Below are 57,671 nucleotides of genomic sequence, written 5' to 3' on the forward strand. Positions count from 1 at the left end.
CGATGCGCCGATGAGCACCGACTGCTCCTGCGGCTGCCACTCCAACGTCGGCGTAGCGCGATGTATGATGGCGGCATCCTGGATGCGGACCCATCCTTCGAGCAGCTCGCCGGCCTCGGCGTGACTCATGGCATGACGCAGCTTGTGGCAGATGCTCCAAGCCGTCTTATAGGTAACGCCAATCTCCTCCGACAGTTGCAGGGCGTTGACGCCGCCGGGGCGGCTGTGAAGATAGATGGCTTGAAACCACAGACGCAACGGCGTGCGGGTGCCCTGAAATACCGTGCCGGCAATCAGCGAAGTTTGCTTTCGGCAGCGGGAGCATTCGTAAAGCGGCAAAGACCGGGTCGAGATGAGGGAATAGGAAGAGCGGCCGCAGCGAGGGCACCGGAAGCCGTCCGGCCACCTGGCGTCGAACAAAACGCGAATGCAAGCTTCTTCGTCCTGCAGAAGCCGTTGCACCTGATCGAAAGAGAGCGAACCGTCGAACATCCCCATCACCTCGAGCGTATTATTTTTCTACGACCATTATACCGAACATAAGTTCTCAAATCAATAAAAAATATCCAACTAGTTCCTGATTGAAGGGGATAACCTTAGCCCAAGCCAGGCGTGGCGTTCCGGGGGCGAGATTTTTCTTCAAAAGGCGCCGATTATCGCGAGAGCGGGCATATGAGGAAAGCCGGACCTGTTCCTGAGGGACGGGGATTTCGAAGCAAAGGGGAATGGGAAGTGAACGGGAACGCCGGACCTGAGGGAAGGAAATTCCGACGTTAAGGAGTAAAAAGAGACGATCGAGGGCGAACGGCCTGAGCGAAAGGGATGCCGCCGATTAAATGTCGGATTGGGAAGCGATGCTCCTTCCAAGCGAGACGACTTGCGGCCTGTGGCAAGCGCCGTCCCGCGGCATATGCTGTAGAGACCGGGCTGGCGCGCAAAAGAAGCGCCGTATTTTCTGATGAATGGGGGGCCGCCTGCGTGCAGGAATTGATGACGGAGATTGTGGTTCACTTGTCGCATTCGCACCAGCAGATGGCGCGGATTCTGGACGCGAAACGGCATGTCGCCGTAAGAATGGCGCAGTTGATCGAATTGCTCCCGGATGAGCACCCGCAGCTGAACGGGCTGGAGGGGCTGGTCGACAGTTCGTCCCAGGTGACCAAAAGCGTCATCGCTTACGTGAACAGTCTGGCCGACTTTCAGGAAGCGATGGCGGACAGCCTGACGCAAATCGTGAAGGCCGTCGGGGATTCGGACGAGGAGTAATCGCGCTACCGGAGCGGCCGGGGAAGGAGGGACAACCTGAATGAATCGCGAGCAGGCGTATCATCTGACATTGGACGCCTTGGCAAAGCTGCAGTGGAACGTGGCGATGATCCTGGAAGCCAAAGCGACCGAAGCGGAAAAGGTGAGAAATTGGCTGCTCACCCATATGACCAAAGACACGTACACGGTCCATTCCGATCAACTCTCGACGTCGTTGCAATTTCACGAGCACAACGTGGATTTGATTGACGGCTTGACGAAGCTGTGCAACGGATTGAACCGGAACATGAAGGCGATTCTCGAACCGGAAGAAGAGGAATCCGGAGGAGGCATGGCTTCGCTGCTTAACGGTTTCGGGGCGGACGAAGAGGATTCATGAACCCGCTGGCCAGAGAATGGGAATTGAAGCTGAACCTGCTTCACGCGATTACGAAAAGCCAGGAAGCGCTCGCCCGCATTCTGGAGAGCGTGGCGGACGTCACGGAACCGGGCATTCCCGCCGCCGCTGCCATGCGCGATCACGTCAGGGTTCTGTCGAATTTGCAGTCCGCCCTGTCCCGGGCAGTGACGGGAACCGGCTGGCAGTCGCCGCGAATCGGGGACCCGCTTCCCCCGTGGCTGTCGGATCAGGTATGCCGGGCGGACCTCCCGGCCGGAGAGAAAGCGGCGGAGGAGGTGGGAACGTGTTGAGAACGAGGCGAAGGGCTGGACTGCGCCGGAAAGCGGGACTGCGCCGGAGAGCGGGACCGGCGGCCGGAGGCAGGTTGCGGCGAAGGATCAGACCGCGCGCCGGAATCAAACCGCGCCCCCGGGAGAGGCCGCGTCCCAGGGGAAGACGCGGTGCCGGCAGACGGCGCCCGGGCTCCGGGGAAGGAATCAACAGGCTTCAGCAAGCATACAACGAAGGATACAATATCGGCTTCGCCAAAGGCTTCGAGGACGGGCACCAATTGGCATACGAGCAGGAAATTTGACTGCCGGGAACGGGACAAACGCACGGCAATTGGGCGCGACGGAGACGGTTAAAATGCAATCTGCCGGGGACAGGAGCGGACGGGGCGCATATGCTGTATCGGATCGATGGAGCTTGAGGAGGAGAGGCCCGAAATGAAGCGGAAGAAACGTGTCGCGCGTCCGCTGTTAGGCAAAAAACGCTCGGTCCGCCGGTTGCGCAAACGGACGACCGGCCTGAGAAAAGTCGGCAAAACGCGGAAAGTCGGCAAAACCGGAACGAACCGTAGGACGGTCAAGAGAGTCGGCCGCGTCAGGCGCGGGCGCCGGGTTCGCGGAAGAATCCGGACCGGCCCTCCCGGAACCTACGGCCAAGGGTTCGAAGCCGCGTATCAGCAAGGCTACGATTCGGGCTTCGCCCAAGGGCTGCAGGACGGGAAAAAGCTGACGTTCTGACGCTCTGCGCCCGGCCGTCGGCGGCAAGCGGCCGGATGAATCGCAACCGCTCCATTGGATTGCCTGCATGACAGCCAACCGGCGCAGAGGCCGGTTGGCTGTTTTGTCGAAGGGAGGTCCACGGCCGAATTCCCGCTTTTTCCGCGCCGAAGGCTTCTGCCTCCGGCCAGAAGCGGACGGGCTATCCGGCAATAATGCGCATTTGCGGACGGGTAAGTATCCATGTCCATTAGACCAGCAGGGCATATATTGAATCTGGGTGATGTCAATGCGATACAGGAGCCGGAAAATTCGGCAACGAAGCCGCCGACGCTCCGGGAGACGCCATCGCGGCCGGAATCCGGTCCGGCAGCGGGCGGCGATCCGGAGCGGCCCCGGATTTCAAACCGGTTGGGCGGAAGGATGGAGGCTGGGGGCCTGCCAAGGGGTCATCCAGCAAACGCCGGCCCTGTCCGTCGCGCGAAGCCCCTTGCGCATTCTGTACGTTCCGCAAGGGTTCCACGCCATCGACGATGGGGTGATCTCGGCTCTGGAGTCGTCCTCGGCGCAAGTGATCGTGGCCCCGGCCGCTCAGACGAGGCAACTGGCAGAGCAGCATCGGCCGGATGCCGTGCTGGTCATGAACGGCTTGCACGTATTTCCGGGGGATCATCCGGAGCAGATCAGAGCCGTTCGCGCAATGGGAATTCCGACAGCGATCTGGTTCGTCGACGACCCGTACGTCACCGACGAAACGCCCGGCGTTGCCGCAAATTACGACATCGTGTTCACGCATGAAAGGTCGTGTCTTCCTCTTTACCAGCAAGTATGCCCGCAAGTGCATCACTTGCCGCTGGCCGTCAATCCCCGGGTATTCCAGCCGATGCGGGTGCCGCCCGAATATCAGAGCGATATCTGCTTTATCGGCGTCGCGTTCTGGAATCGGGTCCGCCTGTTCGACGAGCTGGCGACTTACCTGCAAGACAAGAAGGTGTTCATTGCCGGAAGCCATTGGGACCGGATGACCCGTTACCCGGATCTGGCGCGTTTCATCCGAAGCGAGTGGATCGAAGTGCCGGAGACGGTCAAGTATTACAACGGCGCGAAGATCGTCATCAATCTTCACCGGACGACGGAAGCGGGTTCCGACAACCGGAACAGCCGCAACATCGGAGCGGTGTCGATCAACCCGCGCACGTATGAGATCGCGGCTTGCGGGACGTTGCAGTTGACCGATATGCGCGCCGAGCTGCCGGAGCACTACGAGATCGGTTCGGAGATTGCGGCGTTCAATTCGGCGGCGGATTTGATGGCGAAGATCGACTTCTATTTGAACAACGAGGCGGAGAGAGTGAAAGTGGCCGCCAGAAGCTTCCGCAGAACGTTCCAGAACCATACGTTCGACCGGCGGATCGGCCGCTTGCTTGAGGTTCTCGAGAGCAATCGGAGGTAGCGACACCATTACATTAAGGAGGTTGGTCGGATTGACAGCGGTCAAAAAAATCAACAGGCCCGGCAGACGGGCTCCCGTGGAAACTCCGTATCAAACGGGGCACAAGCATGGACTGGAGTTAGGTAGGAAGCACGGCCATTGGCAAGGATTGTGCGAGGCGGTGATCCAATCCATCCCCTCTCCCGGAGAGCGCCGTCCGATCCATGTCATGTTCGTCAGGACGGGCAAAGGATACCCTTACACCCCCCTGGACGATGGAATCGCCGCCACGCTCGGCGAAATGGTGGAGAGGGTGACCGTCGTCGGGCCGTACGACGATGTCGTTGGGCTGGCGGCAGTGGAACGGCCCGATCTGGTGCTCTCTCTGGACGGAATGGAGTTCGGCACCGATCAGGTACAGCAGATTCGCAGCCTCGGCATCCGGACCTCGATCTGGTTTACCGACGATCCCTACTATACCGACGTTACCTCCACCATCGCGCCGCTTTACGAGAACGTGTTTACGCTGGAGCGCAACTGCGTTCCGTTCTATCAGAATCTTGGATGCGCCCGCGTGCACAACGTGTCGCTCGGCGTATATCCCGGTGCCTACCGTCCGCGTAATCCGCGCCGCGAGATAAGGGGCGACGTCTGCTTTATCGGATCGGCCTACTGGAATCGCGTCGGCGTGTTCCATTCGGCCCTGCCGCTGCTGGAAGGCCGCAAATTCCGGATTTCCGGCCTGTGGTGGGACCGCCTTCCGGATTTCGCCAGATGGCAGGACCGGATCGAGGTCGGCCGTTGGATGGAGCCGCTCGAAACGTCGGAGCAGTATAACGCGCACAGCATCTCGGTCAATATTCATCGTTCCCATGACGACGAAACGTTCAACCAGAATATGGCGAACATCACCGCCGCCTCTCCGAATCCCCGGACTTTCGAAATATCCGCCTGCGGCACGCTGCAAATCGTCGACGAGCGCGAGGACATCGCGCAGTATTACACGCCGGGCCGCGAGATTGTCACGTTCAGCTCGCCCGAGGACCTGGCCGCCAAAGTAAACTACTACCTCGAGAATGAGGAAGAAAGGCAAGCGATCGCCCTGCGCGCGTTGCATCGTACCATGAGAGACCATACGTTCGCTTCCCGTCTGCATCAAATTCTGGATCTGTCTTTCGCGCCCTGACCGGCCGCTTCCATCGAAGACGAAGATAGCTTCGGAAAAGGGAAGGAGGCGAATCGCACCGTGCGGATGACCGGTCAACTTCCGAAATGACGGGCGCAAAGCCCAAGCTGCTGCTGTTCTCCCACATCTGCAGCCCGATTTACGTGACGGGGGCGGAGAAGCTTCTGCTCTCGTTCGCCAAGGAGCTGAACCGCAGCTTCGATTGCGTTCTGGTCGTGCCCCGTGAAGGAGCCATCGCGCAAGCGGCTCGCCAGTTCGGCATTCCGGTCGAGACGCTTGACCTTCCGCTCTGTATCGCGTTGTACGTGGCGCTTCCCCATCTGGAGAACGAGCTGAACGATTTGATTCAGAGCCATGCTTGGGCGCCGCTTGTCGAGCTGCTCATGAGGCATCGTCCAGCCTACGTATGGGCGAACACATGCGTTCATCCGCTGCCGGCCATCGCCGCCGGGGCTCTCGGCATTCCCGTCATCTGGGCGCTCATGGAGACGATCAACCCGAACTCCCATCGCGCCCATGCGGCCGGGGTGATCGAAACGAACAGCGACCGGATCGTCGGCATCTCGCGGACGGTGCTGGAGCCGCTTCAGGGAGTCGCGACCCCCGGGAAGATGCTCGTGCTGCCTCCGTTCATCAACCGCGACGAGCTTCTCCCCGATACTTGGGAAGCGCATCGGCAGCGGCACCGCCGCAGTCACGGCTGGGGAGAGCACCACCGCGTGGCCGGATACATCGCATCTACCATTTACCCGAACAAGGGCTTGAAGGAGTTCGTGGAAGCCGTTCTGCCGATCGCGGCGGCGGACTCCCGCGTTCGCCTGCTAATCGTCGGCAACTCGTCGGACGACGAATATACCGCTTCCTGCCGGCAGCTGATCCGCAAGGCCGGGCTGGAAGACCGGGCGGCTTGGGTCCGTTTCGCCGAACGGATCGAAGCCGTCTATCCGGCGATGGATGTCGTCATCGTGCCGAGCTTGCTGAAGGAAGGCTTCGGGATGGCCGCGCTGGAAGGGATGACCTTCGGCAAGCCGGTCATCTCCTTCGCTTCCGGCGGCCTCTCGGAGATACACGAAGCGACGGGCAGCACGGAATACTTGGTCGCCCCGGGCGACGTGCCGGGCCTGAGGCGACTGGCCCAGGCACTGCTGTCCGATGACGGGCTGCGCGCCGAGACGGGTCGGCGCAACGAGATGGCGGCCCGGCTGAGCTTCGGCATCGATGCGTTCCGCGGCCGGCTGGACGCCTTTATCGGCCAGCTTCCGCCCCCCTCCGACGGGCAGCTCTTTTCTTCAGGGCTGGTACGGGGAAGCGATCCTTCCGTCTACTGGATCGAACAGGCGAAGAAGCGTCCTTTTCCTTCCGACGAGCATCTTAGGCAGCACGGGTTTCGCTTCGAAGACATCATGACGATACCGGACGAGAGGCTGAGGAAGTTTCCAAACGGCACGCCGATGTTCTTCGTAGGCGAGATGCAGCAGCCCCCGTCCGGGCCGCCGGCCGGAGCGCCGCCGGCGAAAGGCCGAAGCACCCGCCGGCGGCGCCGAGCCAGTCGCTCGGAAAGGACAAGAGCCCGTTTGTCCAGAGGCCGGAAGAAAGCCCGCACCCGGAGCCGCGCGAAGCCGCGGGCCCGGCCGGGCAGGCGGATGCGCAGGGCAGGCCGGCGCCGGCGGGCAGGCGCCAAACGCTTGAGGAGGTGAGGACGTGAAAGTGGTCACGCTGCTCGGCACCAGGCCCGAGCTCATTCGGCTCAGTCTGCTCATCCGAATGTTGGACGAGTGGGCGACGCGCCATGTCATGGTGCATACCGGACAAAATTTCGACTGGCGGCTCAGCGGCGTTTTCTATGAGGAGCTGGGAATCCGTCCTCCCGACGTGCAGATCGATGCCCGCAAGACGACGATTGGCGGCCAATTGGCCGCCATCTTCGGCACCGTCGAGGAAGTGCTTCTGCGAGAGAAGCCCGACCGGGTGCTCGTGCTGGGCGACACGAACAGCGCGCTGTGCGCCGTCTTGGCGGAGAGGATGGGCATTCCCGTCGTCCACATGGAAGCCGGCAACCGCTGCTACGATCTTCAGGTCCCGGAAGAGAAGAACCGGCGGGTCATCGACGCCGTCTCGACCTGGAACCTTCCCTATACCGAGAACAGCAAGATGAACCTGCTACGGGAAGGCTTTCCCGTTCAGCGGATTTTCCGGTCGGGAAATCCGATCTTCGAGGTGCTGGAGCATTACCGAGAGCAGATCGCAGCCAGCGACGTTCTGGAACGGCTCAAGCTGGCTCCGAGTGAGTATCTGCTGGCGACGATCCACCGGGCCGAGAACGTCGACGTTCCGGAACATCTGGCCGGCATTCTGGAGGGGCTGAACCGGACGGCCCGGCAGACCGGGCTGCGGATCGTGTGCAGCCTTCATCCCCGCACGCGCTCCCGGCTGCGGAAGGACGGAATGCCGATTCATCCGCTGGTGGAATTTTACGAGCCTTTCGGCTTTTTCGATTTCGTATCGCTGGAGAAAAACGCCAAATGCGTATTGACGGACAGCGGAACGGTACAGGAAGAATGCTGCATCTTCCAGGTTCCGACCGTCACGGTTCGCCTGACGACGGAACGGCCGGAAACGGTCGATTGCGGGAGCAACGTCGTCTGCGGCTTGTCGCCGGAACGAATCGCCGACGCCGTCCGCGTGATGACGTCGGCGCAGGGCGGCTGGACGCCTCCCGATGGGTACACGGAAGAGGGCGTCGCCCGGAAGGTAGCCAAATTTCTTCTTGGAGGGAACTTCCATGTTTGAAGGCAAACGAATTCTGGTGACCGGGGGAACCGGTTCCTGGGGGTATGAACTGGTACGTCAACTGCTGCCGTTAAATCCGGCGGAGATTATCGTCTACTCGCGCAATGAGTCGAGCCAGGTGGCGATGAGCCGAACGTTCGAGGATCGCCGCATCAGCTTCTGCATCGGAGACGTCCGCGACCGCGCGGCGCTCATCAAAGCATGCGAAGGCGTCGATTTGGTGTTCCATCTGGCGGCGCTCAAGCATGTGCCGGTGTGCGAGGAGCAGCCGTACGAGGCGCTCAAGACGAACGTGATCGGCACGCAGAACGTGATCGAAGCGGCCATCGAGAACAAGGTGGAGCGGGTTATCAACATTTCCACCGACAAGGCGGCCAATCCTTCAAACTTCTACGGCATGACCAAGGCGATCGGCGAGAAGCTGATCGTTTACGCGAACCTGCTGCGTTCCGACACGAAGTTCGTCTGCGTGCGCGGCGGCAACGTGCTCGGAACGAACGGCAGCGTCATTCATCTGTTCATGAACCAGATCGCGCACAAAAACCAGTTGAGCCTGACGCACCGGAATATGACCCGTTTCTTCCTGACCCTGGAAGATGCGATCCGGCTGCTGTTCAAAGCGACGGTCGAAAGCGCCGGGGGCGAGATCTTCGTCATGACGATGCCGACATGCCGGATCATCGACCTGGCCGACGTTCTCATGGAAGCGATGGGCAAGCACGTCGATATCGTGGAGACCGGCGTTCGCCCCGGCGAGAAAATCCACGAGATTCTGCTGACGGAGTACGAGAGCCAAAGCACGGTCGTTTACGACGATCAGTACCTGGTCATTCTTCCGACGCTTGAAATTCCGGGGCTGAAGGAATGCTACTCGTCTTACCCGCAAGTTCATTTCGACAGCTTCAGCTCCAGCCAATCGCTTATGTCCAAGGAAGAGATTCGGGAGATGCTCGTGCGGGGAGGATTTCTTTCATGAAGATCCTGCTGCTCGGAGGCAACGGAATGGCCGGCCACTTGCTGGCCGACTATTTGCGCCTGGCGGCAGGGCACGAAGTGACGGCGACCGTACGGGACGCGCAGACAGGGGCCGCCTCCGGGCGGCCTTTCCCTGCCGAGGCCGGGTGCCGGATGCGGGCGCTGGACGCGCGGGATTTGGACGCGGTCGCGGCCGCCGTGCGGGAAGAGAAGCCGGACGTGATCGTAAACGCGGTCGGCGTGCTGAACAAAAACGCGGAGGATCGGCCGCTCGACGCCTACACGGTGAACGGTCTGCTTCCGCATTGGCTCGCGCACTGGGGAGAGATGACGGGCGCCCGGCTGATTCACATCAGCTCGGATTGCGTATTCTCGGGCGATCGGGGCGGATACGGAGAGGAGGAGCTTCCGGACGGAACGACCGTCTATGCGAAGAGCAAAGCGCTCGGCGAGGTAAGGGACCGGCGCCATCTGACGATCCGCACCTCGATTATCGGCCCCGAGATCCGCGGCCGCGGCATCGGGCTGCTGAAATGGTTCCTGGGGCAGACGGGACCCGTTCCCGGATACGCCAACGTGTGGTGGAACGGCGTGACGACGCTGGAGCTGGCCAAGGCGATCGCGTATGCGATCGATCATCCGGAGTTCGGCGGGCTTATTCACCTGACGGCTCCGGAGACGATCAGCAAGCTCGAGCTGCTGAAGCTGATCCGGACCGTTTACAATCGCGTCGACATTACGGTCGTTCCGGCCATGGAGCCGGTCATCGACCGAACCCTGCTTCCGACGTCCAGCGGGTTCGGCTACCTGCCGCCGGACTATGAGACGATGTTGAGAGAGATGCGGGAGCGATCTTCATGGGGATGACAAGAATCCTGATCACCGGGGCTTCGGGCTTTACCGGCCGGCATGCGTGCGCGCGATTCGCCGCCTCCGGCTGGGAGGTCGTCGCCGTAACGTCAGGCCGCTCCGGCGATGCGACCGAAGCGGAGGCGGCTTCGCCGCCGGCCGCAGGTCCCGGCGGAGCCGTCGAATGGCGCCGCTGCGACCTCACGGACCGGGAGCAAGTCCGCAGGCTCTGCCTGGAGACTTCCCCCCATGCGCTGCTGCATCTGGCGGGCCAGAACGCGGTCGACCGTTCCTGGCAGGATCCGGTGCAGACGGTATCGGCCAACGCGATGGCGACGATGCACTTGCTGGAGGCCATGCGGGAGAACGGCGGAGACGGCCGTATGCTCGTCGTCGGCTCCATGCTGGGCAGCCTCTCGGGAGGAACGGCTCACCCGTACGCCTTCAGCAAGAAGCTTCAAGTGACCTCGGCGCTGGCTTGGCACCGTTGGTACGGGCTGCAGGTGCTCGTCGCCGAACCGTCCAATCTCGTCGGTCCCGGACGAAGCGGCGGCCTCTGCGGCAAGCTCGCCCGCTGGACCGCGGAAGCCGAGCGGAGCGGCGGGATCTTCTCTCCCGCCAGGGTCCGGCCGTTCCGCTTGTCCTCCTTGCGGGAGCAGCGGGATTATCTCGACGTTCGCGATGCGGTGGACGCTTACGAGACGCTGCTGCGAGCCGGAGAGGCGGGAAGCACGTATGCCCTGGAGTCCGGCCGGATGAGATCGATCGGAGAGATCAAGGAACAGTTCGAGCGCCTCTCCGGCGTGCGTCTCGACTGGGAGATCGGCGATGCGGACTCGCCGTCGCCGGAACCGAGAGACGCGACGGCGATCCGCGCCTTGGGATGGCAGCCCCGGATTCCGTTCGAACGCTCTCTATCGGAGGCGCTGGAGGAAGAGCGCGCCATTGCCGGACGGAGGAAGGGGACGGCAGGATGAGCGGCGGCAGGCCCAAAATAAGCGTCGTCGTCCCTTTCTACGACGACCCTTATATCGGCGAAGCGCTGGACAGCGTGCTTCTCCAGACCTACAGCGGAAGCGTCGAGCTGATCGTTGTCGACGACGGCTCGACGCGGGAGAGCTGGCGCTTGCGCTCTTATGCGTCCAAGGCGGTTATCGCGGAGAAGCCGAACGGAGGCACCGCCAGCGCGCTCAACCTCGGTTTTGGCCGCGCGTCGGGCGATTACGTCGCTTGGCTCAGCTCGGACGACCGGTTCCTGCCCCGAAAGCTCGAAGAGCAGCTTCGGTTCATGGAATCGACGGGCGCCTGGGTAAGCCATACCGCGTTTCGGGAGATCGATGAGCGGGGCCGGAGGAACGGGGCCCCCGTGTATGCCCGTTTCGACGGCATGTCGAGGTTCTGCGAATCGTTCCTCACAGGCAACGTGGTGAACGGCTGCACGGTGATGATGAGAAGAGAACTGTTCGACCGGCTGGGCGGCTTCGACGAGGCGCTTCCCTACACGCACGACTACGATTTCTGGGTACGTTGCTTGCTGGCCGGCTACCCGATCTCTTACCTGGATCGGCCTCTCACCGAGTATCGCCGTCACCCGCGTATGGGGTCTGTGCGGTACCGGGATGCGATTGAGCGGGAATTCCGCGCCGTGCTGGCCAGCTATCACCCGCGCCTGCAGCGGCTGCTTCAGGCCATGACACCTCCTTCCTCGCGTCCTCCGGGCGACGGGAGCGAAGCGGCTTGGCGAAGCGGATGAGCACGGCACCGGCAGGCCGGGGCCTGAGGAGTCGAACGCGGACAGGGCGGATTCGGACGCTGGGGAACCTGGCGCCGGATCTGCCCTTGCGATACATATGGATATTTTTTGAATATCGATCATAAGGTAGTAACCGATCTAGGGCCGGCGCCGGTCGGGAGCGCCGGCAAGGACGGTGAGCGAAAGAAATGGAATCCCGCGAATACGGCATGGGCGTGACGGCCGGAGCTGCGCGCGTTCTGCTCGTCGGCACCGGCCCGCTGCTGGCGTCGTTGGCTGCGGCGTTGGATGCATCCGGATTTGCCGACGTTCAGGTACGGCTAACCGCTTCCTCATCGGGAGAGGCCGAGCCGTCCTGGAGGGAAAGTCTCGGATGGGCTCAATGGGTATGGTTCGGTTCGTGCGAAGAAGATCGCGAAGAGCTGCTGATGCTGGAAGAAGAATGCCGGCGAGCGGGGAAGCCGCTGCTTCCCGCTCTTATCGTTCGCGGCACGGGGATGGCGGGACCGCTTGGCGATCCGAGCTCCGGAGCCGGCTGGGAGGCCGTGCGGCGGCGCGTTCATCGCACGGCGCTGAGCGAAGGCGGAGCGCCTCGCGCCGACTCGTTCGCGGAAGCGATGCTGGCCAACGTACTCGTGTCGGAGTGGCTCAAAGAGGTGGCGGAAGGCGGCCGGTCGACTTTGCGGGACCACGTCTATCTTCTTGATCTGGAGACGCTGGAAGGACGCTGTCATCCGTTCGCGTCCCCGGCTTCCGGCGGCAGGCGTTTTTCTCCGCAACCGCTGGAACCCGGTCTGTTGCTGCAGCCGGCTTCGGGCGATGAGGAAGAGCGCGACTTGTTTGTGGTTTTCGGCCGCCTGACGTCGCCGGTTTCGGGCATTTTCCGGCTTTGGGACGAAGGAGATTTGAGCCAGCTGCCGCTCTCGCAGTGCCGGGTCCAAACGATCGATCCTCTGTCGGAGGGCTTCGCCGAGCTGATGCCGCTTGCGGCATGCGCGGGGCTGACGCATCGGGAAGCCCGCAGGGAGGCCGGACTGGCCGGAATCGAGTCCTACACGGCTCGATTGGCGTCCTCGGCGGAGCTCGTGTCTCAGCCGGCAGAGTGGACGGGGATCGGAGCGGGAGGAACGGTGCCGGAAGCGTTCAACCGGGCGCTGCGGAATGGACTGGCCCGGTACATGGAGAAAAAGAAGCAACCGGCGAGCCGGCCCTCGCAAATACGGGAATGGAAGATCGGTGCCGTCCGCGACGCGCATTGCCGGTTTTATGGGCAGACGCTTGCCGTCATGGGCGGGACGCCAGCCGTGTTCGAAAGAGAAGATTGCCTCGGGTTTCCGTCGATATGGGTGCGGGCCGGGAGCCGCTGGTACGGAGGAACGGGATTGAACCGAACGCTGGCTCTCCGGATGGCGCTGCAGCGGGCCATTCAAGATGCTCAGCTCCGGGGCGCCGGGACGGTGACGGCCGAATGCGAAACCACGCCGGCGGATGGAGAAGGGGACGAGGACGAGGTTCCGTTGCTGGACGTAGAGGAGACGGAAGAGATGAATTCCGTTCGGCTGACGGCTTCCGCCTTGCGAATTTTAGATGCGAACCGCGTCCGCCTGTCGATCTTCGATCTGGCGGCGGAACCGTTTCTGAAGGAAGAATTCGGAGCGGTGCTCGGCTTGCTGCTGGAGGAGGGAACCGAATGAGCGCCGTCGCGATCGTCGGAGACGGGCAGCTCGCAGACTGCGCGGGCGAGAATTTGGCGGGCGAATGCGCCGTGATCCGGCTGACCGGATTCGAAGAAGGCGTTCCCCTTGAAGCGGATTTGATTCTTTTGCTGAAGGACGAGTGGCGTCCCGAGGAATACGAAGAGGCGGAACGGACGCTGAGGCAGGCCGGAGTCCCCTGGATCGGCGGCTACGTAGCGTTCGACAAAGGCGTAGTCGGTCCGCTCGTCACCCCCGGGAAGCCGGGGTGCTCCCAGTGCGCGGACGCGAGGCGACTGGCGGCGGGCCATGATTTCGGAGACAACCGGGAGCCGCTGATGAGCCTGTTCGCGCACGGCGTCGTGCCGCGAGACCCGGCGGCGTCGGATTGGGGAATTCTCCAGATGGGCTTCCTTGTCGCCAGAGAGGCGAGAAACGTGCTGACCGGCGCGCCCGCCCGAACGGACGAAGCCGTCTATCGCATCGATTTGAAGACATTGGAGAGCACGCGGCACCGGTTTCTGCCGAATCCGCAATGTCCTTATTGCGGCGGACTGCCGGAAGATTCCCCGGAAGGCGCGCGCATCGAGATGCAGCCGCGTCCAAAGCTCGATGCCGACTCCTATCGAGTTCGCCCGCTGGGCCGCGAACTGACCGACGCCTTGGCTGCCGATTACCTGGATGAGCGGACCGGCATTCTGAGAGGGAAATATCTCGACCTGGATTCTACGTTCGCCAACGTAAGCTTCTGGCAGCCGACCCTGACGGGGCCGGAATGGTCGGGGGGCCGCGGTCACAGCTACGAGCAAAGCGGCTATACGGCCATGCTGGAAGGGCTGGAGCGCTACTGCAGCCTGACGGCTCGCGGCAAGCGGACCGCGGTCGCCGGCAGCTACCGTCAGTTCGCCGATCGGGCGCTCGATCCCCGGAAGGCGGGCTTGTACGAAGCGGAGCAATACGAACAGCCGGACTTTCCGTACGAGCCGTTCGACGACGACCTCGTGCTGAACTGGGTCTGGGGGTATTCCTTTGGGAAGGGAAGGCCGATTCTCGTCCCCGAACAGCTCGCCTATTACACGGCAAGCGGCGGAGAAAGCTTCGTCATGGAGAGCTCGAACGGCTGCGCTCTCGGCTCAAGCCTGGAGGAAGCCATTTTCCACGGAATCCTGGAAGCGGCGGAACGGGATTCGTTCCTGATGACGTGGTACGCCCGGCTGCCGATTCCCCGGCTTGATCCGGAGTCCGCCGGCGACCCGGAGCTGTCCCATATGGTCAACCGCCTGCGCGCGACGGAAGGCTACGAGACGCTCTTATTCAACGCGACCACGGAAAACCGGATTCCGGCCGTGGTGGCGGTTCTTCGAAATACGAGACCGACGGGAGCGAACCTGGTCTGTTCGGCCGGGGCTCATCCGGACCCGGTTCGAGCCGCGAAAGGCGCCATCTGCGAGGCCGCCGGCCACGTCGGTTATCTCAGCGAGAGACTGAAGCGGGAACGAGACGAAATCGCCCTCATGCTCGATGACCCCTCGCTGGTCGGCACGATGGAAGACCATGCGGCGCTGTACAGCCATCCGCAAGCGGAGGAGCGGTTCGCATTTCTGCTGAAGTCGTCCGCGCCGCCTCGCGCCTTCGGGGAACAGTTCGAACGAAGGAAGCGCAGCGCCGATCTGACGGACGATCTGAAAAGCACGATCGCGGTATTCCGGGAATTGGGGCTGGACGTTATCGTCGTGGATCAGACCGCCCCGGAAATCGCCCGAATCGGATTGCATGTCGTCAAAGTGCTCATTCCCGGCCTGCTGCCGATGACGTTCGGACACCAGCTTCGCAGGTTGAACGGATTGGAACGGCTGTACCGGATCCCGACGGTTCTCGGCTTCGCGAAGCAGCCGTTGACGGCCGGGCGGCTCAATCCCTATCCGCATCCGTTTTTTTGAAACAGCCGGCCGCGGTCCGAAGAACGAGAGTCAGACTCTCCTGCCGACGAGCAGCGGCCGGATCGATTGCAGCATCCCGATGCCGAACCGGATGCCCGGCCAACCTTTTCCGAACATGCCCATAACCCCGTTCAGCCCCAAGGCGCCGATTCCGGCAGCCCCGATTCCCGGCCTCAGGCTTCCGAATCCCATGTTCCAGGAGAACGGATTGCGGCCTAAGCCTCCGCCGAGCCCGAGACCCGCCGTCAAAGGGAAAAAGCCGGCCACGCGCGCTTTGCCCGGGCGGCGGATCGGGATGCGTCCGGCGCCATGCCTGCTTTTCCGCCCGACGAACCGAATGCTGCCTCTCTCCACCTTTTCGATATAGCCTACGTAGCGGCTTCCGTTTTTCAGATCGATGCGCACCGGCTGCCCTATCCACTTTTCGACGTCGCGCCTTCCAAGCTTCATCTTCGCCGTCATAGAGAGACCGTCCCCTTCTTTCTTCGATGTTCGCGATTCGGTGCGCTTGCATTTCGTCACCCTCGGCATCGCCGGGCATACGATAACGCATAGGCTTCTGGCCCGATGCCGTTCCAACGTCACAAGGAAGCTGCCGCCGGTCTTCGAGACCGGCGACAGCTTTGCCGAACGGCGGCGGGCGTCGCGTCATGCCCGCCGATTCAAACCGGGGTATCATCGTTCCTTAGATCCCGAATCCGGCGCGGAGGATGATGACCAGGAGAATGAACAGCACCAGAACGAAGGCGGCGCCTCCGCCATAACCGGCGCAGCTGCAAGTGCCGGCAGCGTATGCCATGCTATCACCTCCTTTCGAGAGGGCGAGCGGCCCTGCATCTCTTGCCTAAGTAATTTATGGCGGCCGGCATCGAATCGCCTGTTCCTTCGCCTATTCCTTGAATTTTTACCGGAAAGGAGCTTCAGGACGTCCGTGGACTATCACGATCTCTTGGCTCGCGCAGGGGAAGGCAGCGCCCACCCCGGCGGCTTCGGGGCGACGAAGCGGCTGCTTCGCAGAATCAACCTGCCGGCCGGCAGCCGCGTGCTGGAAGTCGGCTGCGGAACCGGCAGAACGGCTTGTTACTTATCGGAGCTCGGCTACGACGTCATCGCCGTGGACCGCAACCCGCTCATGCTGGAGAAGGCAAGAAGACGGGCGCAAGGATCCGGGAGCCGAGCCCGCTTCGTTAACGGCGACGCGGCCTCGCTTCCGTTTCCCGATTCCGCGTTCGATATGGTGTTCGTGGAGTCCGTCAGCGCCTTCGTTCCGGGGGACCGCGCGTTTCGCGAATATTACCGCGTGTTGAAGCCGAACGGACGGCTGCTGGACCGGGAGCTGGCGTTCGTCCGGGCCGCGAATCCGGCCCGATGCCGCGATCTGGTCTCCTACTACGGATTGCGCCATTTGAAAACCGCGCGGGAATGGACGGCTTTGGCGAAAGAATGCCGATTCCGCAGCGTCAAGGCGACATCGCTTCGCACCGGCCTCGCGCCGACTCCCGCTTCGAATGCCGACCCGGGCCAGGATACGGATCCCGGGCTCTTGCAAGACCCCGACGCGGTCGACATGCTGTTCAAAAATTTTCGATTGATGAACAAATATCGCGGCAAAACGAATTCCGTCCTTATCTCTGCAATCAAGTAACGGCCGGGGAAAAAGAAGAGCTTCCCGGTTGGCGCTCCTGCGTCAGCCGGGAGGCTTCTTGCCGTTCGCTGCGGGCGGCGGCGCGCGTCTTACGGAATCGGCGGTCCCATCGGGGACCGTGCCAGAACGTGGAGAGGAAGCGGAACGGTCCGTTCGCGCTGCCAACCGTACCGGCCGAGAGCCTGCTCGCTTAGGAGAGGCCGAAGTCGCTGGCCTTCGCCGTAATAGAGCGTACCGTCCGGCCCCGAGTAGAGCAGATGATCGATGAGCTCATGCTCCTCCCAGACGTCCCCTTGGATCGGCCAGCCTTCCGGCAGCGAGTGGAGGACGCTAAACGGGAGAGGAACCGCTTCTTCCGGCCGGTAGCCGAACGTCCTCCACGAGGCTTCGCCTCGGAACGGATATCGGATGCCGTAAGCGATAAGGTGCATGCCGCCCTCCGGATCCGAGGCGTGGAAGACGTCGGGATAGTCCCGCAGCATCCCGCTTAACGGACGGATCGGCAAGCCGTCAGGCAGGCTGCACAGCAGATCGTCGGCCCCATGCGCCACCCGGGTGTAAGACATCCTCAGCCTCTCGAAATCCGGGTATGAAGCGACGCCGCGCTTGACGCCCCGCTCGATCCGGTAGACGGCGCCGGAACTAGCCATGCCGTACCAGCCTCCCGGAAGAGCCGTCGGAAGGGGCTCGTGGTGCGGATGGGCATGCATAAATGAATTCGGCAAAAATCCGGGGTCGAGGTGGAGAATCAGCCTTTCCGGATTGAAGCCCCACTTGCGCAGGAATCGCTTGCGATTCAGGCCGGCAATCGTGTAAGGGTCCAGCGAGTTGCGCTTGAAGCTGCGGTTGCCTTCGTGATAAATGTAGGTGTCCCCCGCCACCCGAAGGGCCAAGCCCTGCGTTAAGGCGCGATAGCAGAGGTCAATGTCCTCATAGCCGCCGATGGAGAACCGATCATCCAGGCCGCCCAGAGAATTCCAGGTGTCGCGGCGTATCATCATGCAAAAACCGCTGATGGAAGTCGCGTCGCGCCAGCGGAACGGATCATGTCGGTTGAAACGGTCGGCGAAGGCGAAAAAATGTTCGTCCGAGGAGAACGTCTGCTTGTTCAACTGCATCGGAAGCACGAAATTGGAGACGGGACCGACGACGCCGACAGACGGATGCGAGAGCAAAGCGGCCTGCAGCTGGCTTAACCACCTCGGCGAGACGAGAGTATCGTTATTGAGGAGAAGAATCAAGTCTCCGCCGGCCATCGCCGCTCCCTGATTGCAGGCCGCGGCGAATCCGACGTTCCCCTCGTTGCACATGAATTTGATATCCGGCTGCTCATACAGCCAGCCGATCGTCCCGTCGCTCGAACCGTTATCGATAACGATGAGTTCGTACGGAGCGTCCGTAAACCGGCGGATGCTGTGCACGCACCGCAGCGTCTGATCCATGTTGTTCAGCGTCAGAATGACGATGCTGGTCAGCATCCCGGAACCCCAAGAGACTGAAGCATCTGCACGAAGTTGGCTGCGTAGAGATCGGGGTGGAAGTTTTGGCGGACATGCTCTTCCCCTCTGGCAATCAGTCTGCTGCGCAGATCCTTATCGTTCATGAGCCGAGCAACCTGGGCGGCTGCTCCGCCCACGTCGCCGTGCTCGTAGTAAAGCGCCGTTTGCTCGTCTATGAGAGAGGTGCGAACGCCGTCGGAATCGGAAGTGACGACCGGGCAATGGCAGCTAAGCGCCTCTACCGCCGCGTAGCAAGCCCCTTCCGACAACGAGGTGATGCAGAGCACGCCTCCGGAATCTCCGATGATCGACAGGATGTTCGGCATCTGATGATGGGGGACATGATGAAATTCCCGCAATCTTCGTTCGAGACCGAGCGACGCGACCATGCCGCGCATCTCTTCCTGTTCGCCCGGCATCGCCAGCCACGGATCGCTGAGCATCCACACTTCCAAATCCGGACAATCCTCAGCCGTCCTGGCGGCAATCCGCAGAAAATCCTTCCAGTTCTTATTGGGCTCCAACCGGCCGATCCAGCCTGCGATCGGACGCGGATAAGGGGCCATGTGCTGGTAGTGGAACGTGTCCGCGTCGAACGGATTGTTGAAAGCGAAATGAGGTGCCTCCGGATACCCCTCCCGAAGGATGTCCCGCAGATGCGGCGTCATCGGATAAAGGTAGGCGTTGACATAAGGCGCCAGGAAAGGTTTCGCCGACAGCAGCGTCTCCCGAGCCTGCGGCATCGGGCCGAAGCCCTGAATCTCGAATAGGATCGGGCCCGCGAAACCCAATTCCCGAAACAGACGAACCTGCCCGAAAAAGGAAAGAACTACGACGGCCGCATAGCCGCCCGCATTCAGAATGGAACGGATCGCTTCCGGATCTTCGGCGTAAAAGACGGTTGTATCCGCATAATTCTGCGCTCCGCTTCCGGATTGGAAATACAGGAAATGGGCTTCGATACCTTTGCGCGCAAGCGCCTTGTGTCTCATCCGGTTCAGCGTGTCGACTCCCCCGCTGGGGAGAATAAACACGAACAGCACTTTGATGGCCATTAGACGGTCCTCCTTTAAGGCATGGCTTGCAAAAACGAGTTCATCTGAGGAGCGTAGTGGTCCCGGACCCGCGAGAACTCGCGGTCCACGACAGCTTTCCGTTGCCGGGTTCCCATGCCTTCGTGCCATCGGTAAGCCGTCAGCGTTTCGTTAATGTAGTGGAAGTCGACGTTTGCGAGGAACACGCGCAGCCAATATTCGTAATCCTGGGTGCACGATAACGCTTCGTTGAAATAGCCGACTCTCTCCGGCAGGGAGCGGTGCATCATGACCGTGCAGCCGTTGACCGGGCAGAAGGTGTACATGGCGCTGAAGAAGGCCCGAACGGACGGAAATTTAACCGCAAGGGACGGCATCATAAGCTCGTTGAAGGGGCCGATGAGGTTGAAGTCGGTGCAGCTGATGAGCGCTTGGCGTTCTCTCATGTATTGGACTTGTGTGGCCACTTTGTGGGGGTAGAAGCAATCGTCCGAACTGAGCCAGGCGATGTATTCGCCGGCAGCCATTCGAATGCCGTAATTGAGCGCGCTGGCCGTCCCCCCGTTGGATTTGCCCAAGTAGTGGATTCGTGAGAGGAACGGCTTCAGCTTCTCTTGATGAAGGGTGGAACCGTCGTCGACGACGATGATTTCGATCGGGGAGTAGGTCTGCTGCAGCGCGCTGGCGACAGCCTGGTCGATAAACGGGCAATTGTAAAAAGGAATCACGATGCTGACAAGTGGTTGGTCGGACATGCGGGCAGGCCTCCTGAACTGGGATGATACCAGTTTACGTGGACAGGAAGCCGCCGCCACGACGGTTGAACCGCGTCATCGGCCTGTTTTAGCCGCGCAGGGTCCAGTTCAGGAGCACGCCGGCCTGGGTCAAACCCGCGCCGAATCCGTACAGAGCCACGAGATGCCCGTCCTTTAGCCGTCCGTCCCGGACCGCGAGATCGAGCGCGAGCGGAATGGAAGCCGCAGACGTGTTGCCGAACCGTTCCGCGCTTGTCAGCGTTCGTTCCGGAGATATCTCCAGACGCTCGCACATGGCGTCCACCATGCGCAAGTTCGCGCTGTGGGGCACGAACCAATCGAGTTGCTCCATGCCGAGGCCGGCCGCGTCCAGCAAGCGGCGAATCCCAAGCGGGACTTGGGTGACCGCCCATTTGTACACCTCGCGGCCGTTCTGCACGATTTTGCCGCCGCCCGTCAGCGGCTCGCCGTTCAACTCGGAGGCCAATCCCGTCGCATAAACGAACGAGCCGCCCGCTCCCCAAACGGCCGCGTCCGACGCGAGAATCCGGCCTTCCTCCGCGCGCTCGACCAGCACGGCGCCAGCGCCGTCTCCAAACAGGATACAGGTGGACCGGTCGGTGTAGTCGGTTATCTTCGACAGCGTCTCCACGCCGACGACGAGAACGGAACGGTACGCTCCGGTCAGAATCAAGCCGTTCGCCATCTGCAGGCCGGCGGCGAACCCCGCACAGGCCGCGTTCAAATCGAAGCCAAGGCAGGATCGCATGCCGAGCGCCTCCTGAATGCGCGAAGCGACGGATGGAAACGGCATATCCGGCGTCGTGGTCGCGACGAGAACGGCGTCAATATCCTCCGGCGATTTCCCGTACCGCTCGGCCAGGTTGCGCACGGCGGCGATCGCCAAATGGCTGGAGAATTCGTCCGGCCCGGAGATTCTTCTCTCCTTGATGCCGGTCCGGCGCGTAATCCATTCGTCGTTCGTATCGACCATTGCCGCCAAATCGTCGTTCGTCAACCGTTTCTCCGGCACATAGCTGCCGATGGCCGTTATCGCGGCACGGCTTTTCCACTCCGTCGCGCCCGTTTGCGTTTGCATCGTCTGGGTCCACCTTCCGATCATAATATTAGATACTAGAACCAGGTACTAATTTTCGATTTGCCTTTATCATAATTGCAAAAAGTGCTACTGTCAATCGTCCTTTGGCCAAGGATAGCCGGCTACCCGGAGGACAAACTACGGAAAGGCGCCGGGACGCCAAAGTTGACCGTAAGGAGGATCACGATGCACAAAATGATGACCGTGTCGACGGTAGTCCTCTCCACCGCGCTGGCTTTGACGGGCTGTATGGCCAAGCAGGGGGACGTCGGCAACAAAAATATCCGTTCCAACAACTATCGGATGCACGGCGCGAACGGCACCCGGTTCTTGAACGATCAGGCTGCCGAGCAAAACCGCATCCACGGAACGCAGCAGATGAACAACAACGTCGGCTCCAGGCTTCACGGCAACTCCAAGCTCGAGATGAGCCAGAAGATCGCGGACCAGCTGGCCGCCCTTCCCGAAGTGAAGTCGGCTTACGTCATGCTGACGAACCGGAACGCATACGTCGCCATCTCCGATGACAAGGACGGCATGAAGATTCACAACCGCAACCGGGGCGGAACGCATACGATTACGCCTTACAGCCTGGGCGCGGCGCCGGACCGCGGGGTAGGCCCGAACAATCCGAATTCGGCCGGCTGGAACGGCCACGTCCGGAGCAATAACGGCGTGACGGCCGGAGGCGGAACGACGGCCGGAGGGACGGGACTTACCGGCACGAACGGCGCCGGCATGCCGGGAGCGGCCGGTACCGCGACCGATCAGGAAGTATCGGATCTGGTCAAAAACAAAGTCGCCGACATCGTCAAAGGAATGGCTCCTACGACAGACAACGTCTACGTCTCGTCCAACGCCGATTTTTACGGACGGATGAAGGGATTCGCCGATCAAGTGAGCGGCGGCCATCCGATCCAAGGCTTCGTTACCGAGTTCAACGCGCTCGTGAACCGCATCTTCCCGACGGAAGCCGGCACGTACAACGGCGCTCGCACTTATTCCAAAACCGCGCCTTCGTATTACGCTCCGACGACTCCGTCCCATGGCACGGCTCGCGGCATGACCCGCTGATCCGTTGTCTTCAAGCAAGCCGGTCCCCGCGGATTCGCGCCGCGCGGACCGGCTTTTCTTCGGCAGGCCGACGCCTCTTCACCTGCGTATGACGCCGGAAACAATAGGGAAGGATTATCCATATCTTCTTCATCTTTTATAAAAGGGGAGAGTTATGGTGGATAAGAGCGGTTCCGCCGAGGCGGACGCGACGGCGTTGACGGATCGGCCTTCGCTTCAGAAAATATTGGAACATTTCAAGGACTGCTCGGACATGACGCGCCGCAGCTTCTCCTCCTGCGGCGTCGAAGCGGTTTATTTCACGTTCCTGGCCGGCAACGATGAGCTCTTGCGCGACCTGGTCTTGCCGTTTGCGGACGCCGATCCCCAAGAGGCGGCCTCCGTCTTGTACCGTCCTCCTTATTGTACCGTCGAAACGCTGGGAGAATGTATCGAAGGCATCCTGAACGGCCATGCGGCGATCTTCCTCGAGGATCGCGCCTGGCTTGCCGACGTCGCGAGGTCGGTCGGCCGAAAGATCGAGCAGTCCGAGACGGAGACGGTCATCGCGGGACCGCATGACGGCTTCGTCGAGAATTGGACGGAAAACCTGGCGGTTATCCGGAGACGGCTCAAAAGCGCCAAGTTGAAGACGGTCATGCTCTCCGTCGGCGAAGTGAGCAAGACGAAAGTGGTCTTGCTCTATTTGGACGGCATCGCCAATCCCGCGTTGGTCGACCGGATGACCCGGCGGGTCGAGAGCATCGAGATCGACGGGGTGTACGACGCCAATATGTTCGTTCAGCTGATCGACGAGAACCCGAACTCCGTCTTTCCCCAATTCATGACGACCGAGCGTCCCGACGCGGTCACCTCCAAGCTGCTTGGAGGCCGGATCGCCTGCATTGTCGACGGAAGTCCGTCCGTGTTCAGCACCCCGACCTCGTTTTTCGATTTCTTCGCTTCGCCCGACGATTATTACCAGAGGTGGCTGCTCGGCACGGCGCTCCGCATGCTGCGGATTCTCGGCTTCTTGATCACGATCTGCTTTACCGCTTTTTACGTCGCGATCACCACGTTCCATTACGAGATGATTCCCCATACGATGCTGCTGAACTTGACCGAATCCCGAAGCAAGGTGCCGTTTCCTCCGCTGATCGAAGCGCTGCTCATGGAGACGACCATCGAGCTGCTGCGCGAGGCCGGGGCCCGGCTGCCGACGAAGATCGGCCAGACCATCGGCATCGTCGGCGGGATCGTGATCGGCCAGGCCGCCGTCCAGGCCGGCTTCACGAGCAATATTCTGATCATCGCCGTCGCCACCTCGGCGATCGCTTCCTTCGTCATTCCCAGCTATATCATGAGCGCGTCCCTGCGTTTGATCCGGTTTGGCCTGATTATCCTGGCCGGAATCCTGGGCAACCTCGGACTGATGATGGGAATCGCGCTGGTCATTATCCAGCTGGCCGGCATCACGAACCTTGGGGCCTCTTATTTGACGCCGGTCGCTCCCGCCAATCTCGCGGACGCGATCGACACGTTCGTCCGCGGGCCGTTCTATGCGCTTCGGAAACGCCCGTCCATCGCCCAATCGCCGAATCCGGTCAAGGTCAAAATGAAAAAGTAGCGGGGGGTCCGCGTGACCGAAAAATTGAACGTTTTCCACATCGCTTTGCTTATCTACATGATCGAGTTGGATATCACCATATTCAGCCTGTCGCGGGTCGTCGCGGAGAATATCGGGACGAACGGCTGGGTAGGAGTGATCCTTCTATCCGCGGCCGCTCTCGTTAACATCTGGATGTACCGGGCGGTTTACGTGGTAGGCAAGGGCCGTTCGGTTCACGAGATCGCGGAAACCGTCGTTCCCCGGGCGCTGCTCATCCCCTGCTATATGGCGCTGTCATTGTTTTGGATTGCGGTCGGAGCGTTGGTCGGCAAAAATTTTATTACGCTTTATCAAATGCTATCCTTTCGTTCGACTAGCGAGATTATGATTTTCCTGTTTTATTGCGTTCTGATCTATTGCCTGCTCGTGAAAGACCTTTATAGCATCGTCAAAGCGACCACGGTCTTTTTTTTGATCACCTTCGCGCTGAATATATTGGCGCCGTATTTCTCCCGCGATTGGAGTCTGACGCGATTTACGACTTCTTTTTTTCAAGGAACGGAGAAAGGACATTCCCTGGCGGGCTGGACGGAGGTCTTTATCGTGAATATCGGATACGAGCTGTGCATGTTCCTGTTCCCCTACGTAGATCGGAAGAGCAAGCTGTTCAAAGGAGTGGTCGCCGGACATCTGCTCAACACGTCCGTTCAGCTTCTGGTGGTCTTCATCGCTTTCGGATTTTTCAGCTTCCAGCAGCTGCAGGTGATGGAGTATCCGGTACTCAATACGCTCGAATATTTCGAGTTTCCGTTTATCAATCGCATCGACAACTTAATCTATTGCGTCTTCTTGTTTCCGAATCTCGTCTCGTCGGTCATGTTCTGCTATGCCGCGCTGGCGACGATGCGGCGCGTATTCCCGAAAGCGAAGCCGAAACTGCTGGAACGCGGGATAGCGGTAGTGCTGTTCGGGGCCGGCTGCGTGTCCATTGCGCTGAATCCTTTCGGCAACCTGCTCAACAATGCGTATTATCTCGAGACGATACTGGCTTTCCTCATTCCGGCGCTGCTTATCCCTGCCGCTTACCGGATGCGCCGCAAAGAAAGGAGTGCCGGACATGAGGAGTCGGGCAGCGGGTAAGCTTTCCCGCTTTCTTGCGTTGCTGCTGGCGCTGCTGATGCTGATGATGACCGGTTGTTCGGACCAACGGATCATCGAGAAGATCGGCTTTATCCGCACCATCGGATTGCAGGCCGCCGCCGAGGACGAAGGCGAGGAGGAAGAGGAAGAGAATACCGGGAAAATCAAGGTGACGATCAGCATTCCGAAGACCAAGGAGCAGGATGTGATCGTCTATTCGACCGTCTCCAAGACGATCCGGCAGGCAATAAAAGTGTTCGATTTGCAGAACGACCGGAAAATCGTCAACGGGCAGCTCCGCCAAATTGTCTTCGACACGGCGCTTTCGCGGAAAGGGATATGGAAATATCTCGACACTCTCATGCGGGACGGGTCCGTCGGCAACCGCGTGCACGTCGTTATCGCGGAAGGGGATCTGAACCATATGTTGTCCCGAAACTTTGAACAAAGCGGGCCCGCCGGCGAATACATCGACAATCTTCTGCGCACGGAGCGCCGGATGGGAGACGTCCCGGATTCGAACCTGTATACGTTCCTGAGAGACTACAAGGACGACGGAATCGAGCCCTCGGCGTCCATTCTCAAAGAGACCGGGAACAGCCTGATCGTTAACGGGATCGCGCTGTTCCAGGAAGACCGATACGTCGGGAAGATCGACGCCGAGGAGAAGATCTACTTCGGCATGCTGCTCGGGAACATCAGGGCGGGCGACATGTTCTTGGATTACCCGGACAAGGACTTCGTCAGCGAGGACTCCACCCTGATGAGATTCAACAGCTCGCGGAAGCTCAAAGTTCTATCCGTCGGCGGAGGCGCTCAGCCGCCGAAAGAGAAGATATCGCTGAAGTTGACCGGCACGTTGCTGGAATACAACGGCGGCCTGGATTTGGAGAGCACGGCCGAACGCCATCAACTCGAAGATGAGATAGAGAAGTTCGTTCAGTTGAAATGCGAGGCCGTTCTGGCGACCATGAAGGAACTGAAATCGGACGCCATCGGTGTCGGCCAGCATGTCCGGAACGCCATGCCCTATGCCGCATGGAAGCGGCTGGACTGGCCGGAGGAGTTCGCCCGTTCGCAAATCGAGGTGCACGTCGACGTCCATATCAAGAGCTTCGGCAAGCTCCAATAAAAAAACGGGAAAAAGAAGAATAAACGGCCGCAATCGGGCGTTTGCCCGGGCACCCGAACAGGGATCAGCCGCATATTGTATCGTGAGTCCCGGAAGCAGCGAAACAGCGGGCGGCGCCGGCCCCGGTCCCCGGCGTCCGATCCTCGCGACGGAATGATCCTTTTGAAGGCTGTACGCCCAAAATTACCGGGTTACCGCACCAGTGTCCGAGGCCTTTCATAAGATAAAGTTGACTGTATCCCTTAACCTTGTAATCATTCCATTCCCGGGCAAGGAGGGGTGACACACGTTGAAAGGCAGCGATCACAAAAGCAAATTCCTTCTCACCAATCGGGAACGCGAAGTTTTCGAGTTGCTCGTGCAGGACAAAACGACCCGCGACATTGCCCAGCAACTTTTCATCAGCGAGAAAACGGTCCGCAACCACATCTCGAACGTAATGCAGAAGCTGAACGTCAAAGGTCGTTCGCAAGCGGTTGTCGAGCTGATCAAACTTGGGGAGCTCAAGATCTGACGAGAGCAGATCTTGAGCGAGACGCAGCCGACCTTCTTTTTCGCTGCCGGTTTCCCCGCGCAGCGGGAGAGAAGGTTTTTTGACGGTCTTGCCAGCATTGCATCCATAACCGGCCGGTTCGCTGCCGCGGCGCCGTATCGGCCTTCCTCCAAGCCAAGGAGAGCTTCCTTGGTTTTTTCTTGGTTGGAAAGCCGGAGCTTTATTCGTTTCAGTCTATTTTAAGGGCTTCGATGTAAAGCTCGATCGTCAACTCGTTTCCGACAACGAGGCCGCCGGTTTCCAGAGGCGAGTTGAAGGTCAAGTCGAAATCTCCGCGATCGATGCGGGGCGTCGGAATGGAAGCCGGCGCGCTCCCGGCCGCGAGGATCGCGGTTCAGTCCTGCGAACTCGGTATGGAAGGTGACCGGCTTCGTCATTCCGCGCACCGTCAGATGGCCCGTCAGGAAGTCATCGCTCTTCAGATGCTCGTCCCGCTGCGGTTGGCGAGTGGTGATGCTGTTTGCGTCCGGAACTGTGTTCCGGATCGACTTGCCAATGTTTTTTGCTCATGTGAGGATACCAACCTTTCTTCTTGCGGATTTTGTGCGGATACGCTTAGACCTATACCCAAACGCTACTGGCAACGGGATGCAGTAGCGTTTTCTCCTTTTTCTGTCTTCTCCCCAACAAAGTGAAATCGGTTAAGAAAAAGACATTCCGGTCAACGCAATCGGGCAGGGCGATCTCTATAATGAGGACAAATGCGGTTCATATTTGGAGGTCGCCATGAGGAAGGCTCTTGCAGCAGGCGCTGCCGTCCGCCCGGACAAGAACCGGTGGAGCATGTCCCACCTGCCGTTTTACCTGATGATATTGCCCGGGCTGCTTTATTTTATCGTGTTCAAATACGTTCCCATGTTCGGACTCGTCATCTCCTTCCAGCAGTACGATCCGTTCGTCGGCATCGCGAAGAGCCCATGGGTCGGCTGGGACAACTTCCACAGGCTGTTCATGGAGCAGGATTTCCCGCTGCTGCTCAAAAACACGTTCCTGTTCGCGGGACTGGACATTCTGTTCTTCTTCCCCGCCCCCGTCGTGCTGGCGCTGCTGCTGAACGAGGCGCGGCTCAAGGCATTCCGGAATTTCGTACAGACCGTTCTCTACGCGCCGCACTTCATTTCTTGGGTCGTCATCGTCTCTCTGACCATTACGCTGTTCTCCTCGCAGGACGGCATGATCAACCAATGGCTCTCTTCCGCGGGGCTGGGGACGATCGATCTGTTTGCGAGTCCGGGCTGGCTGAAGCCGATGTGGCTCATTCAGAACATCTGGCAGGGAATGGGCTGGGGCTCGATTCTCTACCTGGCCACGATGGCGTCGATCGACCCGTCCTTGTACGAAGCGGCGCGCGTGGACGGCGCCGGACGGTTCCGCCAGATCTGGCACATTACGCTGCCCGGCATCCGTTACGTCGTCGTCGTGCTGTTTATTTTGCGGCTCGGCAGCTTCATGGACATCGGCTTCGAACATATTTTCCTGCTGCAGAATCCGCTCAACTTCCACGTCTCCGACGTATTCGACACGTTCGTCTACCGGACGGGCATTCTTCAGCGGGACTACAGTTACTCGGCGGTCGTCGGCATGTTCAAGTCGGTGGTCGGGCTCGTGCTCGTGATGGGAGCCAACCGGCTCGCCCGGAAGTTCGGACAGGAAGGGGTGTACTGAGCCATGAGTTCAACCCGGTCTACTCTGCGGGACGGCGTGTTCCAACTCGCCGTCGTCATCATTCTGCTCTTGCTGACGCTGGCCGTCGTGTTCCCGTTCCTGCTCACCGTCACGAGTTCGTTCGCCGACAGCAAGGAGCTTCTCCTGAAGAACGTGGTGCTCTGGCCCAAGCACTGGACGCTGGACGCATACAAGTTCCTGCTGGACAACGATCAGTTCGTCCGTTCGTTCCGGAATGCCGTCGTCATCACGGTCGTCGGCACCGCGATCAACATGGCGCTGTCCGTGCTGATGGCGTACGGCCTGGCTCAGCCGGGCGTGAAGGGCAGAACCGCCGTCAACTTCATGGTGCTGTTCACGATGCTGTTCCACGGCGGCATGATTCCCACCTACCTGGTCGTGAACAAGCTCGGGCTGATCGACTCCTACTGGTCCATCTGGCTGGTGGGCGCGATCGCGCCGTTCAACATGATCGTCATCCGCAGCTTCTTCCAGACGCTTCCCAAGGAACTGAAGGAATCCGCGCGGATCGACGGATGCGGCGAGTTCAAAATTTTGTGGCGGATCGTCCTGCCGGTCTCCATGTCGATGATGGTGACGTTCGCGCTGTTCTACGCCGTCGCCAACTGGAACACTTACTTCCAGGCGATTCTGTATCTGAACGACAGCGACAGCTATCCGCTGCAGGTGTTCATGCGCCAGGTGCTGATCGTGAACCCGTCCGAGCTGGGGCTCGACGTCACGGACAGCGGCTATACGTACACACCGGCCGTCCGCCATGCCGTCATATTGCTCGCGGCGCTTCCGCTGCTCGTCGTCTATCCGTTCATGCAGAAGCATTTCAGCAAAGGAATGATGGTGGGCTCCGTCAAAGGATAAGCCTCCCAAGGTTTCCCCTGTTAAAGAAACCGGCGATCGAGTAAGGTGGAAGATGACAAGGGGGAGATCGGATGTATCATGTGCTGGTCGTCGAGGACGAGCCGTTGATCCGGGATGCGATCGTGGAGATGGTTCACCAGCTAGAGGGGTTCAAAGTGACCGGAGAAGCTTCCGGCTGCGAGGAAGGCTGGCGGCTCGTTCAGGAGCTGTGGCCGACCTTGCTCGTCACGGACATCCAGCTTCCGGACGCGGACGGGCTCGAACTGATTCGCCGGATTCGCGAGTCGCAGCTTCCGGTCGTCTCGATCATCGTAAGCGGCCACGACCATTTTCCATATGCCCAGAACGCGATTCGCCTGAACGTATCCGAGTATTTGCTGAAGCCGATCTCGGAACAGGAGCTTCACGCCGCGATCTCTCGGTCGATCGGCCGGCTGGAGACGCTCGCGGAGCCCAACCGGATGCTGGTCGACATCCAGCGGTTCATCGACCGCATGCCGGATTGCCAATCGGTCGAGCTGTTCGAGCAGGCGGATCGGATCCTGAGCGCGATCTTCGGCGGCCGGTCGCTCGAACCGGGGGCCCGGATCAGCTATCTGCGCGTTTTCCTGGGCAAGCTGACGGAATATATCAAGACGGTCTATCCGGAACTGAGGGAGGCCGAGCTTCCCGACGAAGCCGGCGAGCAGATGACCCGCAAGCTGTTCCACGATCTGCTCCACGAATGGGTTCGCCGGTATCCCCAATTCGCGGGCAACAACATGAGACTCGTCATCAAGCGCGCCTGCGAGTTCATGGAGAACAACCTGCAAGAGGAAATCACGCTGAAGCAGATGGCCGACTATTCCCACTTGAGCGTCTCCTATTTCGGGGTTCTTTTTAAGCAATATACGGGCAAAAGCTTCGTGAATTACTTCAATCAGATTCGCATCGAGAAGGCGATGGAGCTGCTGCGGAATTCGGACCGAAAAGTCTACGAGATCGCGGAAACCGTCGGGTTCGCTTCTCTTCCGTACTTCAACCGCGTCTTCAAGCAGGTGTCGTCCCTGACTCCGAACGAATACCGGAAGAGCCTTGGCCTATGAAATGGGGACGCTGGGTGAACCGCTACTCGATCCAGACCAAGCTCGTCATTCTGCTCCTGACGGCGACGCTGTCCGCGATCGCGCTCACGGGGGCTTTCTCTCAGTATTTCTATATGAAAGCGGCCAAAAAAGACTTCTTTCAGTTCGCGGACGACGCTTCGTTCCGGCTGAACCGCCAGATCGAGCTCTACTTCCAGCAGATGAAAATATCCGTCTCTTCGCTCCTGGCCGGCCCGCTGCCGAACCGCAACGATATCGCCCGCTCGGCGGAGAGCGTCGGCATCATCCAGAACTGGCTCGTCAGCGAGGGGCCGACTTCTCCTTCAAGGTTGGCCGATCTGCAGGACGTTCTCAACAATTACATCGCGCTTAATTACAGCGAAGTGGACAGCATGTTCCTGGTCGCCGCCGACGGCCGCATCGTATCGAACCTGCAGAACCTGGACGACCCGGCCGAAGCGTACCGGGACGAACCGTGGTACGGCTCGCAGATGAGCGAGAATTTGCAGGTGCTGCCGACTCACCGGTCCGGTCCGACGGGCAAAGCGGTCATCTCGCTCGTGCTTCCGATCTTCTCCACCGACAGCATGAAGCTGGCCGGCCGGCTGGTTCTTAACCTGAGGATCAGCGAGCTGGAGAAGACGATCGTTCGCTCCACCCTGGCGAAGAAAGGCTATTTCTTTATCGTCTCGAAGGACGGGACGATCGTTTATCATCCGGACTCCGGCCTGCTCGGCAAGCCGATGGGAGAGACGGAGCTCGCCGGATTGAAGCTGGACCGTTCGTCTTCGGTTCAAACGATTCAAGGCACCCAGATGCTCGTCTCCAGCAGCCGTTCGGAGCTGGCGGATTGGAAGCTGGTCGCCATGGTTCCGTTCGAGGAGATGGCCAGCGGGGTCAAGGTGGCGCGCAACGCGGCGCTGGCCGCGATTCTGATTCTCGTTGCGATCGTGCTCGTCCTGGTTCCGATCGCCGCGCGGCGGTTTACCCGTCCGCTCCGGCAGTTGAAGCGGCTTATGGAGCAAGCGGAGCGCGGCAAGCTGGACGTCAGGGCGGACGTTGTGCCCGGCCGGGACGAGATCCAGATGCTAGGCCACGGCTACAACCGGATGACGAGCCGGCTCGGTGAACTGATCGACACCGTCGGCCGGATGAAAGTGAACGAAATGAACATTTTGCTCGGGCAGAAAGAAGCGATGATCCGGGCGCTGCAGAACCAGATCAACCCGCACCTGCTGTACAATACGCTGGAGATCATCAACAGTCTGGCCTATGTCGAGAAAAACGAGCGCATTCAGGTCATCGCCAAAAATCTCGGCGATTACTACCGCTATACGGCATCGATCAAAGAGCCGTTCGTCACGCTCCGGGAGGAGCTCGAGCACGCCGGGAAGTATCTCGAGATCGTGAAAATCCGCTTCCCCCGGCACTTCCAAAGCCGCTTCTACGTGAACGAGAAGTACCTGGAGATGCGAATCGTCAAATGCTCGCTTCAGCCGCTCGTCGAAAACGCCGTCAAATACGCCGTCGAGCCGAAGCGCGGCAGCGGCACGGTTATCGTCAGCGCGTATCACGAGCAGCAGGATCTCGTCATCGAGGTCGCGGACAACGGCGACGGCATACCGGCGGACAAGCTCGAGGAGCTGAACCGGCGGCTGGACGGCATCGCCGCGGAGGCGGACGGCAAGCTCGGCGGCAGCCCGTCGCTCGGCATCGCCAACGTCCATGCCCGAATTGCGCTGCAGCACGGTCCCCGCTACGGCCTGACGATTACTTCCTTCGAAGGAAGGGGAACGGTCGTCTCGATCCGCGTGCCGCTTGACTGCCGGGCGGAAGGAACCGGACACGACGAATAAAAGAAAAGGTCCCATTGCCGCCAAAGGCGGAGGACTGGCTAACGACAGGAGGAGCACGCGATGAATGCAGCGAAGCAAGCAGCCCGCGTCACGGTGGGCACGGAGGTATCGGAGCATACGGTCAGCCCTTATCTGTTCGGCCATTTCATCGAGGATATCGACGACCACATGCCGGCCATGCTGGCGTATCCGCTTCGCAACATGGACTTCGAGGAGGAGGACCGGGACGCGGACGGCGTCTCCGGCTGCTGGTATCCGCTGGGCTTCGGCAAGCATGCCCGGTTCGCTCTGGAGCCGGCCGCGCGCGGGCACGGGGGCCACAGCCAGAAGATCCGGCTGTTCAACAAAGACCGTTGCGCCGCGGGAATCGGCCAGAGAGTCCAAGCGGAGGCCGGCGTTCCGTATCGCCTGAGGATCATCGCCAGAGCCACCCGCGAGATCGCCAAGCTGCACGTCAAGCTGACGGACCGCGGCACCGGCGAGCTGCTCGGATTCCTGGAGCTCGGCATCCGCAGCCACCGGTGGGAGGAGCTGGCCGGCAGCCTCAGCGCCACGCGGTCCTGCGCGGATGCCGAACTGCAAGTATGGGCCGTGCCGCTTCCCGCCGCGGAATGGGAGGATTCGGTCTCGACGGGGCTCGTCTGGTTCGACCACGTATCCCTTCTGCCCGAACGGGAGACCGGGCTGCTGAAAAAGGAAGTATTCGAGATGGCCGGGGAGCTCAACGCCGGCATCATGCGGCTTGGCGGCAACGTGATCAGCCTGTACCATTGGGAGGACTTCGTCGGCCCGACGGACCTTCGGCCGAACTATGTGAACGAAGCGTGGGAGGAGGCCGGCCACGTTCACAAGTATTTCGGCACCGACGAATTCGTCGCGCTGTGCCGGCAGCTTGGCGTCGAGCCGCAGATCTGCGTCAACGCGGGAACGGGAACGGCGGAAGAGGCGGCCAGATGGGTCGAATACTGCAACGGCGGCGCGGACACGGAGATGGGAGCGTTCAGGGCCGCTAACGGACACCCCGAGCCGTACGGGGTCAAATATTGGGAGATCGGCAACGAGATGTACGGCCCTTGGCAGGCGGGAGTGTGCTCGCCCGAGCAGTACGCCGATCTCTATTTGTCGTTCGCGGAAGCCATGAAAGCGAAGGATCGCTCGATCCGGCTCCTCGGCTGCGGAACGGCCAGGGATTCGCTCGCGCCGGGCTGGAACCGGAAGGTGCTGGAGCGGGCCGGCCATGCGATGGATTACTTTACCCTTCATATTTATCAGGGCAGCAACTTCTTTCCCATCGACGCGGGAACGCCGGGACCGGACCGCTTCAAGGCGATGGTCGCCTTCCCCGAGGTCGTCAGGTCGCTGTTCGGGGAAGTCGAAGAGCTGCTTCGAAGCCGGGACGAGCTGAAGCACGTGAAAATCGCGGTGACGGAGTGGAATGCGATGTATTTCCCGAATCCCGACTTTCCGAACGCGCACACGCTGGAAGCGGCGGTCGCGAACGCCTGCATGCTAAACGAGATGATGCGCCAGAGCGGCCTCGTGCGGATCGCCAACTTCTCCGATCTGGTGAACGGCTGGGTCGGCGGCTGCATCCGGGTGGGCGATGCCTACGAACGGATGAAGAAGCCGGGCTGGAGCGGCAAGGAAGGGATCGTCTTCGGGACGGCGACGTACCACCTGATGAAGATGTACGCAGGCCGAAAGCCGCATCGCCTGGTGGAGACGAATGTCGTATGCGATACCTTCGACGCCGGCCCGTCGAAGCTTCCGCTGAACCTGAACGGACTGAAGAAGGTGGACGTCGTCGGCTGCCTATCCGAGAACCGGGATGCGCTAACCCTGTTTATCGTCAACCGATCGCTGGACCGCATCGCGCTCACTTGCGATCTGTCGCCGTGGCGGCCGGCGGACGGTGCGGTCGTGCGGGAGCTGGCGGGACCCGATTACGAGGCGCGCAATACGGTCTGGGAGCCGGACGCGCTGCGCGAGGAAGTTCGCGGCGCCGGCTTGACGGATTCCCGGTGGGAAGGGGAGCTCAGGCCGCATTCGGTATGCGTTCTGGAGGTGCCCCTGCACGTTGCTTCGCCTGTTCCCAGTCGAATCGGATAACATTTCGAGTTTCTGTGTAACGCAATCGGCTTGGGCAAGGCTCATACTGGTATCAGCAAGATTCGCTTTTCTAAAGGAGGGGGAAGATTTGGGCCTAAGCGTGCGATTGGACCGATCTCCGAAGAGGACGAGCCCTTGGCGCGTCGACAAGCGCATCTTCGGCAAGTTCTTCGAGATGAACGGAAGGGACACTTACCCGGGGATTGTGGAGGATTGCATCGCCAACGGTTCGTTCGAGCTCTGGCACTCGAAGAGAAAGAAGGACGGGACCAACCTGCCCTGGACGATGCGGACCGAGATTATGTACCGGGATACGCCGATGACGCCGGGCCTGGCCTATCCGTGGGAGCCGGTCAACTTTCGGGAAGGCGCGTTCGCGCAGCCGGAAGGCGGAATTCACGGCAAGCGGGAGCGAATGCGGTTCCAGCGGATCGCGCTGGAAGGAGAGGGCGAGAAGCTCGGCATCGCCCAGCGGATTACGCTGGCGGACGAGCGGACGCTGGAGTACCGCCTGCGATTGTACGCGCGGGCATCCGGCGCGCATTCCCGCCTTTGCGCCGCTCTGGAAGACAGGGAAGGAAAGGTGCTGGCCGAGAGCGTCGTCGCGCTCGGCGAACAATGGGAGGAGCATGACGTCCGGCTGACGCTTGAACATGCAAGCGCATTCCGTTATGCGGATTCCCCGTTCGGCGAATACCGGCTAAGCCTGATGGCGGAAGCGGACGGACCCGGCGAAGTCGATCTGGATTGGGTGAGGCTGGCGTCCGGCGACGCGGTCGACGATCTGTTCAATCCGACCACGATCGAATGGATCAAGCGGTATGGCGTCACTTCGATCCGCTGGGGCGGCAACTACGCGAACGAGTACAACTGGAAGGATGGAATCGGACCCTGGGAACGGCGGCCGGTCCGGGATAATCTGAACTGGGGCGGGCTGGAGCCGAACTACTTCGGCACGAACGAATTTTTGCGCTTCTGCCGGCTGACCGGCGCGGAGCCGTTCCTGAACGTCGGCTTCAGCTATGACCTGCCGCCCGAGCTGGCGGCCGAATGGGTCGAATACGTCAACGGATCGGCCGATACGCCGATGGGACGGCTGCGCGCGGAGCACGGCTATCCGGAGCCGTGGGGAGTCAAGCTGTGGCAGGTCGGCAACGAGAGCTACGGGGACTATCAGTTCGGCTATACGAACTCGATCGATTTCGCCCGCCGTCTGAAAGGGTATTATGAGGCGATGAAAAGAGCGGATCCGACGATCGCGATCATCGCCGCCGGCGAGGATCCGATGTACGTCGATTATTCGGAGATCCCCGGCCAGCCTCCGATCTGGAACCGCCGGCTGTTCGAGTTCGCGGGACCGGCTTGGATGGAAGGACTCGATATTCACCAGTACACGAGAGGAATCCGCGACGAAGGCCTGCGCCGGCAGTGGATGGAAGAGAACCGGGCGGATCCCATCTTCTACAATCAGGTGCTCGTCTCGTATCCGACCCAATACGAAGCCCTGATTCAAGAATTGAAGCAGCTGGCCGAAGGGTACGGCTTCCGGCCGCTCGCTCTCGAGATCGGGGAATGGAATCTGGAGCCGGAGACGGAGGCGGACTGGCCGAAGGCGGAATACGAGACGATGGCGCACGCCTGCTACGTCGGCTCGATGCTCAACACCTTCATCCGGCAGGGCGACGCCGTCAAATATGCCTATCAGCGGGACAATACGCTCTACTACCGCGCGTATCCGGTCGATATGCGGCCGGTGAATCCCGGCAACGACACTTCGTTGCTTTATGCCGAGCCCTTTCTCCGCAAGGATACGGGCTGGCATTGCCTGGACCTGGAAAAGGAAGGCACCGGCTTCGAGATGCCGCAAACGTGGGTGCGAATCCGCCCGATGGCGAACATTCCGCATATCGACGTCGCGGCCGTTCTGTCGGATGCCGGCGACGAGATCGTTCTGTTCGCGGTCAATCGGGATTTGAAGGCCGCCGGAACGCTGTCGGTGGCGGGCGACTGGCAGCCGGGAAGGATGAAGGCGACGGCTCGGCTTCAGTCCGCCGATACCCCGTTCCTAAGACAGGAGAATTGGTACGGGGCGACCGGCGGCTACCGCTTGGCGGAGCTTGAACCGCAGACGTCTCCGGACGGCGGGATCGAGCTGGCCATGCCGGCAGGCTCGGTCGCGCGCTTGACGATCAAACTAAGCTGACGACAAAAGGGGAAACGAACCATGAAAAAACAGCTGCTGCTGCTGGCCGCGGCCATCACGGCGGTCAGCCTGACCGCATGTTCCTCCAATAGCAACAATAGCTCGAATTCGGGAGCGGGAGCTTCCTCCTCCGTCCCGGCTTCTCCGGCCTCCACGGCTTCCGCCTCTTCGGCGCCGGGAACGGCTGCGCCCAATGCGGGCATCGACGACGGCAAGGAGACGATGGACATTACGCTGATGGTTCCGCAATACGCGGAGATCGGCCCTTCCAGCGACTCGGAGCTCGTGAAGAAGCTGGACGAGAAGCTGAACGTCAAGCTGGACATCCAATGGATTCCGGGCGCCAGCTATAACGACAAGATCAGCGTGCTGGCCGCCTCGAACAGCCTTCCCGACGTGTACCGCGTGGCCACGCAGGACTACATGCAATGGCGGGACAAGGGCGTGTTCATGGACGTCAAGCCTTCGCTCGCCTCGTATCCGAATCTGACGCAATACCTTCCCGAAGAAGCCTGGAAGGAACTGAACGGCAAGGACCGCTATTACGGTCTTCCTTACTACAGCATTCCTCATCTGTTCTCGATGGCGATCCGGCAGGACTGGCTGGACAAGCTCCATTTGCAAATGCCGGCGACGGTCGACGAATTCTACAACGTGGCCAAAGCTTTCGTCACGGACGACCCGGACGGGGACGGCAAGAACGACACGACCGGCTTCTCGATCATCGTCGATTCCGACGGCAAGTTCGAGAACGCGGAGTTTCTGGAAGGCGCTTTCGGCCTGGGCAACGAATGGGCGCTTAAGGACGGCAAGCTGGTGGCGATGCAAGCGCAGACGGAAGAGCTCAAAGCGTTCATCGGTTTCCTTAACAAAGCTTATTCCGAAGGCGTGCTCGACAAGAATTTCCTGGTCATGAAGCCGGCCGACGCCCGCAACAAGCTGTGGAACGGACAGGTGGGCATCCAGCGTCTCAACCCGAACGAAGCTCTTCGCCTCGACGAGCCGAACATTCAGAAAAATTTCCCGAACGCGAAGCTCTCCCAGCTGCTGCCGGCCGGACCGACCGGCATCCGGGCCACGCAGACGGACGGGATGGGCCAGACCAAAGTCGTCATCAACGCCAAGATCGATCCGAAGAAGCAGCAGCGGATCCTGAAGCTGCTCGACTACATGCTCTCCGACGAAGGGTACGATCTCATCAAAGACGGAGTCGAGGGCGTGGACTACAAGAAGAAGGATGACGGAACGTACGAGAAGCTCGAGACCAAAGACGCCGGCAACCTGTTCTCCATCAACTTTTTCCGGCGCGCGGACAGCGCGATTCAGCTTCACAAGTACAATGACCAGAATTACGTCAAGCAGGTCGAGCAATGGCTCGACAACAACGACAAGTACGATTGGCCGAACTACGGCTTAGGTCTTGCGGCGGAGACGGAAGTGTACAAGAAAGTGAACTTCGCCACGCTGAACACGAAGTGGATGTCCACGATGGTCAACATCATTACGGGCCAGGCGCCGATCGACGATATCGACAAGGCGGCGAGCGATTGGCTCAAGAACGGCGGACAGCAGCTGACCGACGAAGTGAACCAGATTTACCAGGAACGCCAGTAACGACCCGGAGACGGGCGCGCGCTGCCGAACAGGCGCGCCCGCTTGCGGAAGAATTCGGATCGCGGCTTCCCATTCCACTGGAAAAAGGAGATTGAAATCGTGAGGAAAATCGGCTTTGGGTCCGTTCTTTTCGCACTCGCATCCTCCGTGGTATTGACTTCCGCTTTCCCGCAGCTTACGCACGCCGATCCTGCGGCCGCCGTCATCGATATCGATACGGGCAGCGCCTATTCGTACAGCCCCGACTTTCGGGGGATGAACAACGAGCCGGAGCGCACTTCGATCAAGATGAACGATCCGGACTTCATCGATGCCGCGCTCGACTACGGACGCATCGGCTTTGTCCGTTGGCCGGGAGGAACGCCGACCAACAGTTTTTCCTGGAAGCTGGGCATCACCGATTCCGAATTTACCGGCCAGGCCCAGAAGGAGCCGCGCCGCTACTACAACCAGCTCTATTCGCAGCGTTATCAGATCGCCAAAGGCGACGAGCGCATCTCCGATTACGTGGACTTCCTGCAGCAGACCGGAGCCAAAGCGGTCATTATGGTCAACGTCCTGCAGTACAATCCGGAGCAGGCGCGGGATTTGGCGAAGTATTTGTACGAGAATCATGTCCCCGTCCTCTATTTCGAACTCGGCAACGAAATCTCGTTCTATGTATCGGGCAGCGGCAACCAGCAGGCGGCCTTCAAGTCCGGCACCGATTATCTCGATCGCGCGAAAGTGTTCAACGACGTGATCAAATCGGCTTATCCGGGCGCCAAGACGGTCATCTCCATGAGCAACAACCAGGTGCAGAGCTTCGACGAGGACGTATACAATTACGCGAATCCCTACTGGGACGCGATCACCACGCACCGGTTCGTCGGAGACGGCGCGACCGCGAGCGCGGCGATGAGCAGCGCCAACGGGTATTTGAGCAGCTGGAACTCCCTGATCAACGACAACTATGCGGCTCATCTCGACAATCCGCAGATTTTTATCGGCGAGCACGGCGTCAAGCTCGGCGGGCTGCTGGACAACACGCAATATGGCGGCATCTACGTGAGCGAATCGATTCTCCGTCTGATCACGAACCCGCATATTGCCCATTTGGCGGGCTACCGCTTTACGAACGGCGTCTTCACGCCTTCCGTCGATTACGGAACGTTGCTTGAAGACGCTTATCAAGACGGCCATACGGTCGATGCGGCGGCCTTGGACTTCGCTCCCTACTACAGCACGCCCGCCGACTCGCTGCAGGTCGTCGACGGCGCCGTCAATCAGGGCACGACCGCCTGGAGCACCACGGTAACGGGAGGCGACACCGTCGCCATGACGGGCGGCACGATGCCCGCTCTGTTCGCCCAGGCGTTCGAAGGAGACAACGGGAAAGATTACGTCGTCATCACGAACAAGTCCGGAAGCGAGCAGCAAGCCGAGATCAAGCTGAACGGCGCCGGCGTCACCGCCGCCATGACGAAATCGTACACGACATCGACCGATCCGCTCGCGACCAACAGCGCGAGCAACCCGAACGTCGTAACGGTACAGTCCGCTCCGACGGGCAACCCGGTCGTTGTGCCGCCTTACAGCGTCATGCGGGTGGAATGGACGGGAGACGTCGGCTTGGCCGCGCCGAGAGCGCCGGATCTGATGAACACGGAGGCGGGCGACGGTACGGTGACGCTCAAGTGGCAATCGAGCTTGAACGCGACGGGGTACAAAGTGAAGGTCGGGACTTCGTCCGGCAGCTACGGGACGACGGTCGACGTCGGCCATTCGCTCAGCCGAACGATTACCGGCTTGACCAACGGCAGCACCTATTATTTTGCGGTGACGGCCTACAACGCGGCGGGAGAGAGCGGGCTCTCGAACGAGACGTCCGCGACGCTGTCGCCCCCGGCCGCCCCGATGTCCAGACGAGCGTATGCGGAGTCGGACGGCGCCATCGCCGTCGAGTGGCAGAGCGTGCCGGGAGCGACGGGCTACAAGCTGCAGTACGGGACGTCTTCGGGATCGTATCCGAACACGATCGACGTCGGGAACAATCTTGGCCAGCTCGTCATGGGTCTGACGCCCGGTACGACCTACTACTTTACGGTCAAAGCTTACAACGGAAGAGGAGACAGCGGCGCTTCGGCCGAGATGACGGCTGCCGCGGCAAGCTGGCTGCCGCTCGCTCCTCACGATGCCGCCATCGCGAGCGAGTCGTCTGCTTCGATCACCCTTAGCTGGACCCCGACCCGGACGGAGACGTACCGCGAATACTTCGAGGACGGCGCGGCCCAAGGATGGTCGGCGAAGAAAGGAACCTGGAGCATCGCGACCGACAACGCCCGAGGCGCTAACTTCTACCAATCGCCGCTGGACAGCACGGGCCTGGCCGTCTTCGACAACAGCGCGACCGGCGATTACGAAGGCGAAGCGATGTTCGAGCAGGCGGGTACGTCTTCCGGCAAGGCGGCCTATGCCTATGGGCTCGTCGCGCGGTACGTGGACGACGGCAACTATTACAAGTTCGTCTACAACATCAACGAGGACCGCTTCAAAATCGTTAAGGTGGCGGGCGGCACGGAGACGGTGCTGGCCTCCAAAACGCGGGCCGAAGCGCTGTCCGGCGCCAATGCCGCTTCCCTGGATCTGTCGCGCCTGCTGATGTATCTCCGCGTCGACGGCAGCACGATCGAGGCTTCCGTCAACCAGTTGGGGCCGATTCTCACGGTAACGGACTCTGCGTTCCCGAGCGGCAAGTTCGGCCTTTATTCCCTGAACGTGAAGGCGAACGCCAACTGGACGCGAATTTACCGCAACAACGCGGACAGCTACACGGTGTACCGCAGCACGCAGCCGAACACGAACTTCACCGCGTTGCAGAGCGGCATTACGGGTACGTCCTACACCGATACGACCCCGACTCCCGGCGTGACGTACTATTATCGGATTACCGCCGTAAACGCCAACGGGGAGAGCTATCATCACTCCAACACGCTGCGCAAAAATTAAACGCTCGGGAAGCCGGCTTCGGCTTTCCAAAGCGGGATTCCTCTTCGGAGGGGTCCCGCTTCTCACGGAAAGGTCCGGCTGAAATCCTGATATTTTCACCGAAAGGGAGGAACGCATCCGATGATGTCATCCGTACATTCCGATCATCGAGCCTATCTCATGGGCTACTTTCGCTCCGGGCCGGCCCAGACGCACAAGACGGAGCAGCTTCATTACGCTTACAGCCGGGACGGCAGGCATTGGTACGAACTGAACGGGAACCGGCCCGTCTGGGCTTCGTCTCTGGGAGAGGGGATTTTGCGGGACCCGTTCATCGGCCGGGGGCCGGACGGCAAGTGGCGTCTTGTATTCACCATTCGGCCGATGGGCCCCTCGATCGGCTACGCGGAGTCCGACGATCTGATCCATTGGACGGACGAGAAGGCGCTGCCGCTGATGGCGGACGTCCCCGATACGGTCAACAGCTGGGCGCCGGAATTCAGCTATGATCCGGCGACGGAACAATTCCTCGTGTATTGGGCTTCGAGCACGGGCAAGAATTTGAGCAACAGCAAACATTATGCTGCGCGAACAAGGGACTGGAACTCGTTCTCCGGCGCGGAGCTGTTTTTCGATCCGGGGTTTCAGACGATCGACGCCAGCCTGGCCGAGCACGACGGGAAGTATTATATGGCGGTCAAAGACGAGAGCAACGTCTACGACCCGGAGAAGCGCCCCCATCCGCCGATGAACTTCCTCGCCGTCGCCGATCGGCCGGAGGGCCCCTACGAGCGGATCGCCGGGGTTCAAACGCCGGATTTCACGGAAGGGCCGGAATTTCTGTGGCTCGGCGCCGAGCGGAAGTGGATTCTGCTCTACGACTATTGGGCTTACGGCAAATTCGGCGCGATGGAATCGGACGACATGCTTCATTGGTCCGGGGAATTGGACGAGAGCCTTGTCCGCTTCCCTTACCGGGCCCGTCACGCGACGGTGTTTGCCGTCTCCGAGGAGGAACTGCTCCGCTTGCTCGACCGGTACGCGCTGCTGGCCCATTACCGGACGCCGACGTATTCCCCGGTGCGGGTCGCCGCCTGGGAACCCGACGGATTCCTGCACGACGCGTTCGGCCTGCGGACGGTGACGATGCAGTTCCGGCCGAACCGGACAGCCGGCACGCAAGTGCTGTACGATGAGGGGGATGCGGACAACGGGCTGGCGCTTCGCATCCGCGACGGCCGGCCGGAGGGCGCCGTCCGTTCGAACGGAAGCCTCTTGACGGTAACCGGAGGCGAGCTGCCTCCGGAGCCGGGAAAGTGGCTGGACGTTGCGCTGACGTTCGAGGAAGGAACGCTGAGCCTGTACGTCGGCGGCGCTCTCGCGGCCAAGGAGTCCGCGCCGTTCCGGCTGGTCCGCAGTCACGACGGAGCGGGCGGCTATGGCGGCCGGTTCGGCACGGACGCGTTCGGCGACTCGGACGGCCGCGCCGCGTTCGACGGCGCGATCCGGAACGTGCGCGTCTATTCCGTTCCGCTTCGTGCGGAGGACATCGCCTTGGTGACGCGGGGCTAACGGGGCGGCGCAATCGGCGCCGAATCTCGCAAAAAAATAGGATAGAGAAGATAGGCTGCCGATGCGAACGAACGGCAGCCTATTTTCATTTCGAATGCCTATCGCGTTCGCTTAATACCCGCTAGGAAAGCGTTCGGCTCAATGGTAAAATAAAGAAAAGTCAGACCTAAATAATTGATTTAACGTTAACTCATTTCATGCATCCATCCGAAATTACGCTTTGCAGCCGATCATTTTTTACGATACGGGAGGGTCCCATGGTCAAACTGAAGGATATCGCCGAGCGGGCGGGCGTCTCCATGATGACGGTGACGCATGCTCTGCGCGGAACGGGCAGGATGTCGGACGATACTCGCCGCTTGATCCGCGAGATCGCCGACGAGCTTCATTACTTGCCGAACGAAGTGGCGCGCGGCCTGCGCAGCAAAGAGACGAAAACCATCGCCTTTATCGTGCGCCACCTGAGCAACCCGCATTTTGCCTTGATGGCGGAAGCGGTCGAGGAGACCGCCTGGAAGGCCGGCTACCGCGTCTATCTGTGCCAGTCGAGCGACCGGCTGGACCGGGAGGCGGAATACGTCCGCACGGCGATATCCTCCAAAGTCGACGGCATTGTGATGACGCCGGTACAGGAGGAGGACAATCGGCATCTGCAATTGCTGCGCAAGCAAGGCATTCCCTATGTGACCATCGGCCACCGTCCCGATCCGGACAGCGCCCCGGGAGATCATGTCGTCACCGACAATCGGCAGAAGGCGGCCGAGCTTGCGGCGCATATGGTTCGGCAAGGCCACCGGCGCATCGCCGTGGCCGACAGCCGGAACAACTCCGTCATCATGGAGCGGACGGAAGGCTTCGTGGAGGAACTGCGCCGCGCCGGTTGCTTTGAAGAACGCCTGCGAATTCCGGAGAAGAACGGGCGGCTGCTGATCGAGGAGATTTTGGAGCGCGGCAGGCCCTACCCGACAGCGATGCTGCTGACGCACCCGTTCGGTGCGATCGAAGCCATCGAAGAGCTCCGCCGCCGCGGGATGCAGGTTCCCGACCATCTGGCGCTCGCCTGCTTTGACGACTTTCCGATGCTGGCCCGGATCCAGCCGCTGCTGACGGTGATGTCCCAGGATTCGGCGGGAATGGGCTCGTTCGCCGTGGAGTTGCTGCTGAAGCGCATTCGCGAAGGCATCCCATCCGCCTTCGAGACGATCGTCGTGCCGGCGCAATTGACGGTTCGCCAATCCTGCCGCTTGCCGAACCGGGAGCTGCAAGCGGACAAGGAGGAGCGGTAAAGGTGCGTACGTGGTTGAAGCCTCACACCAGGATTCTGTTCGATAACCTGCTGCCGTTTTTGATCATTATGGCGTTGTCGTCCGGGGTCGGCTATCTCATTTATCAGAAAACTTCCTTCGTTCTGGAGAACGAAACCAAGCAAGCGAATCAGGTGCTGCTCCGCCAAAGCATGCAAGCGGTGGACAGCCAGCTCCGTTCGCTGGACGGCATCCTGCAGAAAATCGCCGACGAGCCCGGGATTCAAAATTTGAATCGCCTGAACGATCCGTTGCAAGGGGAGCATCTAATCAAAGTGCTTCGAGCGAAGAAGCAGCTGCAGGATTATTGGACGACGAACGACTACGTGCTCGATTTTTTTCTGTTTTTCCCCGGCAATGGGCTGGTTCTGAACAACAATTTCGTCGGCAGCATGTCCAGGTTCCCGCAGATCTTTTCCTATCCTGACGACAAAACATTCTTGGATAAGCTTCTGAAGGACTACTATTTCCGTCAAACGCTTCCCGTCTCGAAGGTGAATCTGGAGAATAGAGTCTATTCGGCATTGAGCTACCTGCAATCGTTCGGGTATAAGGATTTCTCCAGCGGAACGGCGCTGATCCTGCTGCGGGAGGACAAGATCCAGCAGCTCCTGCGCGGGCTCCATATCGGGAACGGCTGGGCGTACATCGCCGATTCCGAAGGACGGCTGCTCATGAGCCTGCAGGGAGACGGGGCGAAGTCCGCGGCTTATCCCCTGGCGCTTCCTTCGTCCGACGGGGTCATGAAGGAGAAGATCGGCGGAGAGGAGATGATGGTCACCTACGTGACCTCCTCCTATAACGGCTGGGTGTATGTCGCGGCCCAGCCGAAGGCGATCGTGCTGAATAAAATCGTCTACATCAAACAAGTCAGCCTCACGATTCTGATTCTGTTCATGATCGCGGCGGCGCTGATTGCGCTGCAATTCGCCTACCGCAGCAGCAAGCCGGTTCGCGGGCTGATGAACGCCGTCGCGGGGCATGTCCCGGAGTCGCTTCGCATGAAGGGCAATGCGCTTGGAGCCATTCAACGGGCCGTCTCCAGCCTGATCGATACCCACCAGGAGATGGAGGTTCGGATGAGACAACAATTGCCGCTGCTGAGGTCATCGTTCTTCGATCGGCTGCTGCGCGGACAATTTGCCTCCGAAGCCGAGATCAAGGCGCTCCTGGACGAGCTGAAGCTGACCTGGGGAGAAGGAGGCTTCAGCCTCGCGGCGCTGCTGACCCTGTCTACGGAATACGAAGAGAGCGACCGGAGGGACGTCGGCAGGCTGAATGAAAAGAAGGCGATCGTACGCGAATATCTGCAGCGCGAATCGCAGCCGTTCTGCTACGTGCACGAAACGGACGACGCCCAGCTGGCGCTGCTGTTTCATTTCGACGAGGAGGACGAGCGAGCGCTCGCCGAACGGGCGGATCGGCTGCTGCGCCGGGTGCAGCAGGAGCTGAAGGAGAAGTTCGGCATCCGTACGCTCCTCTCGGCCGGAAGCTTCTGCCGGCCGCGGAAGGAGCTTGCCCGCTCGTTCCGGGAAGCGCAGCGGGCGGCGGTCATCGGCAAGGACAGCGGCGTCCAGTGGCATCGGGAGACACCCCTTCCGAATCATGTGTATTATTATCCCGATAATGTCGAGGCCCGGCTGCTTCATCTGGTCAAGTCGAGCAACGAGGAAGAACTGTTGCTGCTGCTCGACGAGCTGGAACGGGAAAACTTCGAGAGCCGCGAATTGCCGAGGTACTTGCTGCAGGTGTTTGTAATGGACTTCGTTGGCAGCTTGGTCAAGCTTTCGGAGTCGGCCGAGGTGATCGGCCTGGAAGGGCTGAGCGCAGAACTGGCCCGCGGGGAATGGAGCGGCCATCCGAAACAGCAATTCCGGTCGCTGCGCCAGCTGCTTCTTCGCAGCTGCCTTCTGACCCGAGAGCGCAAGCAGCAGCGGCAGCAGCAGGATTTCGAACAATACCTGCAATGTGTCGACGAGCATTATACCGATCCGCAAATGTCCCTGACGTATCTGGCGGAGCGCTTCAATGTGACCGAAACGTATATGTCCCGAAGGTTCAAGGAGTATGCCGGAATCAACTTCTTCGAGTATCTGGAGAAGAAGCGAATCGAGGTTTCCAAGCTTCTGCTGACGCAGAAGAAGCTGACGGTCGGGGAGATCGCCGTGTCCGTGGGCTATCATTCCGCCAACACGTTCGGCAGGGCATTCAAGCGTGTCACCGGCCTTACGCCCAATGCCTACCGCGAGCAGAACGGCGATTGATGCAGGGTTATATGCAATTTTTTAAGCGCTTGCAATTCTTGCATTTCGCCCTTCGGATCAAGAATTGCAGGCCTTGCCGAAGCATCCTCTTTACCGCGGCCGCTCTTGCCGGCTATAGTTGGCCCAAGTCCCGGCCGGGCAAGCAAGCGAACGACAAAGGGGGGAGAGCGTCACGAGCTGGAACGGTTCCGTCAAACGCGTCCTGCGAGGCTGGCAACTGTATACGCTGCTGTTGCCGCCTCTGGCTTATCTGATTGTATTTCGGTATTTTCCGCTGTACGGCGCCCAGATCGCCTTCAAAAACTACAACCTGGTCAAAGGCATCTCGGGCAGCGAATGGGTGGGTTTGAAGTATTTCAACCAGTTTTTTCATTCGTACGAGTTCTGGCGAATCATGGGCAACACGCTGGGCCTCAGTCTGTACCATCTCCTTGTCGGCTTTCCGTTTCCCATCCTTCTGGCGCTTAGCCTGAATTACGTCGCCAGCGCCCGCTTTAAAAATCTGATACAAATGGTGACCTATGCGCCTCACCTCATCTCCGTTGTCGTCATGGTCGGCATCATCATGCAGTTTCTCTCCCCGAAGACCGGTCCGATCGGCGCTTTGCTCGGTCTGTTGGGGGTAGACACGCAACTGCCGAATCTGATGGGGGAGCCGTCGGCCTTCAAGAGCATTTACGTCTGGTCGGATATTTGGCAGCATACGGGCTTCTCCTGCATCATCTATCTGGCCGCCCTGGCGGGAATCGATCCGGCCCTGCACGAGGCGGCGGTCGTGGACGGAGCGAGCAAGCTGAAGCGAATGCGGCATATCGATCTGCCCGGCATCTTGCCGATGGCGATGATTCTGCTGATTCTGGAGACGGGGCGGGTATTCGATCTCGGCTTCGAGAAGGTGCTGCTGCTGCAGAATCCGCTGAACATGAGAACGTCGGAAATCATCGATACCTACGTGTACAACATGGGCCTGAAATCCATGGTTCCGAACTTCTCCTATGCGTCCGCCATCGGGCTGTTCAAAAATGTACTCGCTTTCATCTTGATCATGACCGTCAACCGAATCTCGAAAAAGGCGGGTCAATCCAGCCTGTGGTAGCAAGGGGGAGGGAAGGCCGATGGAAATCGCCCGGATGAAAAACGCCAGGGGAGACCGCGCGTTCAGCTTCATCGTTTACCTGTTTCTGTGCGTCATTTTGGTCATCGTGTTGTATCCGATCCTGTTTATTCTCAGCTCGTCCTTCAGCGCGAAGGATGCGGTAACGGCGGGCGAGGTGGTGCTGTTTCCGGTTGGCTTCAGTCTGGAGGGATACAAGGCCGTCTTTGACGAGCCCGCGTTTCTGCAAGCGTTCTTGAGGTCTGTCGGCTACACGGTCGTCGGAACCGTCATCAATGTGGCCATTACGATTCTGGCCGCCTATCCGCTGGCGCGAAAGGATCTGAAGGGACGCGGACTGTTCATGCTGCTGTTCGCCTTCACGATGTTTTTTCAAGGCGGCTTGATCCCGACCTATCTCGTGGTCAAGGGGGCCGGGCTCCTTAACTCGCCTTGGGCGCTTTGGCTGCCGGCGGCGCTGAGTATCTGGAACATGATCATCGCCCGGACTTATTTCCAGACCACGATCCCGCACGATCTGCTGGAGGCGGCGCAGATGGACGGCTGCAACGACTACGCCTTCCTGTGGAAAATCGCGCTTCCGCTGTCGGGACCGATCCTTGCCGTCATCTCGCTGTTTTACGCCGTCGACCACTGGAACCAATATTTCAATGCGCTGCTGTACTTGAACAAACCGAATCTGTATCCGCTGCAGCTGGTGCTGCGGGAAATTCTGGTGCGAAGCCAGATGAGCACGGATTATATGGGCGACACGGCGGACTCGGCGAAGATGCTCGGTCTCGCAGAGCTGCTCAAATACTGCCTGATCGTCGTATCGACCTTGCCGATGATGATCGTTTACCCGTTCGTGCAGCGCTTCTTCGTGAAAGGCGTCATGATCGGCGCTCTGAAAGGGTAGTTTTGTCAAACTTATTCCATGGGGGAAAAAAGATGAAAAAAATGCTCGCTTTTTCGCTTGCGGTCGCCACGGCGGCGATGGTCACGGCTTGCTCGAACGGAGACTCCGGAGCGTCTCCGGCGAATACCGCCGCCGCCAATGCCTCCGCCGCCAATACCGGGTCAGCCGACGCGTCCGGTGCGGCAGGTACGTTCCCGCTGTCGAAGGAAAAGAAGACGCTCAAGGTACTAGCCGTGCAAAGCCCGTACGTGCAGGATTACGAGACGAACGATTTCACGAAATATTACGAGGATCTGACGAATGTACACGTGGAATGGAAGTTCGCTCCGCCGCAGGAAGCCCAGGAAAAGCTGAATCTGGCGCTGGCCAGCGGCGACCTTCCGGATGTGATCGTCGGCTTCGGCGTCAGCTCGGCCCAGCAGATGGTATACGGCCAGCAGGGCATCTTCCTGCCGCTGAACGATTTGATCGACCAATACGGCGTGGAGACCAAAAAGCTGTTCGAGAAGTATCCCGAGGTCAAGCAGGCCATTACGGCGCCGGACGGCAGCATCTACTCTCTCAGCGGCATCGACCGTAACCCGCATACGATGGCGCCGCAGAAAATGTGGATTTACGAGCCGTGGCTGAAGAAGCTGAATCTGAAGATGCCGACGACGACCGACGAGTTCGAGAACGTGTTGAAGGCGTTCAAGACGATGGACCCGAACGGCAACGGCAAAAAGGACGAAGTTCCGATGTCCGGCGGGGTGCAGGACAACATGACGAACGTCGACAGCTTCCTGATGAACTCGTTTGTTTTGCACAAATTGACTTCCAACGAGCTTCTGTTCGACGAGAACGGCCAGATCGACGCCGACTTCACCAAAGACGGCTACAAGGAAGGGCTGGCCTACCTGCACAAGCTGTACGCGGAAGGCCTGATCGACAACGAAGCGTTCACGCAGAACAACAGCCAGCTCAAAGCGCAGGTCGAGAACGGAGACCCGACGGTCGGCGTCGTCTCCTCCTCTTCGTTCGCGCAGTTCACCGACGTAAGCAAGGACCGCTGGAAGGACTTTGTCGCGGTTCCGCCGCTGAAAGGGCCGTCGGGGCTGCAGCAGACGCCGTATTTGTATTACAGCAACGCCGGCGGCAATTTCCTGATCACGAGCAGCGCCAAAGATCCGGAGCTCGCCTTCCGCTGGGGCGACGCCCTGTTCAGCGACGATATTTCGCTGAGAGCGAATATCGGCACGGAAGGCGTCGGTTGGAAGAAGCCGGACGAAGGCGCGGTCGGCTTGAACGGCGGACCGGCCACCTGGGTTCGCGTGATCGGGTTCGGCACGCTGCAGAACAACTCCTGGATGCAGACGGCTCCGTATCATTTTTCGAAGGAAATGTTCGAAGGTCTTGCCGCGGATGAGGTCTCGGTGCCGCGCAAGCTCTATGACGCGACGGTGAACAACTATGAGCCTTACAAGAGCTCCAAGGAGCAGGAGGTTCCCCCGATCTTCTTCAACGAAGCGCAGGCGGCGGAGCTGACCATGCTTCAGAAGTCGATCATGGACTATGTGCAGGAGAGCAAGACCCGCTTTATCTTCGGCGACCTGTCGCTGGACAAAGACTGGAGCGCTTACCTCTCGACGCTCGACGGCATGAATTTGAAGCGGTACTTGGAGATTTACAACGAAGCGTACACCGCCCAGTACAAGAAGTAACGGGGGGGACGAAGCCGAATGAAGCCGAACATATTATGGATCTGCACGGATCAGCAGCGATTCGATACGCTCGGCTGCTATGGGAACCCGTGGGTTCGCACGCCGGATATCGATGCCTTGGCGCGGCGGGGGTCGCTTTTCGAGAACGCCTGCTGTCAATCGACGATCTGCTCTCCCAGCCGCGCCAGCTTTCTGACGGGGCGTTATCCGAGAACGACGGGCTTCCTGAAGAACGGACAGAGCATTCCGGATACGGAGGTGCCGGTGACGCGTCTGCTTCAGGAGGCGGGCTACACCTGCGGGTTGTCCGGAAAGCTGCATCTGTCGGCCTGTCATCCGTCCGTCAGCAAGGGGATGGAGCCGCGCATCAAGGACGGCTACGACGTCTTTCATTGGTCGCATCACCCGCAGGAAGACTGGCCGGTCAACGAATATTCCCAATGGCTGCGCAGCAAAGGGAAGCGCTACGAGGCCCGACCCTTGCCCGAATGCGAGCATGTCGTCTGCGGGCCGGACGCCGGGGATCATCAAGCGGCCTGGTGCGCGGAGAAAGCGATCGAATTCATCGAAGCGAATGCGCGGTTCGAACAGCCTTGGCTGTTTTCCGTCAATATCTTTGCGCCGCATCATCCGTTCGACCCGCCGGAGAGCCATCTGAAGCGTTATTTGGAGCGGCTTGACGACATTCCGCTTCCGAACTACGAAGAGGGCGAGCTGGAAGGCAAGCCTGGCGTGCAAAGACGCGATCATAACGGGGCATATGCCAATTCCAAGCTGTATCCGTTCGCGAGGATGAGCGAGCGGGATCACAAGTATTTGCGCGCCGCTTACTGGGCGATGTGCGATCTGATCGACGAGCAGGTAGGCAGGATGCTGGAGGCGCTGGAGCGAACCGGCCAGCTGGACAACACGATGGTCATTTTCATGTCCGACCATGGGGAGCTGCTCGGCGATCACGGCATTTACTTGAAAGGGCCGCATTTCTACGAGGAATCCGTGCATGTGCCGCTGATTGTCTCGTATCCGGGCGTCTTTCAGGCCGGCAAGCGGATCTCCGCCTTGACGGAGCTGCTCGATCTGGCGCCGACGCTGCTGGAAGCCGCCGGACTGCCCATATCCCCGGGCATACAGGGAAAATCGCTTTTACCGCTTCTGACGGGAACTGTGACGAGCCATCGGGAAGATATCCTGTGCGAGGTGGACGAAGTTCGGGCCAACGGGGAAGCCAGGGCCAGCGGCACGATGCTTCGCACCGAGACGCACAAGCTGGTCGTGCACGGTCCGGCTCCGGAAGGAGAGCTGTACGATCTGCGAGAGGACCCGCAGGAACGCCGCAATCTGTGGAACGATGCGGCCTCGGCCGGCGTGAAGCTGCAGTTGATGGAGCGACTGTGCCGCCGGCTGGCGGATACGGCGGACCCTCGGCTGCTCAAGACCGCTCCTTGGTAAGGGGCGGCATCAACCGATCGAAACACTTGGAGTCTGGAGGGAATCAGCTTGAAGAAGCCGAACATTTTATGGATTTGCACCGATCAGCAGAGGCAGGATACGCTGGGCGTCTACGGAAACGAATGGGTGAACACGCCGCATATCGACCGGCTGGCCGCCGAAGGCGTATTGTTCGAGCAAGCGTTCTGCCAGAGCCCGGTGTGTACGCCGAGCCGCGCCAGCTTTCTGACGGGACGCTACCCGCGAACGACAAGATGCCGGGCCAACGGCCAGGATATTCCGGCCGACGAGAAGCTGATCTCGCGGCTGCTCTCGGACGAAGGATATACTTGCGGTCTTGCCGGCAAGCTGCACTTGTCCGCCTGCCATCCCTCCGTTACCAAGGGAACGGAGCGGCGGATCGACGACGGCTTCGATCAATTTTTCTGGTCGCATCATCCGAATTCGGAGTGGCCGACGAACGAATATACGCAGTGGCTGAGAGCGAAGGGGAAGACGTTCTCTCCCCAGCCGGTCGAAGCGTCCCGGCATGTGAGCTACGGCCCGGATGCCGAGGACCATCAAACGACCTGGTGCGCGGAAAAGGCCGTGCAGTTTATCGAGACGAATGCGGACTATGACCGGCCGTGGTTTTTCCTCGTCAACCTGTTCGATCCCCATCATCCGTTCGATCCGCCGAAGGAATACCTGGAGAGGTACATGGAGCGGCTGGATGAGATTCCGCTGCCGAACTATCGGGAAGGAGAGCTCGACAACAAGCCGGTCTATCAGCGCATCGATCGGGAAGGCGCGTACGGCATGAAGGGGCATCTGGCCGCATCCGGCATGAGCGAGCGCGATCATCGTCTGATTCGCGCCGCCTACTGGGCGATGTGCGACCTGATCGACGACCAGGTGGGGCGCATGCTCGATTCGCTGGAGCGCAGCGGACAGCGGGACAACACGATCGTCCTCTTCATGTCCGATCACGGCGAACTGCTCGGCGACCACGGGATGTATCTGAAAGGGCCCCATTTCTACGATTGCAGCGTGCGCGTGCCGCTGATCGTCCGCGGGCCGGGGATCGAGGGCGGCAGGCGCCTTACTTCTCTGGTCGAGCTGGCCGATCTGGCGCCGACGCTGCTGGAGGCGTCGGAATCTCCGGTCTACGAAGGGATGCAGGGCCAATCTTTATGGCCGCTTCTGAGCGGACGGGAAGAGATGACGTCGAAGCATCGCGAGGACGTGTACTGCGAATCCTACGACGCCAACTTCCCTCACGGCGATCTCCGGGCGTGGGCGACGATGGTGCGGACGGAGCGGCACAAGCTGGTTCTGTACCACAACGACAACTCCGGCGAGCTGTACGATCTGCAAGCGGACCCCGGCGAGAACCGCAACGCCTGGGAGGACGGCGCGTACGCTTCCGTGAAGCTCGAGCTGATGCAGCGCCTCTGCAACCGCATGGCGATGACCGTCGATCCGCTGCCGCCGCGCCGGTCGCCGTGGTAGGTACGCGACCGGAGAGACCGACCTGCAGTTAGGTTCTCCGTCGCACTCCGCCAACGAACAAAAGGGCCCTGTCGCGCACGTTGCGGGACAGAGCCCTTTTGCCGTTGCTTGACGGGAATGATCCCCGAGATCGCGCGGAGTTCCAAATGTGCGAAAAAAGCAGAAATCCTGAGAGAAGCGGGCAATGAAAGCGCGCCATGGCGGCTGGGTGCCGGATGGAGCCGATGCGGTGATCTGCCAGCGGTTTACTTGCCAGGGAAAATGCCCGAAAATGGGGAAGTTGAGTCTGTGAACGCGCGTTTAAACAAGGAGAGATCGTCCCCATGACGACCGCACAGCCGCTGCGCCCCAGCAGGGAGAAGCTTCCTCGTACGGGATGGAGCATTTGTTCGAGAACGAGGCTTTGACGGATCGCCGCCCGTTTCGCATTTTATCTCTGCTCTATACCGACCATTGGCGGAAGCTGCTGCTCTCCACCTTCTTTTTCCTGATCAAGCATTCGCCCGTCTACGTGCTTCCGATCGTGACCGCCAATCTGATCAATATGGCGACGAAGCCGGACCATTACGCCAAATCCGCCTTGTGGTGGAACTTCATCATCCTATTCTTCGTTATTGTGCAGAACATCCCCACGCAAGTGCTTCATATCAGCTACATGAGCAAAGCGATCCGCTACGTGGAAGCGGGGCTTCGCAGCACGCTCGTCCGCAAGCTGCAGCGGCTGTCGATGTCGGCCCACGGCGAGCTGGCGGCGGGCAAGCTGCAGTCGAAGGTGCTGCGGGACGTCGAGGCGATCGAATTCCTGTCGCGGCAGATGATGATGTCGGTCATGCCTGCGATCGTCAGCGTCATCGTGGCGATCGCGATCACCGCCACGCGCAGCCTGCTAGTGACCGCGTTCTTCGTTCTGACGGTTCCGATGGCGCTCGTCGTCGTTTCCTTTTTCCGCAAAAAGATCCGGGCCACCAACAGCGAATTCCGCAAGCAGATCGAGTCGATGTCCGGGCAAGTGTCGGAGATGGTCGGCATGATGCCGGTCACCCGGGCGCACGGCCTGGAACAGACGGAGATCCGCAAGATCGACTCGACCTTGAGCAAGCTCCGCAACAAGGGCTACCGCCTGGATATCGTGGAAGCGTACTTCGGCTCCTCGGCGTGGGTCACGTTCCAGACGTTCCAGGTGCTCTGCCTCGGCTTCACGATCATGCTGGCGTACCAGGGGAAAATTCCGGTCGGCGACGTCGTGCTGTACCAGTCCTTTTTCACGATGATCCTGAACGCCATCTCGAACCTGATCAACGTCTATCCGAACATCGCGAAGGGCTTCGAATCGATCTATTCCGTCACGGAGATCCTGCTGTCCAAGGATACGGAAGAATATCAGGGGAAAAAGAAGCCGGAGTCGGTTGCGGGCCGTTTTACGTTCGACTCGGTTCATTTCGGCTATCCGAACTCCGATCGCCACGTGCTGAGCGACTTCCGTCTCGACGTCAAGCCGGGAGAGTGCGTCGCGCTGGTCGGGGCTTCCGGCGCGGGCAAATCGACCGTCCTCAATCTCGCCATCGGCTTCAGCAAGCCGTCGAAGGGGCAAGTGCTCGTGGACGGCATCCCGATGGACGATCTGGACATGGGCGCGTACCGCCGGCATCTCGCGGTCGTTCACCAGAGCACGGTGCTGTTCTCCGGCACGATTCGGGAGAACATCACGTACGGCCTTCCGTCCGTCAGCGAGGAGAAGCTGGCGGAGGTCGTGCGCATGACGCATCTGCAGGACGTGATCGCCCAGCTTCCGCAAGGACTGGACACCCCGGTCGGCGAGCACGGCGGCAAGCTGTCGGGCGGCCAGCGCCAGCGCATCGCGATCGCCCGCGCGCTCATCCGCGACCCGTCGATCATTCTGCTCGACGAGGCGACGTCGGCGCTGGACAACGAGTCCGAGTACTACGTGCAGCAGGCGATGCAGGAGCTGATCAAGGGCCGGACGACGTTCATCGTCGCCCACCGTCTGTCGACCATCCGGGACGCCGACCGGATCGTCGTCATGAAGCGGGGCCGCTGCGTCGAGGTCGGCACGTACGACGAGCTGATGGCGAAGCAGGGCGAATTCTATCAGTTGAAAAAGCTGCAAGCTTAAAAGACAAGCGAAAAGCAACCGCTCCTTCGGCGGAAGGCCGCCCGGCCGGCTTGCGGCCGCTGCACAACGTTCCGCGAGCGGGTCGTGGACGGCACTTGGCGCGCGGCTATCGGCATGGGCGAACCGACAAGCCCGAGCATAACGGCACGGCTTGCCGCGCAGGGATCCGAGCGTGACGACATGGCGTGCCGTGCTGGGATCCGAGCTGGACGACATAACGTGTCGTGCTGGGATCCGAACGGGCGTGCTTCGGCTTCGCATCTAAACGAAACTATACGATCTTATTTGGCGAAAAAGGGAGAGGTTTGCGTTCTAACGAAACGAAGGAAGCTTATTTACCCGTTTTCTCCGGCAAACGGCCATCATCTGCCCCAATAAGCTCTCCTCGTTTCGTTACGTTGCGCCGACCCTTGATTTTGCCGGAATAACGTCGCTGAGATTCGTTAGCGTGTCCGCTTTCCCTCGGGGGTCATTCGCCAACCTCCTGATTGTAGAGAATCGCTTTTTTCGCCGTCTTTTTAAAGGCAGGGCGAACTAAATCCGTTCGCAAACGCCGTTCGCGGCGGGGAGAATCATCTTCGCTGGCATACGGCGTTTGCAGTTCAGGCGGGGAGGAGCATCCTCGCTGGCGGACGGCGTTTGCCGTTCCGGGCGGTGCAAGGGCGGACGCGGCGCGAGTTGTCCCCGATGCCGATGCCTTCTTATGATATAATCGAAGCAAACTTGAAGGCGGGAGGGGTGCGCGTATGAACGATAAGCGAGGCAAGAGCGGTGTCGTCAAGGAGCAGCCCGAAGTCTATCAACCCGAGAACGGCGCTTCGGAGCTGCTCCCGATGGAGATGCCGCTGATCGAAGAAAGGTACGAGATCATCGACGGCGTTCGCTACGACTGCCAGCCGTCCCCTACGCTGAAGCATCAGCTTCTGGTTACCAGACTGTGGCAGGAGCTGGATACGACGTGCAGCGCCACGGGCACGCTCGTCGTCGCCCCGATGGACGTGCATCTGGACGATGACAATATCGTGCAGCCCGATCTCATCTACGTATCCGACGAGAACTCTTCGATTCTGAAGACGAGGATCGACGGCGTTCCCGACCTGCTGATCGAGATTTTGTCCCCAAGCACGGGCGAGCACGACAAGGTTCGCAAAAAGGCGCTGTACGAGCGTTTCGGCGTTCCCGAATATTGGATCGTGGACTTTCATCACCGGACGATCGACCGATTCGCGCTGGCGGACGGCAAGTACGTGCTGGAACGCACGTACGGCTCGGCCGATACGCTGCTGTCCGAGCGGTTCCCCTGCGTCCGGGTTCAACCGGGACAGCTGTTTCAAGTTCTGGGCAAGCTGGACGATTGAGCGGTCATAATGGATCAAACGAGACGAACGAGGAGGCGGCGGCTATGCCCGGCAACGAGACGACGGACGGAGAACTGACGAAGCACGAGCAGCTGCTTCACTACATTCGCGACCTCCCGGTCGGCACCCGCATCTCGGTGCGCCAGATGGCGAAGGAGCGCGACGTGTCGGAAGGCACGGCGTACCGGGCGCTGAAGGAAGCGGAGCATCTCGGATACGTCAACACGAAGGAACGGATCGGCACGGTAAGGGTGGACAAGAAGCGGCGGAGCCATCCGGAGCAGCTTACGTTCGCGGAAGTGCTGGATATCGTGCAGGGAGAGCTGCTCGGCGGGGAAGAAGGTCTGGCCAAGACGCTGCACAAGCTGGTCATCGGGGCGATGGAGCTGGACGCGATGATGGGCTATATCGACGCGGGAAGCCTGCTGATCGTGGGAAACCGGGAGAACGCCCAGCGCATGGCGCTGGAGCACGGGGCGGGCGTGCTGGTGACGGGGGGCTTCGGCACGAGCGCCGACGTCAAGGAGTTCGCGAACGCGCGGAAGCTGCCGATCATGAGCTGTCGACACGACACGTACACGGTCGCGTCGATGATCAACCGCGCGATGTTCGACCGGCAGATCAAGCGCAAGATCATGATGATCGCCGACCTGGTCGATCCGGGCGCGAAGACGGGGACGCTGCGCCAATCGGCGACGGTGGCCGACTTCGTGAAGATGAGCGAGGAGACCGGCTCCATGCGCTTCCCGATCGTCGACGAATGGAACCGCGTCGTCGGAATGGTCACGACGAAGGACATCGTCGGCTCCCCCGCCGGGCAGACGCTGGACAAGCTGATGACGCGGCGGCCGATGACGGTGACGATGGGGACGCCGATCGCTTCCGCCGCTCACCGGATGGTGTCCGAAGGCATCGAGCTGCTGCCCGTGGTCGACCGCCAGCGCAAGCTGGTCGGCGTCGTCAGCCGCGCGGACGTGCTGCGGTCGATGCAGTTCGCCAACCGGCCCCAGCAGCTCGGCGAGACGTTCGACGCGCTCATGTGGAGCGGCTTCGCCGAACGCCGGGACGAGGAGAACCGGCTGTCGTTCGCGGGCCTCGCCACGCCGCAGATGTCCGGTCCGCTCGGCACCGTGTCCGAGGGCGTGCTCACGGCGCTCATGCAGCAGGCGGCGGCCAAGCTGGCGGACGATCTGCGCAAGCGGGAGCACGTCCTGCAGAA

At 60.4% G+C, this 57,671-nt stretch carries 46 protein-coding genes (1 of these 46 running past the window's edge); 39 read left to right on the plus strand and 7 right to left on the minus strand.

The features are described 5' to 3' along the window. Nucleotides 1–498 (minus strand): transposase (locus H7C18_RS16725; RefSeq protein ID WP_185127688.1); only part of this gene is annotated, 498 nt, incomplete at its 3' end. 480 nt (nt 499–978) lie between these two features. Between H7C18_RS16725 and H7C18_RS16730 the strand changes: the two genes are divergently transcribed. The 14 genes from H7C18_RS16730 (at nt 979) to H7C18_RS16795 (ending at nt 15,271) form a co-directional block, all read left to right on the plus strand. Beyond that, a complete protein-coding gene (locus tag H7C18_RS16730; RefSeq protein WP_185130239.1) occupies nt 979–1,266 on the plus strand; it encodes a nucleoside-diphosphate sugar epimerase in 288 nt (95 codons plus the stop codon). A 40-nt stretch (nt 1,267–1,306) separates the two neighbouring features. Next, nucleotides 1,307–1,645 carry an alpha-helical endospore appendage domain-containing protein gene (locus tag H7C18_RS16735; RefSeq protein ID WP_185130240.1) on the plus strand — a complete coding sequence of 113 codons (339 nt, stop codon included), beginning with the start codon at nt 1,307–1,309 and terminating at the stop codon, nt 1,643–1,645. Further along, nucleotides 1,642–1,956 carry a hypothetical protein gene (locus H7C18_RS16740; protein WP_185130241.1) on the plus strand — a complete coding sequence of 105 codons (315 nt, stop codon included), beginning with the start codon at nt 1,642–1,644 and terminating at the stop codon, nt 1,954–1,956. Before H7C18_RS16735 ends, H7C18_RS16740 begins: the two co-directional genes overlap by 4 nt. Before the next feature lie 417 nt (nt 1,957–2,373). Continuing rightward, on the plus strand, nt 2,374–2,673 hold the full coding sequence (locus H7C18_RS16745) for a hypothetical protein (RefSeq protein WP_185130242.1): 300 nt from the start codon (nt 2,374–2,376) through the stop codon (nt 2,671–2,673). Between the two features lie 268 nt (nt 2,674–2,941). Beyond that, entirely contained in the window at nt 2,942–4,105 is a 1,164-nt protein-coding gene (locus H7C18_RS16750) for a CgeB family protein (protein ID WP_185130243.1), read from the plus strand. 31 nt (nt 4,106–4,136) lie between these two features. Continuing rightward, complete coding sequence (locus H7C18_RS16755; RefSeq protein ID WP_238357755.1) at nt 4,137–5,270, plus strand: CgeB family protein; 1,134 nt, start codon at nt 4,137–4,139, stop codon at nt 5,268–5,270. An 86-nt stretch (nt 5,271–5,356) separates the two neighbouring features. Further along, nucleotides 5,357–6,967: a glycosyltransferase family 4 protein gene (locus H7C18_RS16760; protein WP_185130244.1), complete on the plus strand. Its 1,611-nt coding sequence runs from the start codon at nt 5,357–5,359 to the stop codon at nt 6,965–6,967. A gap of 4 nt (nt 6,968–6,971) precedes the next feature. Beyond that, nucleotides 6,972–8,060, plus strand: coding sequence for a non-hydrolyzing UDP-N-acetylglucosamine 2-epimerase (gene wecB / locus H7C18_RS16765; RefSeq protein WP_185130245.1), 1,089 nt, complete (start codon nt 6,972–6,974; stop codon nt 8,058–8,060). Further along, nucleotides 8,053–9,036 (plus strand): polysaccharide biosynthesis protein, encoded by a 984-nt coding sequence (locus H7C18_RS16770; protein ID WP_185130246.1) that lies wholly within the window; start codon nt 8,053–8,055, stop codon nt 9,034–9,036. The genes wecB and H7C18_RS16770 overlap by 8 nt, the downstream gene beginning before the upstream one ends. Next, on the plus strand, nt 9,033–9,902 hold the full coding sequence (locus H7C18_RS16775; protein WP_185130247.1) for a dTDP-4-dehydrorhamnose reductase family protein: 870 nt from the start codon (nt 9,033–9,035) through the stop codon (nt 9,900–9,902). The genes H7C18_RS16770 and H7C18_RS16775 overlap by 4 nt, the downstream gene beginning before the upstream one ends. Next, on the plus strand, nt 9,893–10,861 hold the full coding sequence (locus tag H7C18_RS16780) for an NAD-dependent epimerase/dehydratase family protein (RefSeq protein WP_238357756.1): 969 nt from the start codon (nt 9,893–9,895) through the stop codon (nt 10,859–10,861). Before H7C18_RS16775 ends, H7C18_RS16780 begins: the two co-directional genes overlap by 10 nt. Continuing rightward, on the plus strand, nt 10,858–11,637 hold the full coding sequence (locus H7C18_RS16785) for a glycosyltransferase (protein WP_185130248.1): 780 nt from the start codon (nt 10,858–10,860) through the stop codon (nt 11,635–11,637). Before H7C18_RS16780 ends, H7C18_RS16785 begins: the two co-directional genes overlap by 4 nt. A 188-nt stretch (nt 11,638–11,825) precedes the next feature. After that, the gene (locus H7C18_RS16790) at nt 11,826–13,331 is read left to right on the plus strand and encodes a bacteriocin maturation protein (protein WP_185130249.1); all 1,506 of its coding nucleotides are present in this window, start codon (nt 11,826–11,828) and stop codon (nt 13,329–13,331) included. Further along, the gene (locus H7C18_RS16795; protein WP_185130250.1) at nt 13,328–15,271 is read left to right on the plus strand and encodes a TOMM precursor leader peptide-binding protein; all 1,944 of its coding nucleotides are present in this window, start codon (nt 13,328–13,330) and stop codon (nt 15,269–15,271) included. Before H7C18_RS16790 ends, H7C18_RS16795 begins: the two co-directional genes overlap by 4 nt. Nucleotides 15,272–15,301: 30 nt before the next feature. Here the strand turns inward: H7C18_RS16795 and H7C18_RS16800 are convergent, their stop codons facing one another. Continuing rightward, nucleotides 15,302–15,733, minus strand: coding sequence for a hypothetical protein (locus H7C18_RS16800; protein ID WP_185130251.1), 432 nt, complete (start codon nt 15,731–15,733; stop codon nt 15,302–15,304). Nucleotides 15,734–15,956: 223 nt separating this feature from the next. Then, entirely contained in the window at nt 15,957–16,070 is a 114-nt protein-coding gene (locus tag H7C18_RS16805) for a YjcZ family sporulation protein (RefSeq protein ID WP_185130252.1), read from the minus strand. Nucleotides 16,071–16,202: 132 nt separating this feature from the next. On the opposite strand from H7C18_RS16805, the gene H7C18_RS16810 reads away from it, so the two are divergent. Beyond that, on the plus strand, nt 16,203–16,916 hold the full coding sequence (locus H7C18_RS16810; RefSeq protein ID WP_185130253.1) for a methyltransferase domain-containing protein: 714 nt from the start codon (nt 16,203–16,205) through the stop codon (nt 16,914–16,916). 89 nt (nt 16,917–17,005) lie between these two features. On the opposite strand, the gene H7C18_RS16815 is transcribed toward H7C18_RS16810, so the two are convergent. From H7C18_RS16815 to H7C18_RS16830, 4 genes are all read right to left on the minus strand, one after another. Continuing rightward, nucleotides 17,006–18,394 carry a glycosyltransferase family 2 protein gene (locus tag H7C18_RS16815; protein WP_185130254.1) on the minus strand — a complete coding sequence of 463 codons (1,389 nt, stop codon included), beginning with the start codon at nt 18,392–18,394 and terminating at the stop codon, nt 17,006–17,008. Next, on the minus strand, nt 18,388–19,470 hold the full coding sequence (locus tag H7C18_RS16820) for a glycosyltransferase family 4 protein (RefSeq protein ID WP_185130255.1): 1,083 nt from the start codon (nt 19,468–19,470) through the stop codon (nt 18,388–18,390). Before H7C18_RS16820 ends, H7C18_RS16815 begins: the two co-directional genes overlap by 7 nt. Before the next feature lie 14 nt (nt 19,471–19,484). Further along, nucleotides 19,485–20,204, minus strand: a complete 720-nt coding sequence (locus tag H7C18_RS16825; RefSeq protein WP_185130256.1) for a glycosyltransferase — start codon at nt 20,202–20,204, stop codon at nt 19,485–19,487. A gap of 88 nt (nt 20,205–20,292) precedes the next feature. Beyond that, nucleotides 20,293–21,303 (minus strand): ketoacyl-ACP synthase III, encoded by a 1,011-nt coding sequence (locus tag H7C18_RS16830; RefSeq protein WP_185130257.1) that lies wholly within the window; start codon nt 21,301–21,303, stop codon nt 20,293–20,295. A gap of 186 nt (nt 21,304–21,489) precedes the next feature. Between H7C18_RS16830 and H7C18_RS16835 the strand changes: the two genes are divergently transcribed. The 24 genes from H7C18_RS16835 to H7C18_RS16950 all read left to right on the plus strand — a co-directional run. Next, nucleotides 21,490–22,377, plus strand: coding sequence for a YhcN/YlaJ family sporulation lipoprotein (locus H7C18_RS16835; RefSeq protein ID WP_185130258.1), 888 nt, complete (start codon nt 21,490–21,492; stop codon nt 22,375–22,377). A 157-nt stretch (nt 22,378–22,534) separates the two neighbouring features. After that, the gene (locus H7C18_RS16840) at nt 22,535–23,983 is read left to right on the plus strand and encodes a spore germination protein (protein WP_337913623.1); all 1,449 of its coding nucleotides are present in this window, start codon (nt 22,535–22,537) and stop codon (nt 23,981–23,983) included. Between the two features lie 12 nt (nt 23,984–23,995). Continuing rightward, entirely contained in the window at nt 23,996–25,105 is a 1,110-nt protein-coding gene (locus H7C18_RS16845; RefSeq protein ID WP_185130260.1) for a GerAB/ArcD/ProY family transporter, read from the plus strand. Continuing rightward, entirely contained in the window at nt 25,083–26,237 is a 1,155-nt protein-coding gene (locus H7C18_RS16850; protein ID WP_185130261.1) for a Ger(x)C family spore germination protein, read from the plus strand. Before H7C18_RS16845 ends, H7C18_RS16850 begins: the two co-directional genes overlap by 23 nt. Before the next feature lie 289 nt (nt 26,238–26,526). Next, a complete protein-coding gene (locus H7C18_RS16855; RefSeq protein WP_019422432.1) occupies nt 26,527–26,751 on the plus strand; it encodes a helix-turn-helix domain-containing protein in 225 nt (74 codons plus the stop codon). Between the two features lie 765 nt (nt 26,752–27,516). Then, on the plus strand, nt 27,517–28,455 hold the full coding sequence (locus tag H7C18_RS16860) for an ABC transporter permease (RefSeq protein WP_238357757.1): 939 nt from the start codon (nt 27,517–27,519) through the stop codon (nt 28,453–28,455). Between the two features lie 3 nt (nt 28,456–28,458). Continuing rightward, on the plus strand, nt 28,459–29,334 hold the full coding sequence (locus H7C18_RS16865) for a carbohydrate ABC transporter permease (protein WP_185130262.1): 876 nt from the start codon (nt 28,459–28,461) through the stop codon (nt 29,332–29,334). A 71-nt stretch (nt 29,335–29,405) separates the two neighbouring features. Beyond that, entirely contained in the window at nt 29,406–30,419 is a 1,014-nt protein-coding gene (locus H7C18_RS16870) for a response regulator (RefSeq protein ID WP_185130263.1), read from the plus strand. Then, nucleotides 30,416–32,275, plus strand: a complete 1,860-nt coding sequence (locus H7C18_RS16875; protein WP_185130264.1) for a cache domain-containing sensor histidine kinase — start codon at nt 30,416–30,418, stop codon at nt 32,273–32,275. The genes H7C18_RS16870 and H7C18_RS16875 overlap by 4 nt, the downstream gene beginning before the upstream one ends. Before the next feature lie 60 nt (nt 32,276–32,335). Then, the gene (locus tag H7C18_RS16880) at nt 32,336–34,384 is read left to right on the plus strand and encodes an alpha-L-arabinofuranosidase C-terminal domain-containing protein (protein WP_185130265.1); all 2,049 of its coding nucleotides are present in this window, start codon (nt 32,336–32,338) and stop codon (nt 34,382–34,384) included. Nucleotides 34,385–34,472: 88 nt separating this feature from the next. Then, on the plus strand, nt 34,473–36,587 hold the full coding sequence (locus H7C18_RS16885) for a hypothetical protein (RefSeq protein ID WP_185130266.1): 2,115 nt from the start codon (nt 34,473–34,475) through the stop codon (nt 36,585–36,587). Nucleotides 36,588–36,608: 21 nt separating this feature from the next. Further along, the gene (locus H7C18_RS16890) at nt 36,609–38,201 is read left to right on the plus strand and encodes a type 2 periplasmic-binding domain-containing protein (RefSeq protein WP_185130267.1); all 1,593 of its coding nucleotides are present in this window, start codon (nt 36,609–36,611) and stop codon (nt 38,199–38,201) included. Nucleotides 38,202–38,300: 99 nt separating this feature from the next. Continuing rightward, the gene (locus H7C18_RS35760) at nt 38,301–41,189 is read left to right on the plus strand and encodes a fibronectin type III domain-containing protein (protein ID WP_185130268.1); all 2,889 of its coding nucleotides are present in this window, start codon (nt 38,301–38,303) and stop codon (nt 41,187–41,189) included. Nucleotides 41,190–41,309: 120 nt separating this feature from the next. Continuing rightward, the gene (locus tag H7C18_RS16900) at nt 41,310–42,740 is read left to right on the plus strand and encodes a LamG-like jellyroll fold domain-containing protein (protein WP_185130269.1); all 1,431 of its coding nucleotides are present in this window, start codon (nt 41,310–41,312) and stop codon (nt 42,738–42,740) included. Between the two features lie 257 nt (nt 42,741–42,997). Beyond that, nucleotides 42,998–44,026, plus strand: coding sequence for a LacI family DNA-binding transcriptional regulator (locus tag H7C18_RS16905; RefSeq protein ID WP_185130270.1), 1,029 nt, complete (start codon nt 42,998–43,000; stop codon nt 44,024–44,026). Between the two features lie 2 nt (nt 44,027–44,028). Next, nucleotides 44,029–46,308, plus strand: coding sequence for a helix-turn-helix domain-containing protein (locus H7C18_RS35765; RefSeq protein ID WP_185130271.1), 2,280 nt, complete (start codon nt 44,029–44,031; stop codon nt 46,306–46,308). Nucleotides 46,309–46,426: 118 nt separating this feature from the next. Continuing rightward, nucleotides 46,427–47,404 (plus strand): ABC transporter permease, encoded by a 978-nt coding sequence (locus tag H7C18_RS16915; RefSeq protein WP_238357758.1) that lies wholly within the window; start codon nt 46,427–46,429, stop codon nt 47,402–47,404. Between the two features lie 19 nt (nt 47,405–47,423). Then, complete coding sequence (locus H7C18_RS16920; protein ID WP_185130272.1) at nt 47,424–48,320, plus strand: carbohydrate ABC transporter permease; 897 nt, start codon at nt 47,424–47,426, stop codon at nt 48,318–48,320. Between the two features lie 32 nt (nt 48,321–48,352). Continuing rightward, nucleotides 48,353–50,020, plus strand: a complete 1,668-nt coding sequence (locus H7C18_RS16925; protein WP_185130273.1) for an ABC transporter substrate-binding protein — start codon at nt 48,353–48,355, stop codon at nt 50,018–50,020. 18 nt (nt 50,021–50,038) lie between these two features. After that, a complete protein-coding gene (locus H7C18_RS16930) occupies nt 50,039–51,469 on the plus strand; it encodes a sulfatase family protein (protein ID WP_185130274.1) in 1,431 nt (476 codons plus the stop codon). 48 nt (nt 51,470–51,517) lie between these two features. After that, nucleotides 51,518–52,960 (plus strand): sulfatase family protein, encoded by a 1,443-nt coding sequence (locus H7C18_RS16935; protein WP_185130275.1) that lies wholly within the window; start codon nt 51,518–51,520, stop codon nt 52,958–52,960. 376 nt (nt 52,961–53,336) lie between these two features. Further along, on the plus strand, nt 53,337–55,094 hold the full coding sequence (locus H7C18_RS16940) for an ABC transporter ATP-binding protein (RefSeq protein WP_185130276.1): 1,758 nt from the start codon (nt 53,337–53,339) through the stop codon (nt 55,092–55,094). Between the two features lie 746 nt (nt 55,095–55,840). After that, nucleotides 55,841–56,452 carry a Uma2 family endonuclease gene (locus tag H7C18_RS16945; protein WP_185130277.1) on the plus strand — a complete coding sequence of 204 codons (612 nt, stop codon included), beginning with the start codon at nt 55,841–55,843 and terminating at the stop codon, nt 56,450–56,452. Between the two features lie 44 nt (nt 56,453–56,496). Then, nucleotides 56,497–57,671: the 5' portion of a DRTGG domain-containing protein gene (locus tag H7C18_RS16950; RefSeq protein ID WP_185130278.1), read on the plus strand. It continues 169 nt past the right edge of the window; only the first 1,175 of its 1,344 coding nucleotides appear in the window; its start codon is at nt 56,497–56,499; its stop codon lies beyond the right edge, outside the window.

It is taken from the genome of Cohnella zeiphila, assembly GCF_014212055.1.
GTDB lineage: Bacteria > Bacillota > Bacilli > Paenibacillales > Paenibacillaceae > Cohnella > Cohnella zeiphila.

Excerpts from the sequence above, each read along its gene's own strand:
- H7C18_RS16735 (WP_185130240.1), top strand. The coding sequence starts at position 1,307 with ATGAATCGCGAGCAGGCGTATCATCTGACATTGGACGCCTTGGCAAAG.
- H7C18_RS16740 (WP_185130241.1), top strand. The coding sequence starts at position 1,642 with ATGAACCCGCTGGCCAGAGAATGGGAATTGAAGCTGAACCTGCTTCAC.
- H7C18_RS16745 (WP_185130242.1), top strand. The coding sequence starts at position 2,374 with ATGAAGCGGAAGAAACGTGTCGCGCGTCCGCTGTTAGGCAAAAAACGC.
- H7C18_RS16750 (WP_185130243.1), top strand. The coding sequence starts at position 2,942 with ATGCGATACAGGAGCCGGAAAATTCGGCAACGAAGCCGCCGACGCTCC.
- H7C18_RS16760 (WP_185130244.1), top strand. The coding sequence starts at position 5,357 with ATGACGGGCGCAAAGCCCAAGCTGCTGCTGTTCTCCCACATCTGCAGC.
- H7C18_RS16770 (WP_185130246.1), top strand. The coding sequence starts at position 8,053 with ATGTTTGAAGGCAAACGAATTCTGGTGACCGGGGGAACCGGTTCCTGG.
- H7C18_RS16775 (WP_185130247.1), top strand. The coding sequence starts at position 9,033 with ATGAAGATCCTGCTGCTCGGAGGCAACGGAATGGCCGGCCACTTGCTG.
- H7C18_RS16780 (WP_238357756.1), top strand. The coding sequence starts at position 9,893 with ATGGGGATGACAAGAATCCTGATCACCGGGGCTTCGGGCTTTACCGGC.
- H7C18_RS16785 (WP_185130248.1), top strand. The coding sequence starts at position 10,858 with ATGAGCGGCGGCAGGCCCAAAATAAGCGTCGTCGTCCCTTTCTACGAC.
- H7C18_RS16790 (WP_185130249.1), top strand. The coding sequence starts at position 11,826 with ATGGAATCCCGCGAATACGGCATGGGCGTGACGGCCGGAGCTGCGCGC.
- H7C18_RS16795 (WP_185130250.1), top strand. The coding sequence starts at position 13,328 with ATGAGCGCCGTCGCGATCGTCGGAGACGGGCAGCTCGCAGACTGCGCG.
- H7C18_RS16800 (WP_185130251.1), bottom strand. The coding sequence starts at position 15,733 with ATGACGGCGAAGATGAAGCTTGGAAGGCGCGACGTCGAAAAGTGGATA.
- H7C18_RS16805 (WP_185130252.1), bottom strand. The coding sequence starts at position 16,070 with ATGGCATACGCTGCCGGCACTTGCAGCTGCGCCGGTTATGGCGGAGGC.
- H7C18_RS16815 (WP_185130254.1), bottom strand. The coding sequence starts at position 18,394 with ATGCTGACCAGCATCGTCATTCTGACGCTGAACAACATGGATCAGACG.
- H7C18_RS16820 (WP_185130255.1), bottom strand. The coding sequence starts at position 19,470 with ATGGCCATCAAAGTGCTGTTCGTGTTTATTCTCCCCAGCGGGGGAGTC.
- H7C18_RS16825 (WP_185130256.1), bottom strand. The coding sequence starts at position 20,204 with ATGTCCGACCAACCACTTGTCAGCATCGTGATTCCTTTTTACAATTGC.
- H7C18_RS16830 (WP_185130257.1), bottom strand. The coding sequence starts at position 21,303 with ATGCAAACGCAAACGGGCGCGACGGAGTGGAAAAGCCGTGCCGCGATA.
- H7C18_RS16835 (WP_185130258.1), top strand. The coding sequence starts at position 21,490 with ATGCACAAAATGATGACCGTGTCGACGGTAGTCCTCTCCACCGCGCTG.
- H7C18_RS16850 (WP_185130261.1), top strand. The coding sequence starts at position 25,083 with ATGAGGAGTCGGGCAGCGGGTAAGCTTTCCCGCTTTCTTGCGTTGCTG.
- H7C18_RS16860 (WP_238357757.1), top strand. The coding sequence starts at position 27,517 with ATGAGGAAGGCTCTTGCAGCAGGCGCTGCCGTCCGCCCGGACAAGAAC.
- H7C18_RS16865 (WP_185130262.1), top strand. The coding sequence starts at position 28,459 with ATGAGTTCAACCCGGTCTACTCTGCGGGACGGCGTGTTCCAACTCGCC.
- H7C18_RS16870 (WP_185130263.1), top strand. The coding sequence starts at position 29,406 with ATGTATCATGTGCTGGTCGTCGAGGACGAGCCGTTGATCCGGGATGCG.
- H7C18_RS16875 (WP_185130264.1), top strand. The coding sequence starts at position 30,416 with ATGAAATGGGGACGCTGGGTGAACCGCTACTCGATCCAGACCAAGCTC.
- H7C18_RS16880 (WP_185130265.1), top strand. The coding sequence starts at position 32,336 with ATGAATGCAGCGAAGCAAGCAGCCCGCGTCACGGTGGGCACGGAGGTA.
- H7C18_RS16890 (WP_185130267.1), top strand. The coding sequence starts at position 36,609 with ATGAAAAAACAGCTGCTGCTGCTGGCCGCGGCCATCACGGCGGTCAGC.
- H7C18_RS16900 (WP_185130269.1), top strand. The coding sequence starts at position 41,310 with ATGATGTCATCCGTACATTCCGATCATCGAGCCTATCTCATGGGCTAC.
- H7C18_RS16905 (WP_185130270.1), top strand. The coding sequence starts at position 42,998 with ATGGTCAAACTGAAGGATATCGCCGAGCGGGCGGGCGTCTCCATGATG.
- H7C18_RS16920 (WP_185130272.1), top strand. The coding sequence starts at position 47,424 with ATGGAAATCGCCCGGATGAAAAACGCCAGGGGAGACCGCGCGTTCAGC.
- H7C18_RS16925 (WP_185130273.1), top strand. The coding sequence starts at position 48,353 with ATGAAAAAAATGCTCGCTTTTTCGCTTGCGGTCGCCACGGCGGCGATG.
- H7C18_RS16930 (WP_185130274.1), top strand. The coding sequence starts at position 50,039 with ATGAAGCCGAACATATTATGGATCTGCACGGATCAGCAGCGATTCGAT.
- H7C18_RS16940 (WP_185130276.1), top strand. The coding sequence starts at position 53,337 with ATGGAGCATTTGTTCGAGAACGAGGCTTTGACGGATCGCCGCCCGTTT.
- H7C18_RS16945 (WP_185130277.1), top strand. The coding sequence starts at position 55,841 with ATGAACGATAAGCGAGGCAAGAGCGGTGTCGTCAAGGAGCAGCCCGAA.